At 70.3% G+C, this 56890-nt stretch carries 50 protein-coding genes, 1 tRNA gene and 1 pseudogene (1 of these 52 cut by a window edge); 26 read left to right on the top strand and 26 right to left on the bottom strand.

Annotated features, from left to right (window positions below; all coding sequences use genetic code 11):
* The 4 genes from ACFXC1_RS40770 to ACFXC1_RS40755 all read right to left on the bottom strand — a co-directional run.
* Nucleotides 1–1610 carry the 5' portion of a penicillin-binding transpeptidase domain-containing protein gene (locus ACFXC1_RS40770; RefSeq protein ID WP_381252620.1) on the bottom strand. The gene continues 10 nt to the left of window position 1, outside the view, so 1610 of the gene's 1620 nt are visible here — the first part of the coding sequence; it begins with the start codon at nt 1608–1610; its stop codon lies beyond the left edge, outside the window.
* A gap of 182 nt (nt 1611–1792) precedes the next feature.
* Complete coding sequence (locus tag ACFXC1_RS40765) at nt 1793–3424, bottom strand: penicillin-binding transpeptidase domain-containing protein (protein ID WP_381252564.1); 1632 nt, start codon at nt 3422–3424, stop codon at nt 1793–1795.
* An 82-nt stretch (nt 3425–3506) separates the two neighbouring features.
* Complete coding sequence (locus ACFXC1_RS40760; protein ID WP_381252562.1) at nt 3507–3782, bottom strand: DUF397 domain-containing protein; 276 nt, start codon at nt 3780–3782, stop codon at nt 3507–3509.
* Nucleotides 3739–4614 carry a helix-turn-helix domain-containing protein gene (locus ACFXC1_RS40755; protein WP_381252560.1) on the bottom strand — a complete coding sequence of 292 codons (876 nt, stop codon included), beginning with the start codon at nt 4612–4614 and terminating at the stop codon, nt 3739–3741. Before ACFXC1_RS40755 ends, ACFXC1_RS40760 begins: the two co-directional genes overlap by 44 nt.
* 118 nt (nt 4615–4732) lie before the next feature.
* Here ACFXC1_RS40755 and ACFXC1_RS40750 point away from each other — a divergent pair, with 118 nt between their 5' ends.
* Complete coding sequence (locus ACFXC1_RS40750) at nt 4733–4975, top strand: hypothetical protein (protein WP_381252558.1); 243 nt, start codon at nt 4733–4735, stop codon at nt 4973–4975.
* Nucleotides 4972–5367, top strand: a complete 396-nt coding sequence (locus ACFXC1_RS40745; RefSeq protein WP_381252556.1) for an ATP-binding protein — start codon at nt 4972–4974, stop codon at nt 5365–5367. Before ACFXC1_RS40750 ends, ACFXC1_RS40745 begins: the two co-directional genes overlap by 4 nt.
* A gap of 169 nt (nt 5368–5536) precedes the next feature.
* On the opposite strand, the gene ACFXC1_RS40740 is transcribed toward ACFXC1_RS40745, so the two are convergent.
* A complete protein-coding gene (locus tag ACFXC1_RS40740) occupies nt 5537–7843 on the bottom strand; it encodes a YncE family protein (RefSeq protein ID WP_381252554.1) in 2307 nt (768 codons plus the stop codon).
* A gap of 223 nt (nt 7844–8066) precedes the next feature.
* Nucleotides 8067–9809, bottom strand: a complete 1743-nt coding sequence (locus tag ACFXC1_RS40735; protein WP_381252552.1) for a dolichyl-phosphate-mannose--protein mannosyltransferase — start codon at nt 9807–9809, stop codon at nt 8067–8069.
* A gap of 95 nt (nt 9810–9904) precedes the next feature.
* On the opposite strand from ACFXC1_RS40735, the gene rsmI reads away from it, so the two are divergent.
* From rsmI to ACFXC1_RS40675, 12 genes and pseudogenes are all read left to right on the top strand, one after another.
* Nucleotides 9905–10756: a 16S rRNA (cytidine(1402)-2'-O)-methyltransferase gene (gene rsmI, locus ACFXC1_RS40730; RefSeq protein WP_381252550.1), complete on the top strand. Its 852-nt coding sequence runs from the start codon at nt 9905–9907 to the stop codon at nt 10754–10756.
* Between the two features lie 352 nt (nt 10757–11108).
* A complete protein-coding gene (locus ACFXC1_RS40725) occupies nt 11109–11552 on the top strand; it encodes a hypothetical protein (RefSeq protein WP_381252548.1) in 444 nt (147 codons plus the stop codon).
* Between the two features lie 47 nt (nt 11553–11599).
* On the top strand, nt 11600–12478 hold the full coding sequence (locus tag ACFXC1_RS40720) for a TatD family hydrolase (RefSeq protein ID WP_381252546.1): 879 nt from the start codon (nt 11600–11602) through the stop codon (nt 12476–12478).
* A 130-nt stretch (nt 12479–12608) separates the two neighbouring features.
* Nucleotides 12609–13898: a ubiquitin-like domain-containing protein gene (locus ACFXC1_RS40715; protein ID WP_381252544.1), complete on the top strand. Its 1290-nt coding sequence runs from the start codon at nt 12609–12611 to the stop codon at nt 13896–13898.
* Nucleotides 13899–13983: 85 nt separating this feature from the next.
* Nucleotides 13984–14865 carry a 16S rRNA (adenine(1518)-N(6)/adenine(1519)-N(6))-dimethyltransferase RsmA gene (gene rsmA, locus ACFXC1_RS40710; protein ID WP_381252542.1) on the top strand — a complete coding sequence of 294 codons (882 nt, stop codon included), beginning with the start codon at nt 13984–13986 and terminating at the stop codon, nt 14863–14865.
* Nucleotides 14866–15795 carry a 4-(cytidine 5'-diphospho)-2-C-methyl-D-erythritol kinase gene (locus tag ACFXC1_RS40705; RefSeq protein ID WP_381252540.1) on the top strand — a complete coding sequence of 310 codons (930 nt, stop codon included), beginning with the start codon at nt 14866–14868 and terminating at the stop codon, nt 15793–15795. It begins immediately after the preceding gene.
* Between the two features lie 609 nt (nt 15796–16404).
* Nucleotides 16405–18207, top strand: coding sequence for an ABC-F family ATP-binding cassette domain-containing protein (locus tag ACFXC1_RS40700; protein WP_381252538.1), 1803 nt, complete (start codon nt 16405–16407; stop codon nt 18205–18207).
* A gap of 189 nt (nt 18208–18396) precedes the next feature.
* On the top strand, nt 18397–20127 hold the full coding sequence (locus ACFXC1_RS40695; protein ID WP_381252537.1) for an outer membrane protein assembly factor BamB family protein: 1731 nt from the start codon (nt 18397–18399) through the stop codon (nt 20125–20127).
* Nucleotides 20128–20178: 51 nt separating this feature from the next.
* Nucleotides 20179–21945 carry an outer membrane protein assembly factor BamB family protein gene (locus ACFXC1_RS40690; RefSeq protein WP_381252535.1) on the top strand — a complete coding sequence of 589 codons (1767 nt, stop codon included), beginning with the start codon at nt 20179–20181 and terminating at the stop codon, nt 21943–21945.
* Between the two features lie 230 nt (nt 21946–22175).
* Complete coding sequence (locus tag ACFXC1_RS40685) at nt 22176–22868, top strand: helix-turn-helix transcriptional regulator (RefSeq protein WP_381252533.1); 693 nt, start codon at nt 22176–22178, stop codon at nt 22866–22868.
* Nucleotides 22869–22915: 47 nt separating this feature from the next.
* Complete coding sequence (locus ACFXC1_RS40680; protein WP_381252626.1) at nt 22916–23275, top strand: hypothetical protein; 360 nt, start codon at nt 22916–22918, stop codon at nt 23273–23275.
* Nucleotides 23187–23759: pseudogene (locus tag ACFXC1_RS40675) on the top strand (hypothetical protein); the annotation flags it as partial. The gene ACFXC1_RS40680 and the pseudogene ACFXC1_RS40675, both read left to right, overlap by 89 nt.
* Before the next feature lie 224 nt (nt 23760–23983).
* Here the strand turns inward: ACFXC1_RS40675 and ACFXC1_RS40670 are convergent.
* On the bottom strand, nt 23984–24304 hold the full coding sequence (locus tag ACFXC1_RS40670) for a hypothetical protein (RefSeq protein ID WP_381252531.1): 321 nt from the start codon (nt 24302–24304) through the stop codon (nt 23984–23986).
* 21 nt (nt 24305–24325) lie between these two features.
* Nucleotides 24326–26014 (bottom strand): sodium:solute symporter family protein, encoded by a 1689-nt coding sequence (locus ACFXC1_RS40665; RefSeq protein WP_381252529.1) that lies wholly within the window; start codon nt 26012–26014, stop codon nt 24326–24328.
* Nucleotides 26015–26160: 146 nt separating this feature from the next.
* Here ACFXC1_RS40665 and galT point away from each other — a divergent pair, with 146 nt between their 5' ends.
* The 3 genes from galT to galK are packed head-to-tail and all read left to right on the top strand — an operon-like array spanning nt 26161 to nt 29345.
* A complete protein-coding gene (gene galT, locus ACFXC1_RS40660; protein WP_019066619.1) occupies nt 26161–27219 on the top strand; it encodes a galactose-1-phosphate uridylyltransferase in 1059 nt (352 codons plus the stop codon).
* Nucleotides 27219–28181: a UDP-glucose 4-epimerase GalE gene (gene galE, locus ACFXC1_RS40655; protein WP_381252527.1), complete on the top strand. Its 963-nt coding sequence runs from the start codon at nt 27219–27221 to the stop codon at nt 28179–28181. The genes galT and galE overlap by 1 nt, the downstream gene beginning before the upstream one ends.
* Before the next feature lie 21 nt (nt 28182–28202).
* A complete protein-coding gene (gene galK / locus ACFXC1_RS40650) occupies nt 28203–29345 on the top strand; it encodes a galactokinase (RefSeq protein WP_381252526.1) in 1143 nt (380 codons plus the stop codon).
* A gap of 240 nt (nt 29346–29585) precedes the next feature.
* Here the strand turns inward: galK and ACFXC1_RS40645 are convergent, their stop codons facing one another.
* The 6 genes from ACFXC1_RS40645 to ACFXC1_RS40620 form a co-directional block, all read right to left on the bottom strand.
* Nucleotides 29586–30383, bottom strand: coding sequence for a S1 family peptidase (locus ACFXC1_RS40645; RefSeq protein WP_381252524.1), 798 nt, complete (start codon nt 30381–30383; stop codon nt 29586–29588).
* Nucleotides 30384–30390: 7 nt separating this feature from the next.
* Complete coding sequence (locus tag ACFXC1_RS40640) at nt 30391–30957, bottom strand: hypothetical protein (RefSeq protein ID WP_381252522.1); 567 nt, start codon at nt 30955–30957, stop codon at nt 30391–30393.
* On the bottom strand, nt 30954–33605 hold the full coding sequence (locus ACFXC1_RS40635; RefSeq protein ID WP_381252520.1) for a DNRLRE domain-containing protein: 2652 nt from the start codon (nt 33603–33605) through the stop codon (nt 30954–30956). The genes ACFXC1_RS40640 and ACFXC1_RS40635 overlap by 4 nt, the downstream gene beginning before the upstream one ends.
* Before the next feature lie 192 nt (nt 33606–33797).
* On the bottom strand, nt 33798–34121 hold the full coding sequence (locus tag ACFXC1_RS40630; RefSeq protein WP_381252518.1) for an MFS transporter: 324 nt from the start codon (nt 34119–34121) through the stop codon (nt 33798–33800).
* A 363-nt stretch (nt 34122–34484) separates the two neighbouring features.
* Nucleotides 34485–34802 (bottom strand): hypothetical protein, encoded by a 318-nt coding sequence (locus ACFXC1_RS40625; RefSeq protein WP_381252517.1) that lies wholly within the window; start codon nt 34800–34802, stop codon nt 34485–34487.
* Nucleotides 34803–34869: 67 nt separating this feature from the next.
* A complete protein-coding gene (locus ACFXC1_RS40620) occupies nt 34870–35325 on the bottom strand; it encodes a GNAT family N-acetyltransferase (protein WP_381252515.1) in 456 nt (151 codons plus the stop codon).
* 260 nt (nt 35326–35585) lie between these two features.
* Between ACFXC1_RS40620 and ACFXC1_RS40615 the strand changes: the two genes are divergently transcribed.
* Entirely contained in the window at nt 35586–36353 is a 768-nt protein-coding gene (locus ACFXC1_RS40615; protein WP_381252513.1) for a LuxR C-terminal-related transcriptional regulator, read from the top strand.
* On the opposite strand, the gene tamR is transcribed toward ACFXC1_RS40615, so the two are convergent.
* A complete protein-coding gene (gene tamR / locus ACFXC1_RS40610; RefSeq protein ID WP_019066624.1) occupies nt 36312–36809 on the bottom strand; it encodes a MarR family transcriptional regulator TamR in 498 nt (165 codons plus the stop codon). The two genes, ACFXC1_RS40615 and tamR, sit on opposite strands and share 42 nt — an antisense overlap.
* Nucleotides 36810–36913: 104 nt before the next feature.
* Between tamR and ACFXC1_RS40605 the strand changes: the two genes are divergently transcribed.
* The 3 genes from ACFXC1_RS40605 (at nt 36914) to ACFXC1_RS40595 (ending at nt 38333) form a co-directional block, all read left to right on the top strand.
* Nucleotides 36914–37720, top strand: a complete 807-nt coding sequence (locus tag ACFXC1_RS40605) for a trans-aconitate 2-methyltransferase (RefSeq protein WP_381252511.1) — start codon at nt 36914–36916, stop codon at nt 37718–37720.
* Between the two features lie 3 nt (nt 37721–37723).
* A complete protein-coding gene (locus ACFXC1_RS40600; protein ID WP_381252510.1) occupies nt 37724–38086 on the top strand; it encodes a VOC family protein in 363 nt (120 codons plus the stop codon).
* Nucleotides 38087–38159: 73 nt separating this feature from the next.
* A complete protein-coding gene (locus ACFXC1_RS40595; RefSeq protein WP_381252508.1) occupies nt 38160–38333 on the top strand; it encodes a CsbD family protein in 174 nt (57 codons plus the stop codon).
* 63 nt (nt 38334–38396) lie between these two features.
* Here ACFXC1_RS40595 and ACFXC1_RS40590 read toward each other — a convergent pair whose 3' ends face one another.
* Nucleotides 38397–39074, bottom strand: coding sequence for a TetR family transcriptional regulator (locus ACFXC1_RS40590; RefSeq protein ID WP_381252506.1), 678 nt, complete (start codon nt 39072–39074; stop codon nt 38397–38399).
* On the bottom strand, nt 39071–40087 hold the full coding sequence (locus ACFXC1_RS40585) for an acyl-CoA desaturase (protein ID WP_381252504.1): 1017 nt from the start codon (nt 40085–40087) through the stop codon (nt 39071–39073). Before ACFXC1_RS40585 ends, ACFXC1_RS40590 begins: the two co-directional genes overlap by 4 nt.
* Nucleotides 40088–40391: 304 nt before the next feature.
* Between ACFXC1_RS40585 and ppc the strand changes: the two genes are divergently transcribed.
* Nucleotides 40392–43124 carry a phosphoenolpyruvate carboxylase gene (gene ppc, locus ACFXC1_RS40580; protein WP_381252502.1) on the top strand — a complete coding sequence of 911 codons (2733 nt, stop codon included), beginning with the start codon at nt 40392–40394 and terminating at the stop codon, nt 43122–43124.
* A 65-nt stretch (nt 43125–43189) separates the two neighbouring features.
* Here the strand turns inward: ppc and ACFXC1_RS40575 are convergent, their stop codons facing one another.
* From ACFXC1_RS40575 to ACFXC1_RS40550, 6 genes are all read right to left on the bottom strand, one after another.
* The gene (locus tag ACFXC1_RS40575) at nt 43190–43636 is read right to left on the bottom strand and encodes a hypothetical protein (protein WP_381252500.1); all 447 of its coding nucleotides are present in this window, start codon (nt 43634–43636) and stop codon (nt 43190–43192) included.
* A gap of 63 nt (nt 43637–43699) precedes the next feature.
* On the bottom strand, nt 43700–44302 hold the full coding sequence (pth, locus tag ACFXC1_RS40570; RefSeq protein WP_200714917.1) for an aminoacyl-tRNA hydrolase: 603 nt from the start codon (nt 44300–44302) through the stop codon (nt 43700–43702).
* Nucleotides 44303–44372: 70 nt separating this feature from the next.
* Complete coding sequence (locus ACFXC1_RS40565; protein ID WP_019066633.1) at nt 44373–44957, bottom strand: 50S ribosomal protein L25/general stress protein Ctc; 585 nt, start codon at nt 44955–44957, stop codon at nt 44373–44375.
* 202 nt (nt 44958–45159) lie between these two features.
* On the bottom strand, nt 45160–46140 hold the full coding sequence (locus ACFXC1_RS40560; RefSeq protein WP_381252497.1) for a ribose-phosphate diphosphokinase: 981 nt from the start codon (nt 46138–46140) through the stop codon (nt 45160–45162).
* A 77-nt stretch (nt 46141–46217) separates the two neighbouring features.
* Nucleotides 46218–47663 carry a bifunctional UDP-N-acetylglucosamine diphosphorylase/glucosamine-1-phosphate N-acetyltransferase GlmU gene (glmU, locus tag ACFXC1_RS40555; protein WP_381252495.1) on the bottom strand — a complete coding sequence of 482 codons (1446 nt, stop codon included), beginning with the start codon at nt 47661–47663 and terminating at the stop codon, nt 46218–46220.
* A 153-nt stretch (nt 47664–47816) separates the two neighbouring features.
* Nucleotides 47817–47888: transfer RNA gene (locus ACFXC1_RS40550), tRNA-Gln, on the bottom strand.
* Between the two features lie 194 nt (nt 47889–48082).
* Here ACFXC1_RS40550 and ACFXC1_RS40545 point away from each other — a divergent pair.
* A complete protein-coding gene (locus ACFXC1_RS40545) occupies nt 48083–49399 on the top strand; it encodes a sensor histidine kinase (protein WP_381252493.1) in 1317 nt (438 codons plus the stop codon).
* 185 nt (nt 49400–49584) lie between these two features.
* On the opposite strand, the gene ACFXC1_RS40540 is transcribed toward ACFXC1_RS40545, so the two are convergent.
* Both ACFXC1_RS40540 and ACFXC1_RS40535 read right to left on the bottom strand, forming a co-directional pair.
* On the bottom strand, nt 49585–50085 hold the full coding sequence (locus ACFXC1_RS40540) for an SUKH-3 domain-containing protein (protein ID WP_381252491.1): 501 nt from the start codon (nt 50083–50085) through the stop codon (nt 49585–49587).
* Nucleotides 50086–50155: 70 nt separating this feature from the next.
* On the bottom strand, nt 50156–50695 hold the full coding sequence (locus ACFXC1_RS40535) for a YwqJ-related putative deaminase (RefSeq protein WP_381252489.1): 540 nt from the start codon (nt 50693–50695) through the stop codon (nt 50156–50158).
* Between the two features lie 338 nt (nt 50696–51033).
* Between ACFXC1_RS40535 and ACFXC1_RS40530 the strand changes: the two genes are divergently transcribed.
* The 3 genes from ACFXC1_RS40530 to ACFXC1_RS40515 all read left to right on the top strand — a co-directional run bounded on the left by ACFXC1_RS40530 (nt 51034) and on the right by ACFXC1_RS40515 (nt 56139).
* Complete coding sequence (locus ACFXC1_RS40530; protein WP_381252488.1) at nt 51034–52032, top strand: SMI1/KNR4 family protein; 999 nt, start codon at nt 51034–51036, stop codon at nt 52030–52032.
* A gap of 8 nt (nt 52033–52040) precedes the next feature.
* On the top strand, nt 52041–55073 hold the full coding sequence (locus ACFXC1_RS40520; RefSeq protein ID WP_463294415.1) for an SUKH-4 family immunity protein: 3033 nt from the start codon (nt 52041–52043) through the stop codon (nt 55071–55073).
* Between the two features lie 178 nt (nt 55074–55251).
* Entirely contained in the window at nt 55252–56139 is an 888-nt protein-coding gene (locus ACFXC1_RS40515) for a coiled-coil domain-containing protein (RefSeq protein WP_381252486.1), read from the top strand.
* Nucleotides 56140–56257: 118 nt separating this feature from the next.
* Here ACFXC1_RS40515 and ACFXC1_RS40510 read toward each other — a convergent pair whose 3' ends face one another.
* The gene (locus ACFXC1_RS40510) at nt 56258–56737 is read right to left on the bottom strand and encodes a hypothetical protein (RefSeq protein WP_381252484.1); all 480 of its coding nucleotides are present in this window, start codon (nt 56735–56737) and stop codon (nt 56258–56260) included.
* Between the last annotated feature and the right edge of the window lie 153 nt (nt 56738–56890).

The following is a 56890-nucleotide window of genomic DNA, read 5'->3' as shown; positions in this document are numbered from 1 at the left end:
AGGCTGCTGCCCAGCTTCAGCAGGGCCGCCACGATCGGACCCGCCGTGTCGCCGCCGTGGCCGCCCGCCTGGACCACGCCGGCGGCCACGAGGTCGCCCTTGTACGCGGTGAACCAGCCGTTGGGCTTCTTCTGGCCGTCGACCTCCGCCGAGCCGGTCTTCGCGCCGTAGTCGGAGCCGAGCCCGGCCATCGCCTTCGCCGCCGTGCCGTAGTCCGCCGTGTACTTCATGACCTCCTTCAGCTCCGACTGCGTCGTCGACGACATCGTGCGCGAGGCCTTCGCGATCGTGCGGTTGTCGACCGTCGGGGAGACCAGGTACGGCTGGTGGAAGGTGCCCGTGTCGACGGTGGCCGAGACCGACGCCATGTTCAGCGGGTTCATGCGGACCCCGCCCTGGCCGATCAGCGAGGCGCCCATCTGCGCGCCGCTCTGCACCGGGATCGCGCCGTCGAAGGTGGGGACGCCGATGGCCCAGTTGTTCATGCCGAGGCCGTAGACCTGCTGGGCCTCCGTCGTCAGGTCGCTGTTGGACAGCTTGGGCGCGAAGTTGATGAAGGCGTTGTTGCAGGAGGCCCCGAAGGCCAGCTTGAACGTGCCCTTCTTGATCTCCGAGTCGTCGTCGTTGTGGAAGGTCCAGCCCGCCAGCTTGTACGTCTTGGGGCAGGGGTGGGACGCGTCCGGGGTGACGAGGTTCTTCTCGAAGAGCATCGTCGACGTCACGATCTTCATCGTGGAGCCGGGGGCCAGCGAGCCCTGGAAGGCCACGTTGAAGCCGTGCGAGGCGTTCGCGACGGCCAGGATCTCGCCGGTCGACGCGCGCATCATCACGACCGAGGAGTTCTTCTGCTTGCTCACCTGGGTCTCGGCCGCCGCCTGGAGGGTCGGACTGAGCGTCGTCTTCACCTTGCCCGGCGTGCCCTTGCTCAGCTCGACGAGCGTCTTGTCGGACTCCTTGGACGTCTTGCCGCGGACCACCCGCAGCTCGATGCCCGCCTTGCCGCCCGCCTTCTTGCCGAACTTCTCCCGCAGCCCGTCCAGCACCGGCCCCAGCGACGGGTACTTGGCCGTCGTCAGCTCGCCGCCGTCCCGGTCGTAGGCCTTGATCGGCGGAGTGCCGGACTCGCCCGTCACCAGGGTGTCGCCGTCCGCGAGATCCGGGTGGACGACGGAGGCGTGCCACTGCACGTACGGCTTGCCGTCCTTCGCGCTGCGCACGACCGTAAGTGAAGTGGCGTACGTCATCGGCTTGGTGAGGCCCTTGTACGACACCGTGCACTTCACGGTGAAGGGGACCTTGGCGCCGGTGGGGGTGCCCTCGGTGACGGTGACGCCCGTCATGTGGGCGTTCTTGGTGTAGCCGGTGAGCAGCGCGGCGGCGGCCGTCGACCTGTCGGTCGCGGCGGCGGCCTGGGTGACCTTGCCCTGCTGCCAGTCGGCCAGGTACCGCTTCGCGGTCGTCTGGACCTCGGCCGCCGTCAACGGGCCCTTCTTGACGGCCTTGTGGTCGGCGCTCTGGGTGCGCGCCTCGGCGGACGCCCCGCCGTCGTACAGCGCGTAGGCGCCGACGCCCGCGCCGACGACGGCCACGGCGATCATCCCGCCGACCATGGCGGGTCTCGCCTTCCGCCGCTCGGCGGCGACCTTCTTCTTGCCCCTCGTGCCCACAGTTCCCGATCCTCCGCGAATCCCCTTGGGCCCCCGTCGCCCTCAGCCCTCACACACCCCAACGACCACGCCCACCCTAGAGTCCCGTCCTGTGCGGGTGAGTTCACTTTCCACGCGGAGTGAGTTCAGCCACTCGCCGCCAGTACCGCCCGGACGATCGGTCCTGCGGCGTCGATGCCGTGGCCGCCGTCCTGCGTCATGGCCGCCGCGGCGACATCGCCCCGGTAGCCGGTGAACCAGCTGTTGGACTTCGACTGCCCGTCCACCTCGGCGGAACCCGTCTTGGCGCCGATGTTCGGGCCGAGCCCGGCCATGATGCCGGCGGCGGTGCCACTGGTCGCGGTGCGGTACATCATCGCCCGCAGCTGCGCCGACGTACTCGCCGACAGGCCCTGCGCGGTGGCCAGTTGGCGGTCGTCGAGACTCTGCGCGACGAGCACCGGCTGCCGGAACGTGCCCGTCTTCGCGGTCGCCGTCACCGACGCCATGTTCAGCGGGCTCATCTGCACCTGGCCCTGGCCGATCAGGTTCGCCGCGGTGTCCGGGCCGCCGGACGCGGGCACCGAGCCGTCGAAGGACGGGATTCCGGTCTTCCAGTTGTCCCGGCCGAGCCCGAAGCGGTCCTGAGCCTCCTTGGTCAGGGAGTCGACCTTGACCGAGTCGGCGAACTTCACGAACGCCGTGTTGCAGGACCGGGCGAAACTGTCGGCGAGCGTCGCGCCCTCGTCCGGCTTGAGACCGGTGAGGTTGTGGAAGGTCTGGCTCTCCGACACCGCGGACGGCGGACAGGGCGCGGGCCCGTTCATCGTCGTCAGCCCGGTGTCGATGAGCGTGGCGGCACTGATGATCTTCATGGTCGACCCGGGCGCCAACTGCCCAAGGAACGCGGCGTTGAAGCCGTCGTCGCGGTGGTTGGCGATCGCCAGCACCTGCCCGGTGCTCGGCTGGAGCGCCACGACCGACGACTCCGAGTACTTCGTCACGGCCTTCTCGGCGGCGGCCTGCGCGCTCGCGCTGAGCGTCGTGCGCACCTTGCCGGCCTTGCCCTTCTCCAGGGTCAGCACCGTGGTGTCGGCCGAGCCCTCGGCCTGGTGCTTGATCGCCAGCTCGATCCCCGGCGAACCGCCCGCCTTGTCACCGTACTTGGAGCGCAGCTCGTCGAGGATCGGCCCGAGCGACGGATACTTCTCCTTGGTCAGCACGGTCCCGTTCCGGTCCACGGCCTCGATCGCCGGGCTCGCGGACTCCCCGGTGACGAAGGTGTCGCCGGTCTTCAACTCCGGGTGGATGACGGCCGGTTGCCAGTCGACGAGGGCCCGCCCGGTGGTCTTGCCCCGCACGACGGTCAGTCGGCTGCTGTACGTCAGCGGCTTGGACTTCCCGTCGTACGACACCGTCGCCTTCACCGTGAACGGCACGGTGGCCCCGGTCGCCGAACCGGGGGTGATCTTCACCCCGGTGATGTGCCCGGCCCCGCTGTAGGACTCCAGCACGGTGTCGGCCGCCGCGTCGTTGTTCGTGTACGACGCCGCCGTCACCGCCTGCCCCTTCTCCCAGGCCGCGAAGAACTTCGCCGTCGTGTCCTTGACCTCCGACGCGCTCGGCGGCCCGCTCTTCACGGGCGCGGGCCCGCCGGAACCGCCCACACCCGAACTCCCGCCCAACGCAGACACGAGGTTGTACGCCCCGTACCCCGCCCCTCCCACCATCACGGCGAACACACTGCCGATGACGGTGGCTTTTACCCCCTTGCGCATGGGTCGTTCCCCTCCCCGTTATCAGTCCCTCGACTGTATGGGGCGTGGGGGAAAGCTGTGAGGGGTGTTGCCTTTTGTTGTCCTAACGGAGACCGGCGACGAAGGGGGACCAGACGGAGGCGGGGAGGAGCAGTACGGGGCCGTTCGGGACCTTGGAGTCCCGGACGGGGACGATGCCGGTGACTCCGTCGGCGACCTCGACGCAGTCGCCGCCGGTGCCGTTGCTGTAGGTGCTCTTACGCCAGCGGGCGGCGCCGGGGAAGGCTTCGGCGACTTCCAAGCATTCGCCGCCGGTGCCGTTGCTGTAGCTGCTCTTACGCCAGAGGGCGGCGCTCAAGTCGGTCTTCGTGCTTGCCATTTCGATAGTCCTCTGCCGCTGCCTGGATCATGGCCAGGGACGCCTCGGGTGACAGTGCGGCGGCCCTGAGCAGATCGTACGACTCGCGGTAGTCCTTCACGAGCGCCGGATAGTCGATGAGTTGGCCGCTGTGCAGGCTCTCGACGTACACCACCGGTGGGGCGTCGGCGAAGGTCATGGTCCTGGTCATGCCCATCATGAACGGGTGGGTCGAGGAGGTTTCCGGGACGATCTGCAGAATGGAGCGAGTGGTCGTGATGACGTGCGCGACGTGCTCCAGCAACTCGGTCATTCCGTCATCGGCGAGTACTCGGCGGCGGAGCACGGACTCGTCGAGAATCGCCCAGAACGCAGGAGGGTCGTCGGCCTCGAAGAGGCTGGCTCGTCCCATCCGGGCGGACACCTTCTTCTCCACCTCGGCGTCCCTGGCCCGAGGCATGGCGGCTCGTACGATCGCGCGGGCATAAGCCGATGTCTGGAGCAGGCCAGGCAGCAGCATCGGTGCCCAGTCCTCGATAGTGCACGCGTGCTGCTCCATCTCCGCCACATCGGCGAAGTACTCCGCGTGCCCCGACTGCTTCGCCTTCCGCGCGTCTTCACAGCGGCGCTCGAAAAACCCGTCCGTCCCGAGGACCTTGTCCACATGCCGGGCCAGATCCAGCGGCATCCGCCGCTCCCCGTGCTCGATCTGGCTCAGGAACGGCACCCCCCGATAACTCCCCTCCGCCAACTGCTCCAGGGTCAGCCCCGCGAGTTCCCTCTTGAAGCGCAACTCCGCGCCGTAGAAGGACGGGACGTTCGCCGACGCGTCGGTGTCCTTGCGAGGGGGCACAACTCACCACCGCCATTTGCTCGTTGACAGGCGTAACTCGAACTCCTTTCACGGTAGGGCCTGTCACGTCACTGTGTGAGTGATTCGTCACAGAGAGCACAGGAAGGCGCACGTCGAGATGCCCCCACACCCCACCCCCGGCCATGCCACTCCCGCCGACCCCTACGACACGGTCCTCTGCGTGGAGGAACTCCGCGACGCCCTCGCCGCGCACGGCATCACACTCCCGTCACTCCGCGCGGACCTGCCCAGCTTCGCGGGGACCTCCGGAGGCTCCAAGGGGCTGGTCGCGCTGGGCAACTGCAACCTCGACACGGCCCGCCGGCTGGCCGCCGTACTCCGAGAGGCGGCGGGACGGTGAACGCGACGCACTTCGAGGCCGCCCTGTTCGCCGTACCGAAGGCGGTCCCCGAACTACGGCACGCGGTGCGCGGTTACCTCGGCGGCGACGGCCCGCACCCCGAAGTGGAGCTGTGCGTCAGCGAGTTGGTGAGCAACGTCATCCGGCACGTGGGGGAGGGCACGCCGGTACGGGTGCGGGTCGCCCGGGTCGGCCCGGACGACGACCGGATCCGCGTCGAGGTCACCGACCCCGACCCGCGCGCCCTGCCCGTCCTGCTGGACGCCACCACCGACACCGGCCTCGGCGCGGAGTCGGGGCGCGGGTTGATGCTGCTGGACGCGGTGGCGGTGCGGTGGGGGGTGGAGCAGGGGGTGTCCGGGAAGGTGGTGTGGTGCGAGGTGCGGGGGTGAGGGTCCTGGGTTCGGTACACCCAGGTGTCCAGCCACACGCTTCCCCTCCGACTTACAGGGCAAGCCAGTTCGGCCGGCTGCGCCTTCGGGTTCTTGAAGGGCCGGTTGGCGCCCCGACTCGTGCCGCCGGTTCAGCTGCGGGTGTGGGACGGCCCGGAGGGTTTCGGCCTCACGAGGGGCTGCCGGGGCGGACCGTGAGGTAGGTCCAGTTGCTCCACACGCTGCCGGTCTGTGCGCCCTTGGCCGGCGGTGTGTAGTGGCCGCGGATGCGATAGCGGTCGTTGCTCGCGAAGAGCTTCAGAGCCCGGCCATAGCCGTACCACCCGTCGCCGTACAAGGGCACGCAACTCTCTGAGGTGGCCTGGTGCCAGGCCCCCGAGTAGTAGTGCTCGAGGTACACCGTCGTGCAGCCGCCGGACTGGCGGGGAGTGACCTGGAGGTCGAGGCCCATGTTGACTTCGGACTTGTAGAAGACCTGATAGGTGGTGGATCCGACGCGGGTGGTGGCAAGCGGGTACTGCATCGCCGTCCGGACCGTCGGCGTGAGGGTCGCACTGGTGGTCACCGTGCGCGGCGCGTAGCGGTAGTCACCCGCGAAGGCCGCGCTGAAGACGGTGTTGCGGGTGACCTTGTAGTACGCGACGAGGTTCCCGTGCGCGTCGACCTTGCCGCTCTTGAGCTGCGCCCGCGGCTTGCCCGCGGGCTGGTCGTACAGCGTCACGAGACGGGAGTTGTACGTGGTCCCCAGATGCGCGGTGACCTTGACGGTCGCGCCGGAGTGGTACGACTTCGCGTCGGTCGTCACACTCAGACCCGGAGCGGCTCGGGATACCTGCACCTTCGCCGACGCCGTGACCGGGAGGTAGGACGTGCCACCGTCGTAGGTGAAGGCGTACGTGTTCGCGCCGCCGACCTGCGGGGTGTCGTGGAAGGCGAAGCTGCCGTCGGCGGCGACGGGCACGGTGCCCACCGAGTAACCGGAGAGGTGCGCCGGGTCGGTTTTGACGACGTGGACCGCGCCGGTCGTCACATGCGCATGCGGCCAGGTGAGTCGCCCGGTGACGGTCATCGGCGCGGCACGGTCGTCGGCCGAGGGAGCTGTCAGCGTCATGGTGGGCGCGTACTTCGCGACGGGTATGTCGAAGGTCTGGCCGGCCGGGGCGTAGTGGCCGCTTCCGGAGTAGTCGACGCGGAAGCTCAGTGCGCCGGTGAGGGGAGCGGTGCCGGAGACGTAGTAGGAGCCGAAGAAGTCGATCGGCACGCGTGCCGGAGTGGTTGTCGGGTCCGAGATGAGCACGCCGTCCGGATCGGCGTCGTCGTAGCGCGTGATCCGTACGGTGCCCGGAATCATGGATTCCCCGGCACTGAGGGCAAGGGGCGAATCGAAGCCCGCCCGGAACGAATAGGCCTCGCCCGGGGCCAGTGGAGTGGTGGTCGAGCTTCCGTGGAGACGGACCCACGCGGTTTCCGGGGTACGAGTGATGTGGAGCGTCGGCGATCCCCCGGTAGCGTCCACGGCCACGCCGTAGACCCGGCTCTCGTCCGATGCCCAGGCAAGGCCGTGTGCGGCCAGGCGCAGCGGAGAGTCGTAGCCGTACTCGGTGTAGTCGCCCTCGCCCGTTTCCGGAAACGTGGACAGGCTTCGGTCGCCGCTGGCCATGGTCCCGTCCGGAGCCACAGCGACGGTGGCGTACATCCCGTCGGCGAACCCCCCATCCGCTACGAGATCAGAGGTTCGGAACCGTTGGGTGCTCGCGTTCAGGTCCTGCTCGGACGAGACCGCCAGATGCCGGCCGTCCGCGGTGACCGCAAGGTCGCTGAGATCGCGGAAGGGCAGCGCCTTCGCGGCTTTCCGGGTCAGCGCACCGCCCTCGGCCTGGTATGTGACGAAGGCGGAGGTGTCGCCCGTCTGTACGGCGGCCGCGAGTACGCCGGAGGGCGTCGGGGTCGTCGCCAGCATCGGCTGTGCTGCCCAACTGCCGGAATCCTGCCGCAAAGTGACCGTACCGGCCCCGTCGACGGATCCGATGCCGCCGGCGCCTGCCGTGCCGTACCCGAACCAGAGAGTGCCCCCGGCGACGGCCAGCGAGTCCGGATGGGTGCCCGCGCCCGTGCCGTAACGAGCCGACTCGGTCCGGTTCTCCGTGCTGATCGCCGCGATCGCGTCCTGGTCCGGGAGAGCCACGTACAGCGCGGATCCGTCGTCGGAGAGGGCGAGACCGGTGGCACCCGGCTCACCACTGATCATCGTCGGGTTGCCGCCGTCGAGGTCGGTGACGAGAAGGCCGTCGGTGCCGGCGCCGCCGCTGATGTACAGGTGTCCGTGCCTGGCGTCGACGACCATGTGCGCGAAGTGCGCGATCGGCAGCGGTATGTCCGACGCCGCGTACGAGTCGACCGCGCCGGGACCGATGACAGTCGTCAGTCCCAGGAGCAGCGCTGTGATGGTTGGCGGCGAGAATCGCGCCAGCTTCATGAAAGGCCCCCCACATAACCTTCACGATCAAGGAGCGCAACCTAGCACGGGGATGGCCGGGCCCTGACAACAGGTGGGCTTTGTCGGCCTACCGGTCATGGCCGCGATGCACGGTTGCGCCGCCCTCGCGGTAGCCGGCGGGATTCCCACCTGTGCAGAAGGCTCGGACGTTCAACGACGATGGCGCGGCAGACTGCCGCGCCATCGTCGTGCAACTGCCCAGCTAGACCCAGGTGTCCAGCCACATCCGCGACCGCCACTGATCAATAGGAATCGACGTCCCCGTGTACAGCGGCCAGAAGTAGATGAAGTTCCAAGTGATCAGCAGGACCAGTACCCCCGCGCCCACCGCGCCCGTGACGCGGCGGGTGTCGCTGGAGCCAGGTGGGCCGATGATCGCGCCGATCAGCATCGCGACCGCGAGACAGAGGAACGGGAGGAAGACGATCGAGTAGAAGAAGAAGATCGTGCGGTCCTGGTAGAGGAACCAGGGGAGGTAGCCGGCCGCGACGCCGCAGGCGATCGCGCCCGCGCGCCAGTCGCGGCGGAAGGCCCAGCGCCACAGGACGTAGAGGATCGCGAAGCAGGCGGCCCACCACAGCAGCGGCGTGCCGATGGCGAGGACCTCGCGGGCGCACTTGTCGCCCGCGTTCACCGGGCAGCCGTCGGCGCCGGGGGAGGGGGACTCGTAGAAGTAGGAGACGGGGCGGCCGTCGACCAGCCAGCTCCAGGGGTTGGACATGTACGTGTGCGGCGAGTGCAGGCCGACGTTGAACTCGTAGACCTCGTGCTCGTAGTGCCACAGGCTGCGCAGCCAGTCGGGCAGGACGTGGCTCCAGGTGCCGCCCTTGCCGTCGGTCGCGGCCCAGTTGCGGAAGTAGCCGCCGGTGCCGTTGGCGGGGGAGAGGATCCAGCCGATCCAGGAGGTGAGGTAGACGGCGAGGGCGACCGGGATGGTGGCCAGGAAGCCCAGGCCGAGGTCGTGCTTGAGGACCGCCACGTACGCGTTGCGGGCGCCCGCGACCTTGCGGGAGCCGACGTCCCACATCAGCATCATCACGAAGAACGCGGCCGTGATGTAGAGGCCGTTCCACTTGGTGCCGATGGCGAGGCCGAGCAGCAGGCCCGCCGTCCAGCGCCAGGGGCGCCGGCCGAAGGAGAGGGTGTCGCCGGTGTGCGCGTCGGGGCGGACCCGGCCGTAGGCGTCGGCGGGCAGCGCCGCCGCGAGTTTCTCCCGGGCCCTGTCGCGGTCGATCAGCAGACAGCCGAACGCGGCCACCACGAAGAACATCAGCACGCCGTCGAGCAGCGAGGTACGGGCCATCACGAAGGCCAGGCCGTCCAGCGACATCAGGACGCCGGCGACACAGCCCAGGAACGTGGAGCGGAAGAGCCGGCGGCCGATGCGGCACAGCATCAGCACGGTCAGCGTGCCGAGCAGCGCCGTCATGAAGCGCCAGCCGAACGGGTTGAAGCCGAAGATCAGCTCGCCGATGCCGATGACGTACTTGCCGACCGGCGGGTGCACGACGTAGGCCGCGTCCGTCGGGATGGTGACGTGTCCGCCGGTCTTGAGGATGAGGTCGTTGGCGTTCTTGTCCCAGTTGACCTCGAAGCCGCGGTGGACCAGCGCCCAGGCGTCCTTGGCGTAGTACGTCTCGTCGAATATCACCGCCTTCGGACTGCCCAGGTGGTAGAAGCGCATCACGCCGGCCATCAGCGTGACCAGCAGCGGGCCGCCCCAGCCCGACCAGCGGGTGAGGCGGTCGACGAGCCCCGGCGAGAAGCCGAGCGCCGCCCACAGCCGGGGGCTGGGCTCCGCGTACGGCGGCGTCAGCCGGTCCCGTACGTCGCTTCTGGGCCCCGCCGTGTAGCCGAAACGGCGCAGCCGCTGCTGCCACGACGGCCGCTGCTCTTGTGGGGCCTGGCCCTGCCGGGTGTCCGTGGAGGACGCGGTACTGGTCACCGCGCCATCGTAGGGAACAGCGCTGTGTGAGTCCCGTGCATGGGCGGTCTCGGTCCGGATGCGTCCGGATCTGTCGGCCCTGCGAGGATGGGGACGTGACTGGAACCCTTGTTTTGGCGGGCACCCCCATCGGCGACATTCAGGACGCCCCTCCCCGGCTCGCGGCGGAGCTGGCCGGGGCCGACGTGGTCGCCGCCGAGGACACCCGGCGGCTGCGCCGGCTGACCCAGGCGCTCGGGGTGCAGCCGAAGGGGCGGGTCGTGTCGTACTTCGAGGGCAACGAGTCGGCGCGCACCCCGGAGCTGGTCGAGGCCCTGGTGGGCGGGGCGCGGGTGCTGCTGGTGACCGACGCGGGGATGCCGTCCGTGTCCGACCCGGGGTACCGGCTGGTCGCCGCCGCCGTGGAGAAGGACATCAAGGTGACCGCCGTACCGGGACCGTCCGCCGTGCTCACCGCGCTCGCGCTGTCGGGGCTGCCAGTGGACCGGTTCTGCTTCGAGGGGTTCCTGCCGCGGAAGGCGGGCGAGCGGCTGTCGAGGCTGCGGGAGGTGGCCGGTGAGCGGCGCACCCTCGTCTACTTCGAGGCGCCGCACCGGCTCGACGACACCCTCGCCGCGATGGCCGAGGCGTTCGGCGCCGAGCGGCGGGCCGCCGTCTGCCGGGAGCTGACGAAGACGTACGAGGAGATCAAGCGCGGCCCGGTCGGCGAGCTGGCCGCGTGGGCGGCGGAGGGTGTGCGCGGCGAGATCACGGTCGTGGTGGAGGGGGCGCCGGAGCAGGCCGAGGAGCTCGGCGCGGAGGAGCTGGTGCGGCGGGTGCGGGTGCGCGAGGAGGCGGGGGAGCGGCGCAAGGAGGCGATCGCCGCGGTCGCGGTCGAAGCGGGCGTTCCCAAGCGCGAGGTGTTCGATGCGGTGGTGGCCGCCAAGACCGCGCAAAAGCCTCTCTGAAGCCTCCGCGGAAGCCTCTCTGAAGCCTGCCCGAAATCCCCGCCGACCCCGCCCGGAAATCCCCCCTGAGCTGGGGCGGAATCCCCTCTGAGCAGGGCGCTCCTCCCATGAGCGTGCGCCCCATGGCGGGGCAAAGCGCGGTCGCCGAATGCAAAGTCCCGACCGGGTCGGAAGGGCGATTCGACAAGGAAAGTCCAAATCGCCTCCAACAGTCGACAGGACTGGTGCGTCAGTCCTGCCCGAGGCGTCCACTGGAGTGAGGGACGTACCCGTCCCTCGCCTCCATCGGGATTCCGGGGGGAATCCCCTCGCCGGGGGCGCTTGTCCAGCGGAAAGCAAAGCAGGAGCTGGCATGAGTGAGATCGCAGGGCAGACCGGCCTCCGGGGCGCTGCCACCGCCGTGGTGAACGAGTCGTACTCCTTCGCCTGCATGCGGTGCGGGCACGGCTGGGAGCAGGCATACGAGATCGAGCACCACGTCGACACCGACGGCCACCAGTTCGTGATGTACGTGGCGGACGGCCAGGTCGTGCCGTCGCCCCTGAGCCGCCCCGCGTGCCACAACTGCGACGGGCATGTCGTGCGCATCATGCGGGCCGGCCAGGTGTCGTCGGTACGGGACGCGGCGCAGCGGCAGTACCAGGCGCCCAGGCCCCGCGCGGCGGCGGCAGCGGTGGCGGAGGACGGCGCGGACGCCACGGACGAGACCGTGACCCCGCTGCCGGAGACCGGGGAACACCACCACTGGCACCTGTCCGACCTGCTGCACCCCTTCCACCACCGCAAGGCGAGCTGACCGCCTCCGGCGACCGGGCGGGCATGCCCCTTTCGTAGGATCGGGGCATGCCTGCCTCCAGTGACAAGAACGCGGCGCCTCCGCTCCCGGAGCCCCTCCGGGTGCCCGTCGCCGACTCCCACACCCACCTCGACATGCAGTCCGGCACGGTGGAGGAGGCGCTCGCCAAGGCGGCCTCGGTGGGTGTCACGACGCTCGTGCAGGTCGGCTGCGACGTGAAGGGCTCCCGCTGGGCCGCCGAGACGGCCGCCCGGTACGACGCGATCCACGCGACGGTCGCCCTCCACCCGAACGAGGCCCCGCGCATCGTGCACGGCGACCCCGACGGCTGGTCCCGGCAGGGCGCCAGGACCCCCGGCGGCGACACGGCCCTCGACGAGGCCCTCGCGGAGATCGACCGGCTGGCCGGACTCCCGCACGTCAAGGGCGTCGGCGAGACCGGCCTCGACTACTTCCGCACCGGACCCGAGGGCAAGGCGGCGCAGGAACTCTCCTTCCGCGCGCACATCGAGATCGCCAAGCGGCACGGCAAGGCCCTGGTCATCCACGACCGCGACGCCCACGCCGACGTCCTGCGCGTCCTCAAGGAGGAGGGCGCCCCCGAGCGGACCGTCTTCCACTGCTACTCCGGCGACGCGGAGATGGCCGAACTCTGCGCGAGCGCCGGGTACTTCATGTCGTTCGCCGGCACCGTCACCTTCAAGAACGCCCAGAACCTGCGGGACGCGCTCGCCGTGGCACCACTGGAGCTCGTCCTCGTGGAGACCGACGCCCCGTTCCTCACGCCCGCCCCCTACCGCGGACGGCCGAACGCGCCCTATCTGATTCCGGTCACGGTCCGCGCGATGGCGGCGGTCCGGGGCATCGACGAGGACGCCCTCTCGACGGCCCTCGCGGCGAACACGGCCCGAGCCTTCGGGTATTGAGGCTCCGCAGACCCCGGCGCCCCTTTCGAACACCACCCTGAGTAGCCGCGTCGCTTTGGAGAGTGACGGTCGCTCCGCTAGGTTCTGTTGGCCCGATCCGGACCCTGCTGGCCTTCTGGAGCGTGTCGGCGTGAGCAACTACGAGACCTACGAGACGTACGACCGCGGTGTGCGCGCCGATGTGTACACCGACGAGCCCACCGAGGTGTACGAGGACACGTACCGCCCCGCCTACGAGGCGCCGGAGCCCGTGTTCCCGCGGCAGACGGTGACCGCGGCGCCGGGCCGGGCGGACCGCAGACGAAGAGCCGACCGTACGGCCTCCACCGGCTCCACCATGCGCCGACTGGTCCCGCAGGCGCTGGTCGTCGCCTTCCTCGCCGGCGGCACCACCGCGTTCGTCGCCAAGGACAAGGCGATCGAGCTGAGCGTCGACGGCAACCCGCGAACCCTGCACACCTTCGCCGACGACGTCACCGAACTCCTCGCCCAGCAGGGCGTCGAGGTCGGCGAGCACGACGTGGTGGCCCCCGGCCGGGACGCCGACCTCGCCAGCGGCGACGAGGTCGTGGTCCGCTACGGCCGCCCCGTGCGCCTCACCATCGACGGGCACCGGCGCGAGGTGTGGACCACGGCCCGAACGGTCGACGGCGCCCTCGAACAACTCGGCGTCCGCGCGGAGGGCGCATACCTCTCGACCTCTCGCTCCCAGCCCATCGGCCGAGCCGGACTCGCCCTCGACGTGCGCACCGAACGCACCGTCACGATCATGGCCGACGGCCGCGCCCGCACGATCCGCACCAACGCGGCGACGGTCGGCGAGGCGGTCCGGGAGGCCGGCATCGGCCTGCACGGCGAGGACACCACCTCCGTCCCGCCGGAGAGTTTCCCGCGCGACGGCCAGACGATCACGGTCCTGCGGATCACCGGCACCCGTGAGGTCCGCGAGGAGGCGATCCCCTTCAAGGTGGAACGCACCGACGACCCCACCCTCTTCAAGGGCACCGAGGTCGTCGAACGCGCCGGCCGCCCGGGCCTGCGCCGCGCCACCTACGCGTTCCGCACGGTCAACGGCGTCAAGGAGAAGCCCCGCCGCATCGACGAGGAACTGGTCCAGGAACCCCGTCCCCAGCTGGTGAGGGTCGGCACCAAACCGATGCCCACCTCGGTCCAGGGCGCCGACCAGCTCAACTGGCACGGCCTCGCCACCTGCGAGTCCGGCGGCCGCCCCGGCGCGGTGGACCCCTCCGGCACGTACGGCGGCCTCTACCAGTTCGACACCCACACCTGGCACAGCCTGGGAGGGTCCGGCCGCCCCCAGGACGCTTCGGCGGAGGAACAGACGTTCAGGGCGAAGAAGCTGTACGTGAGGCGGGGCGCGAGCCCGTGGCCACACTGCGGGACCCGTCTGCACGGTTAAGGTGTGCGCCCCCAAGGGGCGCGGGGAACTGCGCGACCAGCCACAACGGACCCGCACCCAAAAACGGCCCCGTACCCTAGGTGCCGTGAGCAGCAACCCCGACGCCCTCCTGGGCCCCGCCGACATCCGCGAACTGGCGGCAGCCCTGGGCGTACGCCCCACCAAGCAACGCGGCCAGAACTTCGTGATCGACGCGAACACGGTCCGCCGCATCGTCCGCACCGCGGACGTCCGCCCCGACGACGTGGTCGTGGAGGTGGGCCCCGGCCTCGGCTCACTCACCCTCGCCCTCCTTGAGGCGGCCGCCCACGTGACCGCCGTAGAGATCGACGACGTACTGGCGAGCGCACTGCCCGCGACGGTCACCGCCCGCATGCCCGAGCGGGCGGACCACTTCGCCCTGGTCCACTCGGACGCCATGCAGGTGACCGAACTCCCCGGCCCACCCCCCACCGCCCTGGTCGCCAACCTCCCCTACAACGTGGCCGTGCCGGTCCTGCTCCACATGCTGGAGCACTTCCCGACCATCGAGCGCACCCTCGTGATGGTCCAGGCGGAGGTCGCCGACAGGCTTGCCGCGCCGCCCGGTTCGAAGGTGTACGGCGTCCCGTCCGTGAAGGCGAACTGGTACGCCGAGGTCAAGCGGGCCGGCTCCATCGGCCGTACCGTCTTCTGGCCCGCACCGAACGTGGACAGCGGACTCGTGGCGCTCACCCGCAGGTCGGAGCCGCCGAAGACGACCGCCGACCGCCGCGAGGTCTTCGCCGTGGTCGACGCGGCCTTCGCGCAGCGCCGCAAGACGCTGCGGGCCGCGCTCGCCGGCTGGGCGGGCTCGGCGGCGGCGGCCGAGACGGCGCTCGTCGCGGCCGGGGTGTCCCCGCAGGCGCGCGGGGAGTCGTTGACGGTCGAGGAGTTCGCACGCATCGCGGAACACAAGGTCGCAGAGCACGAGGGAGAGTCCGAGTAAGTGAGCGTCACGGTCCGCGTCCCCGCCAAGGTCAACGTCCAACTCGCGGTCGGCGCAGCGCGCCCGGACGGCTTCCACGACCTGGCCAACGTCTTTCTCGCGGTAGGCCTGTACGACGAGGTCACCGTGACCCCGGCCGACGAACTCCGCGTCACCTGCTCGGGCCCGGACGCGGCCCAAGTCCCCCTGGACCGCACGAACTTGGCCGCGAGGGCGGCCGTAGCGCTCGCCGCGCGACACGGCCGCAGCGACGCCGTGCACATCCACATCGCCAAGGACATCCCCGTCGCCGGCGGCATGGCGGGCGGCAGCGCGGACGGCGCGGGCGCGCTGGTGGCGTGCGACGCGCTGTGGGGCACCGGTGCCTCGCGGGCCGAACTGCTGGACATCTGCGCAGAGTTGGGCAGCGATGTGCCGTTCAGCCTGGTGGGCGGGGCGGCGTTGGGCGTCGGGCGCGGGGAGAAGCTCACGGTCCTGGAGACCGGCGGCACCTTCCACTGGGTGTTCGCGATGGCCGAGCGGGGACTCTCCACCCCGGCGGTCTTCCGGGAGTTCGACCGCCTGGCGGAAGGGGTCGACATCCCCGAGCCGGTCGCCTCGCGGCCGCTCCTCGACGCGCTCGCGAAGGGCGACCCGGACGCACTGGCCGCCGCGGTCTCCAACGACCTTGAACCGGCGGCCCTTTCGCTCTTCCCGGAACTGGCCGACACCCTCGCCGCGGGCCGCGCCGCGGGCGCGCTGGCCGCGCTGGTCTCCGGCTCGGGCCCGACGACGGCGTTCCTCGCCCGCGACCCCGGGGCGGCGGCGAAGGTGGCCGAGGCGTTGGCGGCCTCCGGAACATGCAGGACGGTACGTACGGCGGCGGGTCCGGCGGCCGGCGCGACCGTGATCGCCCGACCTTCACGCGAGGTCCACGAAAACCCGGCCTGAACTGTGAAAATGCGCATGTTCGGTGTTGTCGAAGCCGCATTGACTGCGCTGCACCGTAAGGGCAATTGAGGCGGCGGACGGCGCCTCCCGACGGAACTGGCTGACCCTCGCCTCCGTCGCGTTCGGCTCCGGCGTCTGCGCCCGCCTCGGCCCTGCTCCCGCGGCAGCGACTGCGCGGGGCGGGTGCCTGAGGCGCTCTGCGCACCATCTCCACACGGATGTACCGCAATAGCAGTACAGGTGGGGTGCCGCCGCCGTCGACGGTCGCACAGCCGGTGCCTGCGGGCTGCCAGGGGCCGTCCGCGAGGCGGATGCCGGCGCCGTCCTGGTCGCCGGTCCAGCGCAGGCCGACGTAGGACGCGGGCAACCTGGGCATAGCCCTGATCGGCCACCTCTTGTCCCAGCCTCCGACCGACGCGGCGAAGGCGTCGTTCATCCGCCTGATCAAGGTCATCGCCCGGACTGGCTCCAGACGGACTGCCCGGGTCGGACGACGTACGACCTGCTGGGCGAGGTCAGGTCAGCAGCGGCCCGCTGACCTGCACGGATCGTCAGCCCCCCGCCGCGCATTACTCTGGGAGGCTGACCGTCCCCCCTGTCAGGAGCAAAATGGCCGTCAACCTGGTCAATGTCGAGAACGTCAGCAAGGTGTACGGCACCCGTGCCCTGCTCGACGGTGTCTCGCTCGGTGTCTCCGAAGGGGACCGGATCGGGGTCGTGGGCCGCAACGGAGACGGCAAGACCACCCTGATCCGGATGCTCGCCAAGCTGGAGGAGTCCGACACCGGCCGCGTCACCCACTCCGGAGGACTCCGCCTGGGCGTCCTCACCCAGCACGACTCCCTCGACCCCGAGGCGACCGTCCGCCACGAGGTCATCCGGGACATGGCCGACCACGAGTGGGCGGGCAACGCCAAGATCCGCGACGTACTGACGGGACTGTTCGGCGGGCTCGACATGCCGGGCTTCCCGCAGGGGCTCGACACCGTGATCGGCCCGCTCTCCGGCGGTGAGCGCCGTCGTATCGCCCTCGCCAAGCTGCTCATCGACGACCAGGACCTGGTCGTCCTCGACGAGCCGACGAACCACCTCGACGTCGAGGGCATCGCCTGGCTGGCCCGGCACCTGCGCGAGCGCCGTTCCGCGCTGGTCTGCGTGACCCACGACCGGTGGTTCCTGGACCAGGTCTGCACCCGCATGTGGGACGTGCAGAAGGGCGACGTCTACGAGTACGAGGGCGGCTACTCGGACTACGTCTTCGCCCGCGCCGAGCGCGAGCGCATCGCCGCCACCGAGGAGACCAAGCGGCAGAACCTGGTCCGCAAGGAGCTGGCCTGGCTGCGCCGGGGCGCCCCGGCCCGTACGTCCAAGCCGCGCTTCCGCGTCGAGGCCGCCAACGAACTGATCGCGGACGTGCCGCCGCCGCGCGACACCAGTGAGCTGATGAAGTTCGCCTCCACGCGCCTGGGCCGGACCGTCTTCGACCTGGAGGACGTGACCGTCCAGGCCGGTCCGAAGGTGCTGCTGAAGCACATCACCTGGCACCTCGGCCCCGGCGACCGCATCGGCCTGGTCGGCGTCAACGGCGCCGGAAAGACCTCCCTGCTGCGGGCCCTCGCGGACGCGGCCCGCAGCGACGGCGAGACCCAGCCGGCGGCCGGCAAGGTCGTCGTGGGAAAGACGGTGAAGCTCGCGTATCTCTCGCAGGAGGTCGCCGAACTCAAGCCCACGCTGCGGGTGTTGGAGGCCGTGCAGCAGGTGCGGGAGCGCGTCGACCTCGGCAAGGGGCGGGAGATGACCGCCGGGCAGCTGTGCGAGACGTTCGGCTTCAACAAGGAGAAGCAGTGGACGCCGGTCGGGGACCTGTCGGGTGGTGAGCGGCGCAGGCTCCAGCTCCTCCGTCTCCTCATGGACGAGCCGAACGTCCTCTTCCTCGACGAGCCCACCAACGACCTGGACATCGAGACGCTGACCCAGCTGGAGGACGTCCTCGACGGCTGGCCCGGTTCGATGATCGTGATCTCCCACGACCGGTTCTTCGTCGAGCGCACCACCGACAAGGTGTACGCCCTCCTCGGCGACTCGACCCTGCGGATGCTGCCGCGCGGCATCGACGAGTACCTGGAGCGGCGCCACCGTATGGAGGAGGTCGCCGCCGCTGCCGTCCCCGTCGTGGAGAAGGCCGCGCCCGCCGTGAGCGCCGCCGACCAGCGGGCCGCGAAGAAGGAACTCCAGAAGATCGAGAGGCAGTTGGACAAGGTCTCCGAGAAGGAGACCAAGCTGCACACCCAGATCGCCGACAACGCCACGGACTTCGCGAAGGTGGCCGAACTGGACGCGCAGCTCCGGGACTTGGGCGCCGAGCGCGACGAGCTGGAGATGAGGTGGCTGGAACTCGCCGAGGACGCGTGAAAGGTGAGTGAAGGCGAATAACGGCGCTGTCACGGGCCGGTTCTCCCTTGGGTACAGGGGTGAACCGGCCCGTTGTCCGTGGACAGCCGGGTGATAGAAAGGGCCGTCTGAGACCTGCTTGAACGCGCCTCCCGGTCCTCGCGAACCTCGGGGCGTGGCTAAAAATCAGTGAACGAGGGGGAGCCGCTGATGACTCAGCCGCCCGAACAGCCGCCGTCCGGCGGTTACGGAGCGCCGCCGAACCAACCGCCACAGCCACCGTCCGGCGGCTTCGGCGCTCCCGTTCCGCCCACACCCGGCTACGGCTACCCGCAGCAGCAACAGCCGGGCCCGTACGGCTCCGGTCCCTACGGCAATCCGCAGCAACCGGGTCCGTACGGTCAGCCGCAGCAGCCCGGCCCCTACGGTCAGCAGCCCCAACAGCCCGGCCCCTACGGCGGCTACGGCTACCCCCCGCCCCAGCCCCCGCAGTTCACCCCGCCCCAACCCCCCTCCGGCCGCGGCCCCTTCAAGGGCAGGCCCGCCCTGCTGATCGCGGCGGCGGTGGCCGGTCTGCTGGTCGTCGGCGGCACGGTGTGGGCGGTCACCAGCGGTGGTGACGACAAGAAGCCGGTGGCGGGGAAGAGCGGCAGCCCCACGGCCTCGGCCACTGTCGACGACCCGGCCAACCCCGGTGACGGCAGCGGTGACGGCGGCAAGGACCCCGAGAACCTCAACGAGGGCCGCAAGTCCGGCGAGGCGAAGGTGCTCTGGTACAAGGAGGCGCCGGACGCGCCCGGTTCCGGCGCCGACGCCCCCGGCATGTGGATCACCGGCAGGACGGCGGTGAAGGCCGCGTACAAGGAGGTCGTCGCCTACAACGTGGGCAACGGCAACCCGACTTGGGCCACGATCACCTTCCCGCAGAAGATCTGCGCGGTCACCCCGGAGAAGTCCGCCGACGACAAGGTCGTGGTGGCGTACATGAGCGGTGTCAGCGACAGCGCCAAGTGCAACCACCTCCAGCAGCTCGACCTGAACACCGGGGCCAAGGGCTGGACCGCGACCGTCGCGGACGGCGACCTGTTCGACAGCGCGCTCAGCATCGGGCTGACCATCACCGGCAGGACGCTGATGGTGGGCCGCTCGCAGTCGGGCGTGGCCTACGACCTCGCCACCGGCAAGCAGCTCTACGAGAAGAAGAGGTACGGCGCGGCCTGCTTCCCGTCCGGGTTCGCGGGCGGCAGCAAGCTGCTCGTGGTCTCGTCCTGCGGGGCGGGCTCCACCACCGAGCACGACGAGGTGCAGGAACTCGACGCGGCGACCGGCAAGGCCAAGTGGACGAAGGCGATCCCCAAGGGCTGGACGGTGTCCCATGTGTTCTCCGTGGACCCGGTCGTCCTCTACATGACGGACGCGGACGACAAGCACTGGAACATCTCGACGCTGAAGAGCGACGGCTCCGTCCGCTCGCAGGTCGACTCCAAGGCGTCCTTCGCACCCGGCTGCGGCACCTTCAACGACGATCTGCAGGGCTGCGAGAACGTCGCGGTCGACGCGAACACCCTCTACCTGCCGACCAACACCACGACCGGCCCCAACCAGATCGTCGCGATCGACCTGGCCACCGGCAAGGAGAAGTGGCGCGCCAAGTCCCCCGCGGACGAGTCGATGGTCCCGGTCAAGGCGGAGGGCGGAAAGCTCATCGCCTATGTCGAGGCCGCCTACGACGCGGGCGGCCAGGTCGTCTCCGTCCCGACGACCGGCTCCTCGCACACCCCGACGAAGCTGCTGCAACTGCCGGCAGGCACCGCGCGCATCGAGTCGAGCTTCTTCTCCCGGGACATCGACTACGTCGACGGGCGCTTCTACATCTCGTCGACCCGGCTGAACGGCAATGACGACACGAAGGAGAAGTTGATGCTCGCCTACGGCAAGTGACGCCTTCCGCCGTCCTGTTCGCTTCCGCCGACCGTCCCCGAGGTACTCGTCATGACCCAGCCGCCCCCGCCCCCGCCGAACCAGCCCCCGCAGCAGGGCGGTTTCGGCCCGCCCCAGGACCAGCCCCCGCAGCAGCCCCCGCCCCCACCGGGCTACGGCTACCCGCAGGCACCGCCCCCGCCACCGCCCCAGCAGCCGGGCTACGGCTACCCCGGCCAGCAGCCCAACCCGTACGCGCAGCCCCCGCAGCAGCCGTACGGCCAGCAGCCCAACCCCTATGGCCAGCAGCCCGGTTACGGCTATCCGGGGCCGGGCGGGCCCGGTCAGCCGACCATGCCGTTGCACCCGCAGCCGGGCCAACCGGGCGGCGGCGGACGGAAGTTCGGGGCGTCGGCGGTGATCATCACCGCGGCGGTCGTGGCGATCGCGCTGATCGTCGGCGGCGGGATCTGGTACTCGTCCTCGTCCGGCAAGAACGACAACAAGGCCGACGACAAGAAGACGACGGCCGACTCGACTCCCTCCGGCAGCAAGGGCGGTACGACCTCGGGCGGCAAGGAGAAGGTGCCCGCCGACACCGCCTCCAAGGTCCTCTTCCAGGTCCCGATGCCCAAGGTCACCGACACCATGGTGACCTCCGGCTCCTGGCTCACCGACAAGGTGTACGCCAAGAGCGGGGCCGCCGAGGTCGACGGTTACGACCGCGACTCCGGCGCCAAGCTGTGGACGATCAAACTCCCCGGCCCGGTATGCCAGGCCACGAAGAACACCACGACCGACGGCAGGACGGCGATCATCTACGAGCCCGCCATGCCGACCAAGGCCAAGCCCTCCAACGGCTGCAGCCAGATCGCCGCGCTCGACCTGAACGCGGGCACCAAGCTCTGGACGAAGACCGCCGACTCCGGTGACCAGCCGATCAGTTTCGAGAACGTCACCGTCAGCGCCAACACCGTCGCCGTCGGCAGCACGGACGGCGGCGCCGCCTTCGACATCGCCACCGGCAAGGTCCTGTGGAGCCCCAAGGTCGCCGACTGCTACGACGCCGGCTACGGCGGCGGCGCCAAGCTGGTCGCGGTCCGCAGGTGCGGAACGTACGACTCGCCCACCCTCCACATCCAGACCATCGACCCGACGTCCGGCAAGGTGCTCTCCGACTACAAGATGGCCCAGGGCATCGAGTACGCGAGCGTCGTGTCGACCGACCCGCTGGTCGTCGCGGCCGACGTCGGCAACAGCGCTGGCGACGGCAGCGGCATCTCCGACTTCTTCTCCATCGACAACAAGACCGGCGCCCTGCGCGCCCACATCCCGGCCCCGGGCAAGCAGTACGCGGGTCGCTGCGACGGCATCACCCGCGTCGAGTACTGCACCGAACTCGCGGTAGGGAACGACCGGTTGTACGTCCCCACCGAAGAACACGACGGCTCCGGCGACTCCTACAGCCGCACCAACGAGATCGTCGCCTTCGACCTCGCCACCGGCAAGCAGACCGGCCAGCGCGCCGACGCCGGCGACGGCTACACCATCACCCCGCTGCGCATGGACGGCAGCAACCTCCTCGCCTACAAGTCCCCGCCCTACGACAAGGGCGGCCAGGTCGTCAGCATCGACGGCAACTCCTTCAAGGAGACGACACTCCTGGAGAACCCGAGCACCGAGACGGTACGGGACGTCGAGACGAGCTTCCTGCCGGACTACGCGGAGATCCTCTACTCGCAGGGCCACCTGTACATGTCGGGCGTCTACGCGGACAAGCCGTCGTCGTCCTCCACGGACGACAAGGACCTGGCGATCGCCTTCGGCACAACAGCCTGACCACCCTCCCTTCACACCTCTCCTTCACCACCCCCATCACCCGTGAATGCCCCGGAATGCGAAAAAGTCCATCGATCCGGGGCACTTCTCTCCAGTAGGGGCAGCGCAACGTCGAACAAGCGTGTAGCTTCCGGGGGCATGAAGGACGGGGGTGCTGGGGGCCCTCTGTTCTTGGGGACCAGTGGGCATCCATAGTGGGCATCCATTGGGGGGGACTGGGGGGTTGCTCGATGGGAGTGCGGCTGATGGTGGTCGACGACCACCGATTGCTCGCCGAGGCACTGGCCTCGGCACTGAAGCTGCGGGGACACCGGGTGCTGGCCGCGGCGGCGCCCGCTGCGGGCGCGGCGGAACTGGTGATCACCCGCGCACCCGAGGTGTGCCTGCTGGGCACCGCGACACCGGCCGAGCCGGGCATATTCGACCCGGTGGTGAAGATCAAGCGGGAACGCCCGCAGGTGGCGGTCCTGGTCCTCGGCCCGGTCCCGAGCCCCCGAGGCATCGCCGCGGCCTTCGCGGCCGGCGCCTCGGGCTACGTCCGCCACGACGAGCGCATAGAGGGCGTGGAGCGCGCGATCATGAAGGCGAGGGCGGGCGAGGCAGCCGTAGCACCGCAGTTGTTGCAGGGAGCCTTCAGCGAACTCCTCAACCCGGCGGCCCAGCCCGACGACGAGGGCCAACGGCTCTTGCAGATGCTGACGCCGAGGGAGGTGGAGGTCCTGGTCCGGGTGGCCGACGGCGAGGACACCCGCCTGATCGCGGCGGGCATGGGCATAGCCCCGTCGACGGCGCGTACGCATGTGCAGCGGGTGCTGATGAAACTGGGGGTCGGGTCGAGGCTGGAGGCGGCGGCGCTGGCGGCGCGGACGGGGTTGTTGGACCGGGCGGCCCCACTGAACAATTCGGCGGGGCTGGACGCGTAATGGATCAACGCTGGGTGCGGGAGGAATCCCGCGTCGCGTGGGAGGCCATGAGCAGGCACGAACACGCGGCTGTCCTACGAGCCGTCCGCAAGGGCGAGCCGACACAGGACCCGGCCACGGCACTGCTGGCGCTGCACTGGGCCTGGACCGTCATCGGCCCGCCCGGCGCCCGCAGGCGCTACCCCTGGAGAGACGCCTTCCTGGATGTCAGGCCCGCCGCTTTCCTCACGGACATCCACGACGGCACCCAACGGAACGACGTCCGTACCTACGTCCGCCGCGAGGCCCGGAGGGTCGAGGCGGCGTATCTGCCGTTGCTACCTCAGCCACCTGCACGAGAAGTACCACTGCGAGCCCGTGCTCATCGACATCACCCAGAACAGCGCCACGGCCCGCTGGGCGGCTGAGCGCCTCCATCTCGGGGTGCGCGGGTGCCCCTCGCTGACGGTACGACCGTTCGTCCTCGGTCCGGACAACGTGCCGGTGATCGCGGACGAGCGGGAGGCCGCCGCCATACTGGAATCGCTGGCAGCCGCCCTGCGGACCATCGACCCGGACAGTGCCGCGGTCTTCGTGCAGTTCGTCGACTCATGCCTGGCAGATCCTCAGGCCCAGCAGATGTGGAGGGACCTGATGACGGATATCCAGTACTTCTGGCGGCACCCGCTGGCGGAGCAGGTGCGGGAGGAAGGGCGCGAGGAGGGACGCGAAGAGGGGCGTGTCCAGGCGACGGCGGAGATGCTGCTGCGCATTTTCGGGTGGCGTCGGATCGATGTCCCCGAGTCCGTCCGCGACCGCATCCTCGCCTCCACGAACCTGGACGAACTCAACGCCTGGCTGGACCGCGCGAACCATGTCACTGAGGCGTCGGAATTGTTCGTGGGGGAGTGAACGGAGGCGGAGAGGGGCTGGGGAGTCAATCTCGCCCCCGGCCTCGCGCCGCTGTTACCCGGCGCGGGCTGTGTCGGTTTGCGGCTCCCGCGCGCGGGAGGGCCGACACGGGCCCACTGACCAACTCGGCCGGCCCCGACCCCCCAGGGGCGCGGGGCTGTGACATGTGCGGCTCCGCCGCGTGGGCGCGACCAGCCACAGCCCACCCGCCCCCGGCAGCCGCCCTAAGCCCCTTCTTCCTCCTCCGTGACCTCCGCCAGTTCCACCGGAGGTGTGGGCCGCAGTTTCAGCCACCCCAGGAAGAAGATCCCGAGCAGCAGCATCGCGATCCCGGTCCACAGGTTGATGTTGACGCCCTCGGACTTGTCCAGCGACGAGTCGGACGGGTTGATCCCGGCGATCGTGACGATCACGCCGTAGACGACGAACAACCCCCCGATGATCAGCCGTAGATCGAACAGCCGGGACGCGGTCGTCGACTTGCCCTCCAGCTCGGTGACCTCGCGCTGGACGTCCTTCTCGGAGTATCCGGAGTCTTCAGACATGGTCTCTCAATCCTCCCGCGGCTAGAACGAGAACGGGATGTAGCAGAGGGCGGCCAGGACCACCGCGCCCCAGCCGAGCAGGGCCGGCCGGCGGTACCACGCGTCGTCGCCCGCGGCGGGCGCCTCGGTCATGCCGGGGGACGTCGTGCCGTAGACCAGGCCCTGGAGTTCCGCGGCCGGCTTCGGCCGGGTGAAGAGGGACACCGCGAACATGACCACCGCGCCGGCGACGAACCCGGCGATCGCGGAGACGAAGTTGGCGCCCTGGTCGGAGGGGATGGAGATGATCCCCTGCTTGTAGATCCAGAAGTAGTTGACCATCGCCGTCACCGTGCCCGCGAGCAGTCCCCAGAAGCCGGACTTCGGGGTGGCCCTCTTCCAGAACATGCCGACGATGAAGACGACGAACATCGGCACGTTGAAGAAGGAGAACAGCGTCTGTAGGTAGCTCATGATGTTCGAGAACGATGACGCCAGGAAGGCTGTGCCTACCGACGCCGCCACCCCGATCACCGTGATCAGGCGGCCGAAGCGGACGTAGTACTCGTCCTCGCGGTCCTTCACGACGTACTTCGCCCAGATGTCGTTGGTGAATACCGTGTTGAAGGACGACACATTCGCCGCCATGCCCGCCATGAAGGCCGCCAGCAGACCCGTCACCGCGATGCCCAGGACGCCGTTCGGCAGCAGCTGTTCCATCAGGTACGGGATCGCGTCGTTGTACTGGAGGTCCGAGCCGCTGGTGCCGATCTTCGGGACGAGGGCCGCGGCCACCAGGCCCGGGATCATCACCAGGAACACGATGAAGACCTTCGGGTACGCGGCGATGAGCGGGGTGCGCTGCGCCGCCGACAGGTTCTTCGCGGAGAGCGCGCGCTGCACCTCCGCGAAGTTGGTCGTCCAGTAGCCGAAGGACAGCACGAAGCCCAGGCCGAGGACGATCGTCAGCCAGTTCGCCCCGAGCGGGTTGACGCTGCCGATGCCGGTGCCGCCCCACGCGGTGGTGAAGTTGTGGCCGTGGGTCGCGTCCAGCTTGTGGGTCAGGCCGTCCCAGCCGCCGACCTTCTTCAGGCCGAGGTAGGAGATGGGGATGAGGGCGGCCAGGATCACGAAGAACTGGAGGACCTCGTTGTAGATCGCCGACGACAGGCCGCCGAGGGTGATGTACGCGAGCACGAAGGCACCGGCGACGACGATCGCCACCCACTGCGGCCAGCCCAGCAGCGCCTCGACGACGATAGCGAGGGCGTACAGGTTCACACCGGCGATCAGGATGGCGGCGAAGGCGAACAGGAACGAACTCAGCAGGTGTGCCCACTTGTCGAAGCGGAGGAGCAGGAACTCCGGGACCGAGCGCACCTTCGAGCCGTAGTAGAAGGGCATCATCACCAGGCCGAGGAAGACCATGGCGGGGATGGCGCCGATCCAGTACCAGTGCACGGTGTAGGCGCCGTACTGCGCGCTGTTGGCGGCCATGCCCAGGATCTCGGTGGCGGCCAGGTTGGCCGAGATGAAGGCGAGACCGGTGATCCACGCGGGCAGGGAACGCCCGGAGAGGAAGAAGTCGAGGCTCGTCTTCACCGATCTGCGGGCGGCGAGACCGATGCCGAGGACGACGACGAAGTAGATCGCCAGGATGGTGTAGTCGAGCCCGTTGGTGGGGAGCCGGAGCTCGGCGGCGAGAGAGGTGGGGGGCTGCAGAGTCTGCATCAAGCGCTCACCTTGTTTGTGTTCTTCGTTTGGTGTTCTTTGTTTGATTTTGATGGTGACGACTGGGGGGATCGGTGGTTTGATGTGTTTAGTTCTGTGTGAAGCCCGGATGTGGCGTGGATGTACGTACGGATGGAGAGCCCGGCGTGAAGAAGACCTCGACCCGGTTGGCCGACGGTCGTGAGCTCATCTACTACGACCTGCGGGACGACACCGTGCGCGACGCGGTGGACCGCCGCCCGCTGGAGCGCACGGTCACCACTTCGGAGGTACGGCGGGACGTGCTGCTCGGCGACTCGGTGGCGATCGCCTCGCACCGCCAGGGCCGCACCTACCACCCGCCGGCCGACCAGTGCCCGCTCTGCCCGACCACGGGCGACCGGCTCAGCGAGATCCCGGACTCGTCGTACGACGTCGTCGTGTTCGAGAACCGTTTCCCCTCGCTCGCCGGGGACTCCGGCCGTTGCGAGGTGGTCTGCTTCACCTCCGACCACGACGCGTCCTTCGCCTCGCTGACCGAGGAGCAGGCGGCCCTCGTCCTCGAAGCGTGGACGGACCGGACGTCGGAGCTGTCGCATCTTCCCTCCGTCGAGCAGGTCTTCTGTTTCGAGAACCGCGGCGAAGAGATCGGTGTGACCCTCGGTCATCCCCACGGCCAGATCTACGCCTACCCGTTCACCACCCCGCGCACCGCCCTGATGCTGCGTTCACTCGCGGCTCACAAGGAGGCGACCGGCGGGGAGAACCTCTTCGACGCCGTCCTGGAGCGTGAACTCGCCGGCGAGCGGGTCGTCCTTGAGGGTGAACACTGGGTCGCCTTCGTGCCGTACGCCGCGCACTGGCCCTACGAGGTCCACCTGTACCCCAAGCGCCGCGTGCCCGATCTGCTCGGTCTCGACGAGGCGGCGCGCACAGAGTTCCCCAAGGTCTATCTGGAACTCTTGAGGCGCTTCGACCGGATCTTCGGTGAGGGCGAGCCTCCGACGCCGTACATCGCCGCCTGGCACCAGGCGCCGTTCGGCACACTGGAGGAGTTCGAGGGTGTGAGCAGGGACGACTTCGCGCTCCACCTCGAGCTTTTCACCATTCGCCGTACGTCCGGCAAGCTGAAGTTCCTCGCGGGTTCCGAGTCCGGCATGAGCGTGTTCATCAACGACGTGCCGCCGGAGTTCGCGGCACAGCGACTGCGAGAGGTAGCGAGTTGATGAGCGGTAAGTACCTGGTCACGGGCGGGGCGGGTTACGTGGGCAGCGTGGTCGCCCAGCACCTGCTGGAGGCGGGCCACGAGGTCACCGTCCTGGACAACCTCTCGACGGGGTTCCGTGAAGGGGTTCCGGCGGGTGCGTCGTTCATCGAGGGCGACATCCGCGACGCCGCCAAGTGGCTGGACTCGTCCTACGACGCCGTGCTCCACTTCGCCGCGTTCTCGCAGGTCGGCGAGTCCGTCGTCAAGCCCGAGAAGTACTGGGAGAACAACGTCGGCGGCTCGATGGCCCTCCTCGCCGCGATGCGCGAGGCGGGAGTCCGCAAGCTCGTCTTCTCCTCCACTGCGGCCACGTACGGCGAGCCGGAGGAGGTCCCGATCGTCGAGACCGCCCGCACCTCCCCGACCAACCCCTACGGCGCGTCGAAGCTGTCGGTCGACTTCATGATCACGAGCGAGGCGGCGGCCCACGGCCTCGGCGCGGTCTCGCTGCGCTACTTCAACGTGGCGGGCGCGTACGGCAGTTGCGGCGAGCGGCACGCCCCCGAGTCGCACCTCATCCCCCTCGTGCTCCAGGTCGCCCAGGGCAAGCGGGACGCGATCTCCGTCTACGGCGACGACTACCCGACGCCGGACGGCACCTGCGTCCGTGACTACATCCACGTGGCGGACCTGGCCGACGCGCACCTGCTCGCGCTGAAGGCGGCCACTCCTGGCGAGCACCTGATCTGCAACCTCGGCAACGGCGAGGGCTTCTCCGTCCGCCAGGTCATCGAGACGGTCCGCCAGGTCACCGGGCACCCGATCCCCGAGGTCGTCGCCCCGCGCCGCGGCGGCGACCCGGCGACCCTGGTCGCCTCGGCGGCCCGGGCCAAGGAGCGCCTCGGCTGGAACCCGACCCGCGCGGACCTCGCGGGCATCGTCGCGGACGCGTGGGCGTTCGCGCAGAACGTATCGAACTGATCGAAGGGCTAGGGATCACACGTGGGTGTACTTGAGGGCTTCGAGGAGCTGTACGGCACCGCTCCCGAGGGCGTCTGGGCCGCGCCGGGCCGGGTCAACCTGATCGGCGAGTACACCGACTTCAACGAGGGCTTCGTGATGCCGCTCGCCCTGCCGCACACGGCGGTGGCGGCGGTGTCCCGCCGTACGGACGGAGTCCTCCGCCTCCACTCGGCGGACATCGAGGGCCCGGTGGTGGAACTGCACGTCGACGACCTCGCCCCGCGCACGAACACCAGCTGGGCCGCGTATCCGGCGGGCGTGGTCTGGGTGTTGCGCGAGGCGGGCCACCAAGTCACCGGCGCGGACATCCACTTGTCGTCCACGGTCCCGACGGGCGCGGGCCTGTCGTCGTCGGCGGCCCTTGAGGTGGTCACAGCCCTGGCCCTGAACGACCTCTTCGAACTGGGCCTGACCGGCCCGGAGTTGGCCCGCTTCTCACAGCGCGCGGAGAACGACTTCGTCGGCGTCCCCTGCGGCATCATGGACCAGACGGCCTCGGCCTGCGCCGAGGAGGGCCACGCGCTCCACCTCGACTGCCGCGACCTGTCGATCCGTCAGATCCCGTTCGACCTGGCGTCCGAGGGCCTCTCGCTCCTGGTCGTCGACAGCCGTGTGAAGCACGCCCTCGGAGACGGCGAGTACGCGGAACGCCGAGAGGGCTGCGAGGAGGGCGCACGGCAGTTGGGCGTCCCCTTCCTGCGGGACGTGGCGTACGAGGACCTGGAGTCGTCACTGGCGCGACTGTCGGACGAACGCGTCCGCCGCTACGTCCGCCACGTCGTCTCCGACGACCACCGGGTGGACCAGGTCATCTCCCTGCTCGACGCGGGCGAGGTCCGAGCGATCGGCCCAGTCCTGACGGAGGGGCACATCTCGCTCCGCGACGATCTGCGCATCTCCTGCCCGGAGTTGGACCTCGTGGTCGACACGGCGGTCGGCGCGGGTGCCCTCGGCGCCCGTATGACGGGCGGCGGCTTCGGCGGCTCGGCGATCGTCCTGGTCGAGGCCTCGGACGCGGACACGGTCACGAAGGCGGTGGAGGAGGCGTTCGCGGGCGCCGGTTATACCGCGCCTCGGGTGTTTTTGGCGGTGCCTTCGGCGGGGGCTCGGCGGGTGAGCTGAGGCGTGGCGTCTTGCGGGTCGGGTCGGCTCGCGAGGTGTCGCTGTCCCTCGTCGTGCCGTTGAGGCCTGGGGCGCGGACGCGGTGACGAAGGTGGTGGGGGAGGCGTTCGCGGTGGCGGGTTGGACCGTGCCGCGGGTGTTTCCGGCGGGGGCGCGGCGGTGCGGTGGGAGGCCGCGTCTTGCCTGTCGGGTCGGGTCGCGAGGTGCCGCTCCCAGCGTGGTCTCGGGCTCGCGCCGGCTTCATCGAGCTGTTGTGGGGGCGGCGGTCACCCAGGTTCTGAGCGCGGGCACGCGCACGTAGACCCCCACGTCGTCGAGGCGGCAGCTGGGGCCCCAGGTGACCAGGCCCCAGACCTTGTTCGCGGTCAGTACCGGGCTGCCGGAGTCGCCCGTGCAGGTGTTTCGGGTGGCTTCGGCGGTCGGTACGGCGCACAACTGCCAGCCGGGGTTGGGGGCGATGTCCAGGTCGCGCTGGGCGCGGGTGCATCGCTCGCCGGGTACGAAACGTAGCGGGACGGAGGTGCGGCGGCAAGGGGCGACCCCGCCGTAGCCGTCTCGGCCCCAGCCGAACTCGGTGCCGGTGGTGGGCAGTTGGTCGCTCGGGGCCGGGAGGATGGCGGGTGTGGCGGTGGCCTTGTCCGCCAGGATCAGGAGCGCGGCGTCGACGGTTCGCCCCTGTTGCGTGCGGGGATGCAGAAGGACTGTGCGGACGTGGAGCCGCTGACCGGGGACGGGTGCGCCGCGACACAGGTTGTCGGCCCCGACGACGGCGTCCACGGATGCGGGCCGTCTGCCGCGCACACAGTGGGCTGCGGTGAGGACCAGGGTGGGGGAGACCAGGACGCCTCCGCAGAACTGGCCGTTGAAGAGGTTCCCGGCGGGTGAGGACGCGTTGACCAGGGCCACGACCGGGCCGGTGCCGGTGGCCGGGCGCGGATCCGGGGTGCTTCCGCGAGGTCCCGCCGAGCCGCCCGGCAGCAGGCCGATGAGGATCATCAGCGCCGCTGCCGGGACGCTCGTCACGAGGCGACGGGGCATGGGCGGTTCAGCATGACTTCTTCTTCGTTTCCACGGTCAGGCCCAGCAAGTTGTCCCACACGTAGGCGGCGCCGCCGACGTGGTAACGCACCTTGATTCCGGCCATGCGCGCCCCGGAGGCGGCGGTGACCTGGAGATGCAGGACCAGGTTGTTCGCGACTTTCGCGTTGTCGGATTGGGGGGAGATGGTTGCTCCCACGGCCTTGCGGCGGTGGGCCCAGTCGATGCCGGGTCCGCTGCGCGCTTCCGGATCGGGGGGCCAGCCGTGGCCGTAACCGATGAAGGCCGACGAGTTGGACACGATGAGCGCCTCGACCAGGCGTACGCCGCTCGCCTTGCGCAGCGTGATCTTGTCGATGACGAGGCTCTTGCTGCCGTAGTTGTGCAACTCGTCGCCGCCGAAGAAGATACTGCCGCCCATTTTCGCCGGAATACACTCCACGCCCGATCCACCGTCGGAATCGCCGGGCTGGTCCAACGGCCCGTCGGTGGAGTCCTGGTGCTGGACCACGGAGCAGCCCGTTACCAGCGCGGCAAGCAGGACGAGGGCCGGCAGCCCCCGCCGTACCTTCATCGGGTGTGTCCGCTCTTCGTGGTGGTGGCGACGAAGTTGTACGGATGGGAGCCGCCCGGCGCTCCGCCGGTGCCGCAGATGTAGCGGCTGGCGTTGAAGGTGTACTCCACCGTCGCGTCGCTGGAATACCCGGTCTCGGCCGACAGGTCGATGCCGATCACATCCTCCAGACTTGCGCCGTCGGTCCAGGTGATGGCGCGGGAGGTGGTCCGGGAGAACTTGGTGTCCTTCTGCTGGTAGGCGCAGTGTTTGGCCGTGGGAATGTAGGCCGTGCTCGTCTTCGCACCGCCGTAGTAGCCCTTGGGGCGGACCTCGTAGTGATGGGTGACCGGGGTTCCGCGACCAGGGCTCTGGCAGCCCACCAGGTACTTGCCGTAGCTGTACTCGGTCTTGTAGTAGACGCCCCTGTTGTTGCCGTAGGTGGGGTATTCCATGGTGAGTGAGCTGGACTTGGAGACCGATCCACTACTCGTGAAGCTGCCGTAGGTGCCCGAGGCGGACACACCGACGCCCAGCGAACTGTCCGCGCCCTTGCTGTAGGAGAAGGTGTGCTTCACACCCGACGTGGCGCTGTAGGTCTGGCCGGCGATCACCCATTTCGCCCCCAGATTCTTCACCAGCGTGCTGCTGCAGGCCTTGGCGGCGCCCGCGTCGCTCGCCGCGGATTCGGCGGCCGCGGTGTCGTCCGCGGCGGAGGCCGTCGCGCTGTCCGGATCGTCCGTCAGGGACCCGGGTGCCGAGCTGCTCTCCTCGTCGATTCCGTTACTGGCGCCGTCGGTGGAACTTGAGTACTCGCTGGTGGACAACGCGTTGTCGAGCACCAGGTCGGCGACCACAGGGGTGGTGTCGGCGATGGCTGTGGTGTCCGTGTCCGTGGCGGCCGCCTTCGTGGTCGCCGCCAGGTATGCCGTGGAGCTCGAAGAACTGACCAGTGTGCGGGGGAAGTTGAATACGGCCTGGTGACTGCCCGAGTACGCGACGGTCTCCAGGTTCACCGTGCCGTCCGTCGCGGCCTCCGGGGTGAGTGCGGAGGCTGAGGCCACCCGTAGCGTGTAGGCGCCGCTGCTGTCGGAGACCGCCTTGGCGACGGGCTGCAGTTTCACCGAGTCCCCCTCTTCGAGGGCGTCGTCCGACTCGTTGTCCGGCCAGGCGTACAGGACCACGTCCGCTCCGGCCGCCACGTTCCCGTCGGCGCCCTTGACCGTACCGCTGCTGATCACCGGGGTGGTGAGGTCGGCCGAGTCGGTGATGCCCGCGAGTTCGGAGTCCTCGTAGGTGATGGTCAGATGCGGTTCTTCGGCGTCGTCCCCGGAGACGTAGTTCGCGGAGCGGTAGCGCCGCCAGGTCAGGGAGTCGGTCTCGTCGACGGCGCGGAGTTGGATGCCGTAGTTGGGGGCGCCATCCGCCCAGGCCTGCACGATGGCGTCGATGTCCCAGTGGCTGTAGGCGGCGGGGCAGGACGCGGAGTAGCCGTGGGCCCCGGTGTTGACCACCTCGCCGGTTCCGGTCACGGTCGGCACCGTGTCCCAGGTGACGGCGGTGGGGTCCCAGTCGGAGGTGACCCGGCGGACGCGGATGCCGGAGCCGGCCGTGGAGCAGGTGGACGACCAGTAGGAGTACAGGGACAGGTCGGTGTCCACGATGTGGAAGCCGACGATGTCCGAGACGTCGAACTTCAGGTAGGCGCGCGCCCGGTGGGTGCCGCCGTCGTACGAGCCCACCCGCAGTTCCTCCGAAGAGCGCTGCGAGTCGGTGTAGTTGGGGCTCTCCATCCAGGTGTCGGTGCTGACCGCAAGCGTGGTGGTCGGGTCGATGGTCAGCGGATAGCTGACGTCGGCGGCGTCGAGGAAGCTCAAGTCGGGGGTGAGGACGAGGACTTGGCCCTGGTCGGTGTTCTCGATCCGGGAGGCGACCGGGGCGTCGTGCGCGGCGAGCCCGGAGGCGGGGTCGACGGCTGAGTCCCACATGTGCGGTGCCGGGGCATCGGCCACGGTCTTGCCACTCCCGTCGGTCAACAGCAGGTGGCCGGAACCGGTCTGGGAGACCTTCAGCCCCTGCGAGGTCGTCAGCGGCATCCGGATGGTCAGCGGACCGTCGGGCCGTTCGTGGAGTACGACCTGTTCCGAGAAGCCGCTGGGCAGCGCCGTCACGACCAGGTCACCGCCGGACACCGCGCCGGTGTACGTCGCCGTGTTCCCGTTCAGGGTCGGCGCCGGCAGGTCGCCGACGGACAGGGCCAGCGAGGTCCCCCCGTCCGACACCTTGGCGAAAGGCCCCGTCCCACCGTCGGAGAGGTTGAGACCGGCCACCGTCGCGCCGGGGGTGACCGAGGCTCCCGTGTCGGCGAGTGTGGTGTCGACGGGTGTCCAGGCACCGTCCTGGCGGACCCGGACCGGCTCCTGGAACACCTCGGTGGTCAGCGCGCCGTTCGGGTTGACCCATGTGGTCGAGTCCTCGGTGCGCTTGCTGGTGACCTCGACCCGCTTGCCCTGTTCCACGGCCTGCGACCGGGCCGAAGCCAGGTCCGATTCACCCGGCGAGTCCGTGGCGGCGGCCGACGAGGTCTTCGTGTCCGCGCCGGCTGCCACCGAACCGCCGGAGACCAGCAGCGCGAGTGCGCAGGCGAGTACGGCAGTCCGTGCGGCCATCCGAATGTGTCTAGCGCATGACAAATACCGCGTTGTGTGCATCTGCTTCCCCGTTGCTGTACCTGCTGTACCTGCTGTACCTGCTGTACCTGCTGTACCTGCTGTGACAGCGGCAAGTAAATGGGGAGTAAGAGTGCTTGGGCAACACCAGTTCTCCATACCTTTGACTTGGTTGACCATTAATTGACGCTCTCAAGGAGCCGTGAGCCTCCGCACCCCCGGCGCCAGCAGTACCGCCCCCGTGGCCAGTACCACCAGCCCCGCGGCCGCCGCGAGCGGCTCGGCGATCAACAGGCTCAGCGGGGCGAAGGAGAGGGAGCCGAAGTAGTCGTAGGAGCTGACCCGGGAGAGGGACTCTTCCGGGATCTCGCGGTGGATCGTGGTGCTCCACAGGACGCCGAGGACATCGCTGGAGACTCCGGCCGTGAACATCGCGACGGCGATCAGCCAGACCGGGGCCCGCACCCCGAGCAGGGCGACCGGTGCCGCCGTCGGGAACGTGGCCAGGACCGCCACCGGCGATCGGGCGGCGGACCCGGACGCAGGAGGCCAGGTCCGCGCCGGCGATCGTGCCCAGGGCCTGCGCGGCGACGATCAGCGACCACGCGTGGGCGCCGCTGAGACAGCGCTCGGCGGTCAGGGGGCCGGGGACGCCCACGTTCGCGTTTGAGCGCCGCCACCACGATCGACCACTGGGCCACTACGACACACAGCCACTGGCGGGACACGAACTCCCGCCCGCCGTCGCGGAGATCGCCCCAGCCTCAGGACTTCCGGGACGGGCGGGCCGGCACCGTGAGGCGGGCGGTCAGGCCGCGTTGAGGGCGAAGGACGCGGCGCTCAGGGCCAGCGCCCGGCCGGGGCCGACCAGCGCCACCGTCACGCCCGAGAGCGACGGACCCAGGAGCAGTGTGCTGTTGGTGCCCACCCGCAGCAGACCGTTCGCCCGCCGCACATCGCGAGAACCGGCGCGTCCCCGGCCAGGATGAGCACCAGCTGCGGCACCGCCTGGCAGGCCAGGACCAGGGAGAGCCGGCCGGGTCCGGCGCCGGGCAGCGCCAGCACCGCGAAGGCGAGGGCCACTTGGGCGAATCCGTTGCCGAGGACGGAGACGGCGCGGGCGGCGGCGAGCAGCACGAACGGCCGTTCACGCCACAGCGACGATGTTCCGGGGTTCCAGGAGGAGGCGAGCGTCACAGCCAGGGGCTGCGGTGGGCCGACCCCAACGGGCCGCCGCAATCGGCCACTTCACCGGCCGCTGTGGTCAGCCCAGGTTCTTGGTGAGGGTGTACTCCGTAACCCCCGGCGGATAGTCCGGGATCACGCACACCACCTCGTACCCCCGCTTCTTGTAGAAGTCCGGTGCCTGGAAGTCCCACGTCTCCAGGCGGGCCGCCACACAAGCCCGCTCCTCGCGGGCGATGCGTTCCGCCCGCGCGAGCAGCCGGGAGCCGAGCCCCGTCCCTCGGTGACGGCCGTCCACCCACAGATAGGTCACGTGGAGCCAGTCCGCCCAGGTGTGGCAGACGGCTCCGGCGGCCAGGGCGCCGGAGCCGTCCAACGCCCAGACGTGAAGCGGAACTTCACGTTCGCGAGGGGTTCCGCGGAGGGCCCGGAGGACCGGGGACGCGGCCGTGTTGGTTTCGAGCAGCCGGGCGCGGAGCAGATCGCGTCGCTCTCTGTCGACTTCCGTCTCAATACGAAACATGCGGCTCACCATAAACGGGCCGGACAGTCAGTTCTGCAAATTGGGTTCCGCTGCTGCGCCCCGGCCGTACCCTGTGAACAGCACCGGTGGGGGCCGGTGCTGATCAGGGGGCGAGACAAGTCGGGTACGACGCCCGATGTGGGGGTAGCAGTCTCTGCACGGCGGCGGCCGTGCGGCTTCGGCCGCTCCTGGGCGTCGTACCCGCAACCATCGCTTCGTCTCCCGACGATGAGGTATCCCCTGCTCCACAGGAGCCTGGGGAAGGGGGTTTCGTGGTTCGCATCCGAGTCCTGGTCGTCGACGACCATCGCATCTTCGCCGAGTCGCTCGCCGCGGCACTGGCGGCCGAGCCCGATGTCGACGTGTCCGCGGCCGGCAGTGGTCCCGCCGCGCTGCGCAGCATGGAGCGCGCGAACGCCGAGGGCCGCAGATTCGACGTCCTGCTGGTGGACGCCGACCTGGGCGGCAATGTGCAGGGCCTCCGGCCCGCCGTGCCTGTTCAGGCGGGCAACGAGGACGGGCTGGTGGACGGGATCTCCCTGGTCGCCGGGGTCCGTTCCGCCCAGCCGAGCGTACGGATGGTCGTACTGGCGGAGAAGGACGATCCGCGCAGGGCCGCGCTGGCCCTGCAGGCCGGGGCGTCCGGCTGGGTCGCCAAGGACTGCTCGCTGTCCAGGCTTTTAACCGTCATCCGAGGTGTCCTGCGCGACGAGACGCATCTGCCGCCGGCCCTGTTGACCGGGGTCCTGCGGGAGTTGACGGCCGCGCGCAAGCATCGCACCGAGAGCGAGCGGCTGGTGGAGTCGCTGACTCCGCGGGAGCGCGAGGTGTTGCGCTGCATGGTGGCCGGGCTGGGGCGGAAGGCCGTCGCCGAGCGGCTGTTCCTTTCCCCGCACACAGTCCGGACGCATATGCAAAACGTGCTCGGCAAGTTGGGGGTCCATTCGACCCTTGCGGCCGTGGCTCTTGCCCGGCGTGCCGGGGTCGGGCCCGTCGACCTAGCCGGGGATGTTGTCGAACGGGGCGGTCAACTGGCGTAGCAGTCCCGCCAGTTCGCCCCGTTGGGCGCGGGAGAGTTCCGCGAGGATCGCGCGCTCCTGCGCCAGCAGTCCGGCCAGGGCCTGGTCCGCGCGGTCCTGGCCCTCCTCGGTGAGCCGGACCAGTACGCCCCGGCGGTCGCTGGGGTCGGGGAGCCGTTCGACCAGGCCCTTCTTCGCCAGGCGGTCGATACGGTTCGTCATCGTGCCGGACGTGACCAGGGTCTGGGTCAGCAGCTGGCCGGGGGAGAGTTGGTAGGGGCTGCCCGCGCGCCTGAGCGCCGTCAGCACGTCGAACTCCCAGGGTTCCAGGCTGTGCTCGGCGAACGCCAGCCGCCGGGCCCGGTCCAGGTGCCTGGCCAGCCTGCTCACCCGGCTGAGCACCTCAAGTGGCTCCACGTCGAGGTCCGGGCGCTCCCGGCGCCACGCTGCGACAAGCCGATCGACCTCGTCCTCCATGACGATCAGTGTAGTGGTTGTGTCGACATGAAGTCTCTTGACATCAACTAACTCTCCTCAAAGTCTCTTGACGTCGAGATAATTCCGGGAGGAGAGTGGGAGTCATGACGACGACTTGGGACCCCGCCCAGTACCTGCGGCACGCCGGCCACCGCGCCCGCCCGTTCGCCGACCTCCTCGCGCGCGTCACCGGTGTCCCCGGCACCCCGCCCCGCATCGCCGACCTCGGCTGCGGCCCCGGCAACGTGACCGCCGTCCTCGCCGAGCGCTGGCCCACCGCGCACATCACCGGCTACGACAACTCGCCCGAGATGCTCGCGCGGACCGAGCCCTACGCCGGCCCCACGGCGGGTGGTGGCAGCCTCGACTTCGCCCACGCGGACGCGACGGAGTGGGCGCCCGCGCAGCCGTACGACCTGATCGTGTCGAACGCGGCGCTCCAGTGGGTGCCGGGGCATCTGGACCGCTTCGGCGACTGGGTGGCCGCGCTCGCGCCGGGCGGCACCTTCGCCTTCCAGGTGCCGGACAACATCGACGCGCCCCTGCACGCCCTGATGCGCGAACTCGCCGCCACCGCCCGCTGGAAGAGCCGTCTCGGGGATGTCCTGCGGCACGAGGACTCGGTGCACGCGCCTGGCGTCTACCTCGACCGCCTGGCCCGCCTCGGCTGCGCGGCGGACGTCTGGCAGACGACGTACCAGCACATCCTGCCCGGCCCCGACCCCGTCCTCGACTGGGTCAAGGGCACCGGCCTGCGCCCCGCCCTCACCGCCCTCGCCGACGACCCGGAGGCGCGGGACGCCTTCGTCACCGAGTACCGCGACCTGCTGCGCGAGGCGTATCCGACGGCGGAGTACGGCACGGTGCTGCCGTTCCGGCGGCTGTTCGCGGTGGCCCGTAAGGGGGTGTGAGCGGTGATCGCGGCCGTGGACCATGTGCAGCTGGCGGCCCCGGCAGGGTCGGAGGACGCGCTGCGCGCCTACTACGCCGACGTCCTCGGCATGACCGAGATTCCGAAGCCACCGACGCTCGCGGCGCGGGGCGGGTGCTGGTTCGGGGCGGGGGCGGTCCAGCTCCACCTGGGCGTTGAAGCGGATTTCCGTCCCGCGAAGAAGGCCCACCCCGGGCTCCGGGTCGTGAACATCGAGGCGTACGCGGCCCGGCTGGAGGCCCGCGGGGCGCAGGTCGGCTGGGACGGGGACCTGCCGGGGCACCGGCGGTTCTACTCGGAGGATCCGGTGGGGAACCGGCTGGAGTTCCTGGAACCGGAAGGCTGAACGGTGTTTGTCCGCCGCGATCGCGGCAACTCGAGTGGTGACCGAGTTCCGATCCGACCGGGAGTGATGAACCGTGGCAAAGGACGAGAAGGCCAAGGCCAAGAAGGAACAGGTCAAGGGCAAGACCAAGGAGACCGTGGGCCGCGCCGTCGGCAACGAGACCATGGAGATGAAGGGGCAGGCCGAGAAGTCCAAGGGGGACGCGCGGCAGGCCAAGGAGAAGGCCAAGGACGCCTTCAAGCGCTGACACCTGCGCCGGAAGCGACGAGGGCCCCTGCCGGACGGCGGGGGCCCCTTCCGTGTGCTCGGATCAGCTCTTGCGGTGGCCTATCAGGCGCGGCTTCGCCTCCAGGCCGTCCAGACCGTGCCACGCCAGGTTCACCAGATGCGCCGCCACCTCCGCCTTCTTCGGGCGGCGGACGTCCAGCCACCACTGGCCGGTCAGGGCGACCATGCCGACGAGGGCCTGGGCGTAGAGGGGGGCGAGCTTGGCGTCGAAGCCGCGGCTCTTGAACTCCCGGCCCAGGATGTCCTCGACCTGGGTCGCGATGTCCGAGATCAGGGACGCGAAGGAGCCCGTCGACTGGGGGATGGGGGAGTCGCGGACGAGGATGCGGAAGCCGTCCGTGTACTCCTCGATGTAGTCGAGGAGGGCGAAGGCCGCCTGTTCGCAGAGTTCGCGGGGGTGGCCGGCCGTCAGGGAGCTGGTCACCATGTCCAGCAGCCGGCGCATCTCGCGGTCCACGACCACCGCGTACAGGCCCTCCTTGCCGCCGAAGTGCTCGTAGACCACCGGCTTGGAGACCCCGGCCTTCGCCGCGATCTCCTCCACCGACGTGGCCTCGAAACCCTTCGCCGCGAAGAGCGTGCGACCGACTTCCAGCAGCTGGGCCCGGCGTTCGGCTCCCGTCATCCGGGTGCGGCGCGCGCGCCGGGGCTTTTCGTTGCCTGGGGTGCTGCTGGGATCGGTCGCCACGGCGTCAATCATGCCGCCTCCGCCGGCTCCTTCCGGGGCCGAGAGCTGTCCGGACCGGAGATACGGCGCGAATCGATACGCGAGCGTGACGGCCAGCGCACGTCATAGGCCCAGCCGAGCTGCTCGCACCAGCGGATGATCCGCGCCGAGGAGTCGAGCTGGCCGCGCATCACACCGTGCCGCGCGGACGTCGGGTCGGCGTGGTGCAGGTTGTGCCAGGACTCGCCGCAGGACAGGATCGCCAGCCACCACACGTTGCCCGAACGGTCGCGTGACTTGAAGGGGCGCTTGCCGACCGCGTGGCAGATCGAGTTGATCGACCAGGTGACGTGGTGCAGCAGCGCCACCCGGACGAGCGAACCCCAGAAGAAGCCGGTGAACGCGCCCCACCAGGACATGGTGGCCAGGCCGCCGATCAGCGCGGGCAGCGCGAGCGACAGCATCGTCCAGAAGATGAACTGGCGGGAGATCGCCCGGATCGTGCGGTCCTTGATCAGGTCCGGCGCGTACTTGTCCTGCGGGGTGCGCTCCTCGTCGAACATCCATGCGATGTGCGCCCACCAGAGGCCCTTGATCAGTGCCGGCACGGTCTCGCCGTAGCGCCACGGCGAATGCGGGTCGCCCTCCGCGTCGGAGAACTTGTGGTGCTTGCGGTGGTCGGCCACCCAGCGCACCAGCGGGCCCTCGACCGCCATCGACCCGGCGATCGCGATGGCGATCCGCAGCGGGCGCTTCGCCTTGAAGGAGCCGTGCGTGAAGTACCGGTGGTAGCCGATCGTCACGCCGTGGCAGCCCAGGTAGTAGAAGAACACCAGCAGGCCGAGATCCAGCCAGCTCACCCCGCCCCAGCCCCAGGCCAGCGGCACCGCCGCGACCAGCGCCAGGAACGGGACGGTGATGAAGAGGAGAAGAGTCAGCTGTTCCAGCGTCCCCTTTTTCTCGCCGCCGAGGGTGGCGGCGGGCAGCGGGGTGCCGTCGTCGTTCGCCCGCGGGGCGTCGTCGATCACATCGGAGCTCGTGGTCATGGGCGTCCCCTGTGGGGTTCGGAGGTGGAGGCGGAGCGTCGGACGGCGGGAGCCGAGTATGAGTTCACCATGGACTTCCCTACGGTTCCGTAACCTACGGCGACGTAAGTATGGCAGTGCGTCGACAGGTGGACGAAGCCCGTGAGACCGCGCGTCAGAGTGGACACCTATCCTTGGTGTCGGTCGGACAGCGCGGTCCGCTCTGTTTTCTTCCCGGATGTCCGTCCCCTATGCGACAGCCGCCGCGGGACCGCCGTCCGGGTTCCCTCCAGACGAGCTTCAAACACTGCAAGGAGCCGCACCTGTGAGCAGTGCCGACGACCAGGCCACCACGACCAACAACGAGCTGCGCGCCGACATCCGGCGCCTCGGCGACCTGCTGGGCGAGACCCTCGTCCGCCAGGAGGGCCCCGAGCTGCTCGAACTGGTCGAGAAGGTCCGCCGCCTCACCCGGGAGGACGGCGAGGCCGCCGCCGACCTGCTGCGCGGCATAGAGCTGGAGACCGCCGCCAAGCTGGTGCGCGCCTTCTCCACCTACTTCCACCTGGCCAACGTCACCGAGCAGGTGCACCGCGGCCGCGAGCTGCGCGCCCGCCGCGCCGCCGAGGGCGGTCTCCTCGCCCGCACGGCCGACCGCCTCAAGGACGCCGACCCCGACCACCTGCGCGAGACGGTCAAGAACCTGAACGTCCGCCCGGTCTTCACCGCGCACCCCACCGAGGCCGCGCGCCGGTCGGTCCTCAACAAGCTCCGGCGCATCGCCGCGCTCCTGGAGACCCCGGTCATCGCCTCCGACCGCCGCCGCTACGACACCCGGCTGGCCGAGAACATCGACCTGGTGTGGCAGACCGATGAGCTCAGGGTCGTACGGCCGGAGCCCGCCGACGAAGCACGTAACGCCATCTACTACCTCGACGAGCTGCACGCGGGCGCCGTCGGTGACGTCCTCGAAGACCTCACCGCCGAGCTGGAGCGCGTCGGCGTCAAGCTGCCCGACGACACCCGCCCGCTCACCTTCGGCACCTGGATCGGCGGCGACCGCGACGGCAACCCGAACGTCACCCCCCAGGTCACCTGGGACGTCCTGATCCTCCAGCACGAGCACGGCATCAACGACGCCCTGGAGACGATCGACGAGCTGCGCGGCTTCCTCTCCAACTCCATCCGCTACACCGGCGCGACGGACGAACTGCTGGAGTCCCTCCAGTCCGACCTGGAGCTGCTGCCCGAGATCAGCCCCCGCTACAAGCGGCTCAACGCCGAGGAGCCCTACCGGCTCAAGGCCACCTGCATCCGGCAGAAGCTGGAGAACACCAAGAGCCGACTGGCCAAGGACACCCCGCACCAGCCCGGCCGCGACTACCTCGGCACCGCCGAGCTGCTGCACGACCTCACCCTGATCCAGACCTCCCTGCGCGCCCACCGCGGCGGCCTCTTCGCCGACGGCCGCATGGACCGTACGATCCGCACGCTCGGCGCGTTCGGCCTCCAGCTCGCCACCATGGACGTACGCGAGCACGCGGACGCCCACCACCACGCGCTGGGCCAGCTCTTCGACCGGCTCGGCGAGGAGTCCTGGCGCTACTCCGACATGCCGCGCGAGTACCGCACCAAGCTGCTCGCGAAGGAGCTGCGGTCGAGGCGGCCGCTGGCTCCGACGCCCGCGCCCGTCGACGCGGCCGGTGAGAAGACCCTCGGGGTGTTCGAGACCATCAAGAAGGCCCTCGCCGTGTTCGGGCCCGAGGTCATCGAGTCGTACATCATCTCGATGTGCCAGGGCGCCGACGACGTCTTCGCCGCCGCCGTCCTCGCCCGCGAGGCCGGGCTGATCGACCTGCACGCCGGCTGGGCCAAGGTCGGCATCGTGCCGCTCCTGGAGACCACGGACGAGCTGAAGGCCGCCGACACCATCCTGGAGGACATGCTCTCGGACCCGTCCTACCGGCGGCTCGTGGCGCTGCGCGGGGATGTCCAGGAGGTCATGCTCGGGTACTCGGACTCCTCCAAGTTCGGTGGTATTACGACGAGTCAGTGGGAGATCCACCGGGCGCAGCGGCGCCTGCGTGACGTCGCGCACCGGTACGGCGTGCGGCTCCGCCTCTTCCACGGTCGCGGCGGAACCGTCGGCCGCGGCGGCGGCCCGTCCCACGACGCGATCCTCGCCCAGCCCTGGGGCACCCTGGAGGGCGAGATCAAGGTGACCGAGCAGGGCGAGGTCATCTCCGACAAGTACCTGGTGCCTTCACTGGCCCGCGAGAACCTGGAACTGACGGTCGCCGCCACCCTCCAGGCCTCCGCCCTGCACACCTCGCCCCGCCAGTCCGACGAGGCGCTCGCCCGCTGGGACGCGGCCATGGACGTGGTCAGCGACGCCGCCCACGCCGCCTACCGCAGGCTGGTCGAGGACCCGGACCTGCCGACGTACTTCCTCGCCTCCACACCGGTGGACCAGCTCGCCGATCTGCACCTGGGCTCGCGGCCCTCCCGCCGCCCCGGCTCGGGCGTCTCGCTCGACGGACTGCGCGCCATCCCGTGGGTGTTCGGCTGGACCCAGTCCCGGCAGATCGTGCCCGGCTGGTACGGCGTGGGGTCGGGGCTGAAGGCGCTGCGCGAGGCGGGCCTGGACACCGTGCTCGACGAGATGCACGAGCAGTGGCACTTCTTCCGCAACTTCATCTCCAACGTGGAGATGACCCTCGCCAAGACGGACCTGCGGATCGCCCAGCACTACGTCGACACTCTCGTCCCGGACGAGCTGAAGCACGTCTTCGACGCCATCAGGGCCGAGCACGACCTGACCGTCGCCGAGGTGCTCCGCGTCACCGGTGAGGCCGAACTCCTCGACGCCACCCCGGTGTTGAAGCAGACCTTCACCATCCGCGACGCCTACCTCGACCCGATCTCCTACCTCCAGGTCACCCTCCTCAAGCGCCAGCGCGACGAGGCGGCCGCGGGTGCGGAACCCGACCCGCTGCTGAGCCGCGCCCTCCTCCTCACCGTCAACGGTGTGGCGGCGGGGCTGCGCAACACCGGCTGAGGAACAGCGAGACGGGTGCCCCCGAGCTGTCGTAGCAGCTCGGGGGCACCCGTCTTTTCAGGCGATCAGAGGGCTACGAACGCCGCCGTCAGCAGCGCGATCCCCGACCAGGCCAGTACCCACGCGGCCCGGGTCAGCCGCAGGCCGCCGGCGACCACCACCGAGGCGAGCAGGAGGGCGCCGCCGAGGGGGACCCAGGCGTAGAGGATGCCGGCGGGGCCGGAGCGCATGACCTCGTCGGTGCCGGGCTTCACGACCACCGCGTACGTCCGGCCCTTTTTCACCGCGACCGTGTGCTCGATGACGACCTTGGCGCGGGCCTGCGACCCGGTCGAGACCGGTGTGTAGGGCCCGGTGCAGGTGTCGTCGCCGCACGCGGCGACCTGGATCGTGCCGGTCTCGCGGCCCTTGGTCAGCATCACGTTGTGCGCGGTGGGCCAGGAACCCCAGACCCCGGCGATCAGGATCAGCAGGGCGACCGTGCCCATCGCCGCGAGCCGTCCGAAGTTCATGGCGGGGATCATTGGCCATACCCGCACATGCGGTCAACTCCGGTGACCGACAAGTCGGTCAAGTCAGGAGTTGTACGCGCTCTGCGCCCGCTCCAGGCCCTCGCTCACCAGACACTCCACCGAGTCGGTGGCGCGGTCCACCAGGAAGTCGAGTTCCTTGCGCTCCGTGGACGAGAAGTCCTTCAGCACGAAGTCCGCCACCTGCATACGGCCCGGCGGGCGCCCGATCCCGAACCGCACCCGGTGGTAGTCCGGGCCCATCGCCTTCGTCATCGACTTCAGCCCGTTGTGGCCGTTGTCGCCGCCGCCGAGCTTGAGGCGGAGGGTGCCGTAGTCGATGTCCAGTTCGTCATGGACCGCGACGATGTTCGCGAGCGGCACCTTGTAGAAGTCGCGCAGCGCGTTCACCGGGCCGCCCGACAGGTTCATGTACGACGTCGGCTTCACCAGCACGACCCGGCGGCTCGCCGGACCCGGTGCGCCGAGCCGGCCCTCCAGGACCTGCGCCTGCGCCTTTCCGGCCCGCTTGAACTTGCCGCCGATCCGCTCCGCGAGCAGGTCGGCCACCATGAAGCCCACGTTGTGGCGGTTGTTCGCGTACTCGGGGCCCGGATTCCCGAGGCCCACGATCAGCCAGGGGGCATTGGCGTCGGTCGTCACGTCCATCTCTCCTTGATACGCGCCAGCCGCTGCTCCCGGTGGGAACAGCGGCTGGCGAAACGGTGAGCGGTGAGGATCAGGCCTCGGTGGCCTCGGCCTCGCCCTCGGCGGGGGCTTCCTCCGCCTGGGCGGCCAGCACCTGGAGGACGACCGCGTCCTCGTCGATGGCCAGCGTGGTGCCCTTGGGGAGCGGGATGTCCTTGGCGGCGATGGAGGCACCGGCCTCCAGGCCCGCGATGGACACGGTGACCGACTCGGGGATGTGCGTGGCCTCGGCCTCGACGGTGATCGTGCTGAGGACGTGCTCCAGCAGGAAGGAGCCCGGGGCCAGCTCGCCCTCGGTGTGGACGTAGACCTCGACGGTGACCTTCTCGCCGCTCTTCACGGTGAGCAGGTCGACGTGCTCGAGGAAGCCCTTGATGGCGTCGCGCTGGACGGCCTTCGGGATGGCGAGCTGGGTCTTGCCCTCGATGTCCAGGGTCAGCAGGACGTTCGGGGTACGCAGGGCGAGCTGCAGCTCGTGGCCCGGCAGCGTGACGTGCAGCGGGTCCACACCGTGGCCGTAGACCACGGCGGGAACCTTCTTGTCACGGCGGATACGGCGGGCGGCACCCTTGCCGAACTCGGTGCGGGTCTCGGCGGTGAGCTTGACGTCGGCCATGGTCACTCCTCGTAGAACAGTTGGGGGTGGGGGCGGTCACCCGGCCGAACATCGGCCTGCTACGAAGAGCGCGTCGATAACGGACCGCCGTACGGACTTCTTGCGAAGCGGTACGGCCTCCCTCGCCGAGCAACTGTCGCAGCTTACTCGGCGGGGAGGCCGTACCAGAAATCGATCTACGACCGGTCTACGACCGCGGGGGTCAGTGCTCGTCGAAGAGGCTCGTCACCGAGCCGTCCTCGAAGACCTCGCGGACCGCGCTGGCGATGGTCGGGGCGATCGACAGGACCGTGATCTTGTCGAGGTCGGCGCCGAGTTCGCCGGGGGTGGGGAGGGTGTCGGTGAGGACGAACTCGCTGACGCGGGAGTTCTTGAGACGGTCCGCGGCCGGGCCGGAGAGCACGCCGTGCGTCGCCGTCACGATGACGTCCTCGGCGCCGTGCGCGAACAGGGCGTCGGCGGCGGCGCAGATCGTGCCGCCGGTGTCGATCATGTCGTCGACCAGGACGCAGACGCGGCCCTTGACCTCGCCGACCACCTCGTGGACGGTCACCTGGTTCGCCACGTCCTTGTCGCGCCGCTTGTGCACGATCGCGAGGGGCGCGCCGAGGCGGTCGCACCAGCGGTCGGCGACGCGCACGCGGCCGGCGTCCGGGGAGACGACGGTCAGCTTGCTGCGGTCGACCTTGTTGCCCACGTAGTCCGCGAGGAGCGGGAGGGCGAAGAGATGATCCACGGGGCCGTCGAAGAAGCCCTGGATCTGGTCGGTGTGCAGGTCGACGGTGAGGATGCGGTGCGCACCCGCCGTCTTCATCAGGTCCGCGACCAGCCTGGCCGAGATCGGCTCACGGCCGCGGTGCTTCTTGTCCTGCCGGGCATAGCCGTAGAACGGCACGATCACCGTGATGGAGCGGGCCGACGCGCGCTTCAGCGCGTCGATCATGATCAGCTGCTCCATGACCCACTGGTTGATCGGGGCCGTGTGGCTCTGGATCACGAAACAGTCCGCGCCACGCACCGACTCCTCGAAGCGGACGTAGATCTCGCCGTTCGCGAAGTCGAAGGCCTTGGTCGGGACGACCCCGACACCCAGCTGGTGGGCGACCTCCTTGGCAAGCTCGGGGTGGGCGCGGCCGGAGAAGAACATCATCTTCTTCTCGCCGGTCGTCTTGATCCCGGTCACAGCACTGTCTCCTCAGAGGTCATTCAACTGGGTGTGCGTTTATCACGGTACGCCGTGTTCGAGGCGTACGATTCCGGTCAGTTCTCGCTCTCGCCCTGGCGGGAAGCCGTTTCTGCCGCCTTCGCCGCCGCGCTTCCTGGACGCTTGCGGGCCACCCAGCCCTCGATATTCCGCTGCTGGCCACGGGCCACGGCCAGCGAACCGGGCGGTACGTCCTTCGTGATCACGGAGCCGGCGGCGGTGTACGCGCCGTCCCCGATCGTGACAGGTGCCACAAACATATTGTCCGACCCGGTACGGCAGTGCGACCCGACGGTGGTGTGATGTTTGGCCTGTCCGTCGTAGTTGACGAAGACGCTGGCGGCCCCGATGTTGCTGTACTCGCCGATCGTCGCGTCCCCGACATAGGAGAGATGCGGGATCTTCGTCCCCTCCCCGATCGTCGCGTTCTTCGTCTCGACGTATGTTCCGATCTTGCCCTTCGGGCCCAGCCGGGTGCCCGGACGGAGATAGGCGTACGGTCCGACGCTCGCCCCGGGACCGATGTGCGAGCTGACGGCCACGGTGTTGTCGACGCGGGCGCCGGCCTCGACGACGGTGTCCGTCAGGCGGCTGTTGGGGCCGACCTCGGCGCCCTCGCCGATGTGCGTGGCGCCGTGCAGCTGGGTGCCCGGCTGCACGATCGAGTCCTGGCCGAAGGTGACGGTGACGTCGATCCAGGTCGTCGCCGGGTCCACGACGGTGACCCCGCCGAGCATGGCCTCGGTCAGCAGCCGGTCGTTGAGGATGCGGCGGGCCTCGGAGAGCTGCACGCGGTTGTTGATGCCGGCGATCTCGCGGTGGTCGCCCGCGACGGAGGCGCCGACGCGGTGCCCGGCCTCGCGCAGGATGCCGAGGACGTCGGTGAGGTACTCCTCGCCCTGGCTGTTGTCGGTGCGCACCTTGCCGAGGGCGTCCGCGAGCAGCTGTCCGTCGAAGGCGAAGACCCCGGAGTTGATCTCCCGGATCGTCCGCTGCGAGTCGGAGGCGTCCTTGTGCTCGACGATCGCGGTCACCGCGCCGGAGGCGCCGTCGCGCACGATCCGGCCGTAGCCGGTGGCGTCCGGGACCTCGGCGGTGAGCACGGTCACCGCGTTGCCGTCGGCGGTGTGGTTCGCGGTGAGTTCGCGCAGGGTCGCGCCGCGGAGCAGGGGGGTGTCGCCGCAGACGACGACCACGGTCCCATCGACGTTTCCGAGTTCCTCCAGCGCCATCCGTACGGCGTGACCCGTGCCGTTCTGCTCGGCCTGGACCGCGGTCCGCACTCCGGGGTCCGTCTCGCCGAGGTGGGCGGTCACCTTCTCGCGGGCGTGGCCCACGACGACGACCAGGTTCTCCGGCTCCAACTCGCGGGCGGCGGCCAGCACATGGCCCACCAGGGTGCGGCCACAGATCTCGTGCAGGACCTTCGGTGTGGCCGACTTCATACGGGTGCCCTCACCCGCTGCGAGTACGACGACGGCTGCCGGGCGAATGGCGCTCACGGGTATGCCCTTCGGCTTCGGAATGCTGGGGGGTGGACATTCGCAGGATACCGGGGCGTTTCATGGGGGACATGAGAGTGGGCCCTGACAGTGCTGTCAGGGCCCGAAGGGGATTGCGGGGAGAGGGGGTTGATCGGTTGTTGCTCAGTTTTGCTCCCCCGCCAGGACTCGAACCCGGACAAATGGCACCAAAAGCCACGGTGCTGCCAATTACACCACGGGGGATCAAACTCGTTTGAACCGGACATTTAGCCTGGTCGCCGAGTGGGCAACAAACACTATGCCGTACCGGATGCCCTCCGTGCGACGGTACTTCTGCGCGGTGATCGGTTTCGTCATTGTTCGATTACGCGCAGTGGTGTAGGCAACTCGTCGAAACTCGACGGAAAAGCGGGGCCCGGCGCCCGTAGGCTGGAGGCATGACCACGACGGGGGAAGAGCACACCACGGGCCGGGGAGGGCCGTGGTGGTGGACCAGGTGGCGTAGTGCGGTACTCGACGTGGGGCTCGCCGCCGGCTCCGCGGCGGAGTGCGGGGCGGAGGGGATCCGGTTCGCGCACGACGCGGGGGTTCCGGCGGCTGTCGGCGTCGTCTTCGGGGTGCTCGCCGGATCCACGTTGGTCGTGCGGCGGAAGTGGCCGATCGCCGTTGTTCTGGTGTCCATCGCTATTACTCCGGCCCAGATGGGCTACCTGATGGGCATCGTCGGGCTCTACACGCTCGCCGCGTCCGAGCTGCCGCGGCGGATCATCGGGTCGCTGGCCGGGATGTCCTTCCTCGGCATGCTGATCGTCATGTTCGTGCGGGTGAAGCAGGACACCCAGCGCGGGTCCTGGGAACTCGGCGACTGGTTCGTGCCGTTCGCCTCCATCACCACCGCGGTCGGGATGACCGCGCCGCCCGTGCTGCTCGGGATGTACGTCGGCGCCCGGCGGCGTCTGATGGAGAGTCTCCGGGAGCGGGCCGACAGCCTGGAGCGGGAGTTGCAGCTTCTCGCGGAGCGGGCCGAGGAGCGGGCCGAGTGGGCGCGGGGTGAGGAGCGGACCCGGATCGCGCGGGAGATGCACGACGTCGTCGCGCACCGGGTGAGTCTGATGGTCGTGCACGCGGCCGCCTTGCAGGCGGTCGCTCGGAAGGATCCGGAGAAGGCCGTCAAGAACGCGGCCCTTGTGGGGGACATGGGGCGGCAGGCGCTGACCGAGTTGCGGGAGATGCTCGGGGTGCTGCGGAGCGGGGACGGGGTGGGCACCAGGGAGCGGGCCGCCGTGCCGCTGGTCGCGGTGGGGGTGGCCGCCGCGGTGGCGGCCTCGCGGGTCGTGGACGACGAGGGCGGGGGCGACGGGCCGTGTCTGTCGGACGTGGACGAGTTGCTCGGGCAGTCCGCGGCGGCCGGGATGGCTGTGGATCTGTCGGTGGAGGGGGAAACCCGGTCGTACGCGGCTGAGATCGAGCAGACCGCGTATCGGGTGGTGCAGGAGGCGTTGACCAACGTCCACAAGCACGCGGCCGGCGCGAAGACGCACGTACGGCTCGCGCACCGGGTGTCGGAGATCGCGATGCAGGTCGAGAACGAACCGCCGCCCGAGCCCGCGTCCGCCTCGGCGGCTCGGCTGCCGTCCGGGGGGAACGGTCTGGTCGGGATGCGTGAGCGGGTTCTCGCCTTGGGTGGGGTGTTTGTTTCGGGGCCCACGGACGCCGGTGGGTTTCGGGTTTCGGCGGTTATTCCGGCTGTCTGAGGTCGGGGGGTCGCCCTGCGTTTGGTGTGGGTCGGTGCCGTGTCGGGGGGTGTCCGTCCTCGGAACGGCGCGGAATCGGTCTCGCAAGATTTCGGGGGTGTTGACGCGCCAACCGCTGCGGGCGGACACCCCCCGACACGTCACCTTCTCGCCGTACGCGGGTGACGGGCCGCTTCGGACGCCGCTCAGCCCGCCGTGAGCCGTACCGGCTCTATGCCTGAGACGAGGGCGGTCAGGGCCTGGTCGATGTCGGGGCCCAGGTACCAGTCGCCGGTGTGGTCCAAGGCGTAGACGCGGCCCTCGGCGTCGATGGCCAGGAGGGACTGGGTGTCGGGTTCCTCGCCCAGGGGGCTGACGTCGGTTTCCAAGGCGCGGCCGAGGTCGCCGAGGGTGCGGGCCATGTGCAGGCCGTGCAGCGGGTCCAGGTGGAGTGCGGCGGGGGCGATCTGGCGGCCGGGGCCGGTGGGTGCGATGCGCAGGCCGCCGAACTCGGCCCAGGCCTCGACCGCCGCCGGGAACACGGCGTGCTGGTGGCCCGCGGGCGAGGTGTGGTCGCGCAGGGTGTCCGCCCAGATCTCGGCCTGCTTTATGTCCCAGCGGCCGGGCTGCCAGCCGGCGGCGCGCAGGGCGGCGTCGACGGGTACGGAGAAGCGCGTGGAGGAGTGGGAGTGGCGGTCGGGGTGCATCTGCCCTTCGATCGTCGGCGGCGTGGGATGTGGTGCTGGGTGGTGCCTTGTCCTGAGCGGGGGGTGGGTGTCAGCCGGTCTCCGTTGCGGGGTCCACGACTCGGACGCCGAAGTGGGCGCTGAGGGCCGCGCAGGCCCGGCAGGGGGCGGCGAAGCTGCCGTGCAGGGGGTCGCCGTCCTCGCGGATGCGGCGGGCGGTGAGTTTGGCCTGCTTGAGGGTCTTGCGGGCCTCGCCGTTGGTCATCGGCTTGCGCGCGGCGCGTTTGCTGCGCTCGGCGTCGGCGGCGGCGATGTGGCGGGAGATCAGGATCGCCTCGGCGCAGCGGCCGGTGAAACGGTCGCGCTGGGCGCTGGTGAGGGTGTCGAGGAAGTCCTGTACCAGTGGGTGCAGCGCGGGCGGCTGGTCGCCGCGCGCGGCGGTGCCGGTGAGGGTGGTCGCGCCGCGTACGGAGAGGGCGGCGGCGACGGTCGGAAGTATGCCGTCACGGCGGTGGTTGAGGGCGGGTGCTTGCCGTCCCTCGGTGGCGCTCCAGCCGACCCTGGGGTCGCCCGAAGGCCCGGTGTGCGCCCCGGTGTGCGGTCCCGTCTGCGTCGCGTTCATGATCGTCATCCCCTCCCGAGCATCCCCCGGCGGGACTCAGAGTGCCAAATGCCGTGGCGGGTGCGGTAGCTGGGGCTGCGCGACACGCCAGGGCTTCGGCGGGCTGTCACGGCGGGGTGACGGCAGGTCACGGAAGTGAAGGTCCGGTGACGGGGGTCGGCGACCGCTGCCGGTGACCCGTGCCGCCGTACCGCATAGGCTGTCCGCACCGCGATCCACGCGGTCGACGCGTGGAGACAGTCGAACGAAGACGTCAAGAAGACGAGACAGTCGATACGGGGCACAGCGGGGCGAGTTGGACATGCGCCCGCTGTGAATCGTACTGAATGCCGCAGGGGGCAACCGCCATGACGACAGGTCGGCTCGGGCAACAAGCCGCGCCACCGAACGCGGCCTACGCCGGGCAGGTCGTGCACTTCCCGGACCCGGTCCGGGCGGCCCGTCACCCGAGAGGGGTGCGGATGGACGAGCGCGGCTACCCCGACTTCTCGCCGTACGCGCGCGCGGCGGCCGAGATCGCCGAGCCCCCGGAGGGCTTCGGCGTCGACGAACTGCGCCTGACCGACTACGTGTCCGCGAACGCGGCACTGGCCGCGGCCGGGCACCAATTGTGGGACACGGTGCCCGCGGTGGCCACCCCGCACGGCTGGACCTGGCACCACGTGGTCGGCACCCGGCGCCTCGAACTCGTCCCTGTCGAGGTCAAGGCGCTGCTGCGGCACCACGGCGGGATCGCCACCGCGGCCGTCGACCACGACAAGCGCGGCACCCGCCCCCTCCAGGAGACCCGCCCCGCGCACTTCGGCCTGCCGAAGTCCTCGCTCGCGGTCACCGAGGCACAGGTGCAGGGCGTCGAGGAGGACCTCGGCTACCGACTCCCGGGCGCCTACCGGTCGTTCCTCAAGGCGGCCGGCGGGAGCGCGCCCATCGGCACCGCGCTGGACGCCGAGTTGGGGTTGTTGATCGACCAGCCGTTCTTCACCGTGCGCGACGAGGCGGCCGTCAACGACCTCGTCTACGTCAACAAATGCCTCCGCGACCACCTCACCAAGGACTACCTCGCCGTCGGCTTCGTCCAGGGCGGCCTGCTCGCGGTGAAGGTGAAGGGCCAGGCGATCGGTTCGGTGTGGTTCTGCGCCTACGACGACGCCCGCGACGTCGACCCGTCCTGGGCACCGGCCGACCGGGTGGAGCGGCTGCTGCTGGCCGCCGGGGGCGACTTCGACCAGTTCCTCGGCCGACTCGCAGGAAATCCACCGGAGTTGGAGACGGTGGCGAACCTGATGGTGGACGGCGGGTTCGCACGATCGGTGCCGGTGCCTTCGACGGCCGCGGTGGGGGAGTGAGCGACGCGATGGTGACCTTCGCACAGGCGCAGGAGCGCGCCGAGGAATGGATCAACGGGGACGTCCCCGCCTACCAGCACCGCGAGGTGCGGGTGCGGGAGTTCGAACTCGGCTTCGTGGCCTGGGCCGAGGACCGCGCCGACGGCCCGCGCTCGGACGGCGGCGGGCAGCGGCTCGTACTCGCCCGCGACAGCGGCGAGGCCACTCTGTGGCCCGCGCTGCCGGTGGGCGAGGTCATCCGCCGCTACGAGGAGGAGTACGGCCGCCCCGACGAGGTCGCCGACGCGGTACCGGCGGCTCCCGCCCGGGTGGACCTCAACCAGACGTCGTTCCTGCTGAGTCCGCCGGAGTGGTTGCAGGAGGCGGCGGACAAGATCGGGATTCAGGATCGGCGGGGGGCGGGGACGACTTCCGGTGCGGGGGCGGGAACTCCGGCTGCGGGGGCGGGTGTTGGGGGTTCGGGCTCGGCTTCGCCGTCGGGTCCGCCTTCGGGGCCGTTCGCGGGTTCGCGTTCCGGTTCGCTGCCGGAGACTCAGGCCGGGGTGCCGGCCGCTTCGGCCTGGCCGGACGCCGGCGGCGACGAGGCGCCGGGTGCGCCCGGGGTGTCGGCCGGTGCCACGCCGTGGGCCGGGACCGACACCAACGCCGATGCCGGCGAGGACCGTTCGGTACCGCTGCCCGCGACCGTGTTCGCACCGCCGCTGAGTGAGCAGCGCGAGGACGAGACCCCGGCCGACGCCGAGACCGCGCTGATGTCCGGCGGCAGCCAACTCCCGCCCACGGCAGTCGCATCGGCGCTGGGCGACGGCAACGCCCGTGGGGGAGCGGGGAGTTCGCGGGGGCAGGAGGGTGGACCCGGCGGCGGCTCCGGTGGCGCCGGCGGTACGCCGCCGACTCCGTCGTCGTATGGGTATCCGCAGGGGCCGGGTGCTCCGGGTACGCCGCCTCCCGGTGGTCCGCAGGGTGGGCCTGGGGCGGGTGCGTCGTCGTACGGGTACCCGCAGGGGGCGGGTGCTCCCGGTGCTCCGGGTGTTGTTCCCGGTGGTCCTGGTGCGTCGGCTTCCGGTGGTCCGCAGGGTGGGCCTGGGGCGGGTGCGTCGTCGTACGGGTACCCGCAGGGGTCGGGCGCTCCGGGTGGTCCTGGTGCGTCGGTCTCCGGTGGTCCTCAGGGTGGGCCCGGGGTCGATCCGTCGGCCTACGGGTATCCCCAAGGGCCGGGGGGCGCCCCCGGCGTGCCGCACGCTCCTGGGAGTCCTGGTGCGCCGGGGCGGGCGCTCGCGCCCAACGCCGGGGACATCGCCGATGCGGCCACCAGCAAGGCGGCGCCTCCGCCGCGTCGGGCGCGGAGCGGTGGTTCCAACCCGCCGCCTCCGCCGGGTGCCCCGGGGACACCGGGGGCGCGACCGGGCGGTGCGCCTGCCGGGCCGCCGCCTCCGCCGTCGGCGGGCGGGTATGTGCCGACTCAGATGGTTTCGGGGCTCGGTCCGGAGGGGTTGGCCGGTCCGGGTGCGCCGAATGCTCCTGGGGGACCGCCTCCGGGTGGGGTTCACCAGGCCGCGACGATGTTCGCCGATCCCGGTCAGGGCGGGCCGGCGGGGCCGGGTGCTCCGCAGCCGCCGGGTGCCCCTGGCGTTCCCGGTGCTCCGGGTGCGCCCAAGCCCCCGGGTGCACCCGGGGTCCCAGGCGTGCCCGGCGCCCCGCAACAGCCGCCGGCCCCCGGTGTCCCCGGCACGCCTCCGCCGCCGTACACCCCTGGTAGCCCCGGTACCCCTGGCGCTCCCGCCTCCCCGGGCGGTGCTCCCGGTGCCGTGCATCGTGCGGAGACCATGCTGGCCGGGCCTCCGGCGGGTGGGCCCGGTGTTCCTCCGGCGCCGCAATTCCCGGGCGCGCCCGGTGCGTTGGGCGCTCCGGGGATGCCTCAGGGGGCACCGCCCCAGCCGATGCCGCCGGGTGCGATGCCGCCCCCGGGGCAGCAGGCACCCGGTCATCCTCACCCCGTGCCTCCCGGGCCCGGGCAGCCGTTCCCGGGTCAGCAGCAGCCTGCCTACGGCTATCCGCAGCAGGGGCAGCCGACCGTGGGACCGGGCTATCAGGCCGTGTTGCGGTACCGCGCGCCGGACGGTTCCGAGCAGCAGGTGATCCGGCGGTCCGCGCCGGGGACGCCGCACCCGGAGTGGCAGATCTTCCACGAGCTGCGCGGCCTGAACATCCCGCCGGACCAAGTCCTGGAACTGCACACGGAGTTGGAGTCCTGCGAGCTGCCGGGCGCGTACTGCGCGCGGATGATCCGCGAACAGTGGCCGCAGGCGCGCATCGCCAGCATCGCGCCGTACGGCACGGATCACGCGAGCCGGCAGCAGGGGATGCGTGAACTCATCGCGCACCAGGGCGAGTTGCACCAGGTGGCGGACGGGCCGGCCCGACTCGCCCCGGTGCGGGCGCCGTTGCCGCAGGTGCAGCCGACGCCGCCGGTCCCGCCGGAGGCGATCGCGCAGGAACTGGCGGGCGCGTTCGGGCCGGGAGTGTTCCGGTTCGAGCAGGCGGCGGTGTCCCGGCAGGGCGTGCCGCCGGTCGTGGCGCACACGCTGGTCGCGGCGGGGCTGCCGATGGACATGGGCCCGTTCTTCTGGGCGCAGGCCCAACCGGGCCGCCCGGTACCGACGTTGGCCGAACTCGCGCAGGAGCGCGGGGTGCGGCCGTCCGCCGACGCGGGCTCCTACCTCGTCATGGGCAGCGACTTCGGCAAGGCGATCTGCGTCCAGTACGGCACGGCGAACATCGTCGCGGTGCCCGTGGAGGCGGGGCCGGGCGGTGCCTCCGTACCGCCGCAGTTCGTGAACACGGGGCTGCCCGAGTTCGCGCGCTGTCTGGCGCTGCTCGGCCGGATGTGGCGACTGCGGTACGGGCTCAACCAGGAGCAGGCGGGCCGCTGGACCGTCGACTTCCAGGCGCAGCTGGCCTCGCTGGACCCGGCGGCGCTCGGTTCGCCGGAGAGCTGGTGGTCGGTGCTGCTGGAGCAGATGTGGGACGGGTTGTTGTAGTAGTCGGTATCTGAAGAGAAGGGCCGGACCCGGTGGTGCGATCGGGTCCGGCCCTTTTGTGTCGCGTGATGCCCGTGACCTGTCTGCGGAGTGTCGCGTTATGAACCCTTATGCCCGATACATCAAGATATGCGCGAAATCATCATTTCGTGTCCGTCGGGTGGAGAGGGGTTCCAGGATGAGCAGCGCATCGGTGTCACCACGTGGCTTCGTGGCAGTACGGGGGCGCGGCTACCGCCCCGCCCAGGTGGACGCGTACGCGGCGGCCCTCTCCCGGCACCGGGACGCCGCGTGGGAGCGGGCCGCGCGGCTGACCGTACTGGCCAGGGAGATGGAGGCGGAGGCCGAGCGGCTGCGGGAGACGGTGGCGGGGCTCGCCCCGCAGACGTACGAAACGCTCGGCGAGCGGGCGCGCCGGCTGTTCCAGCTGGGGGAGGAAGAGGCCGCCGCGGTACGGGAGTCCGCGCGGCGTTCGGCGCGTGAAACGGTCGCGCAGGCCGAGGCGCGCGCCGCCCGCGTACTCCAAGAAGCGCGGGAACAGGCGGACGCGCTCCGCGCGGAGGCTGAGGAACGCGCCCGCCATCGGCTCCTCGCCGCCCGTGCCGAGGCCGACGACCTCCGCATCGGCGCCCGGCGCGAGGTGAAGGAGGGGCGCACGGAGGCGCTCGCCGCGTTGCGCGAGGTACGGCAGCGCACCGCCGCCATGCTGGGCGAGCAGGCCAAGGAACACGCCGAGCGCTGGGCCGAGGCGGAACGTTCCGCGGAGGAGCGGCTCGCCGCGGTGGACGCCCGGTGCGCCGAACGGCTGGCCCGTGCGGAGGCGGCGCTCTCCGAGGCTCAACAGGCCTTTGCCGACGCCGAGTTGTCGGATCGGCGGCGGCAGGAGGAGGCGGCGGAGCGGGCGGCCGAGGTGGTCGCGGAGGCGCGGGTGCGGGCGGAGCGGATCGCTCGGGACACGGAGCGGGTGCTGCGGGAGCACGGGGAGACGTGGGACGACGTGCAGGCGCACATGGATCATGTGCGGAGCAGTTTGACCGCGCTGACGGGGCGGGCGCCGGCTGAGTGAACGGGGGCGCGGTTGTGGTCGTGCGCGGGCCGGTGGGGGCTTGTCGCGCCCACGCGGCGGAGCCGCAAATGGATACAGCCCCGCGCCTCAGGTGGGGTCAGTGCTCCGGCGCTCCAAGTCACCCATGGTCGGCGCAGCAAGGTGTCGGGTTGGGGACCTCGAAGGGAGCCAGGGTGTTGCCCGCCGCCGGGACCAGGGCCAGTACCAGTCGTCCCTCGCGCCATTCCGGTCGTACGTGATTCTGGGTGTGCACCGGTGTGGCAGGGTCCGGAGCGTCGCCCGACGTGGCGCCCACCACGATCACCTCGTCGATCGCCGTCAGTTCCAGCAGGTCGGAAAGGGTGACCGTCCCGGTGAGGTGTTCCGCGCCGGGGAACAGGACCGCCCGGCCCGAGCGGCGGGCGGTGTGTTCGGCGGCTGCCTGGGCGGCGGCCTCCTGGTCGCCCTGGGGGGCCTCGGACTCGGTGAGGCGTTGCCAGGCGTTCGTGGCCGATTCGGTGTCCGGGAGTTCCAGTGACACGGCCGTTCCGCGGCGCGTGTCCGTGCGGATCAGGTGGGTGCAGGCGACCGTGCCCGGGGGGAGCGCGAGGGTGGTCACGAGGTCGCGGACGAGGTGGTCGGCCTCGCGGAGGGTCGTCGTGCCGGGGGGGGGGGGGGCGGCGGGGGGGGCGGGGGGGGTGGCGGGGGGGGGGGTGGGGGGGGGGGGGGGGGGCTCGAACAGCGAGAGGGAGGGTAGGGATCTGTTTGTCTA

The sequence above is a fragment of the Streptomyces hokutonensis genome (assembly GCF_042751305.1).
GTDB lineage: Bacteria > Actinomycetota > Actinomycetes > Streptomycetales > Streptomycetaceae > Streptomyces > Streptomyces hokutonensis_A.
Note: the sequence above shows the minus strand (reverse complement) of the source record. Positions and strands in the feature narration are given on the sequence as shown.

Coding starts and splice junctions, on each gene's coding strand:
- ACFXC1_RS40765 (WP_381252564.1), bottom strand. CDS start 3,424: ATGCGCAAGGGGGTAAAAGCCACCGTCATCGGCAGTGTGTTCGCCGTG.
- ACFXC1_RS40760 (WP_381252562.1), bottom strand. CDS start 3,782: ATGGCAAGCACGAAGACCGACTTGAGCGCCGCCCTCTGGCGTAAGAGC.
- ACFXC1_RS40750 (WP_381252558.1), top strand. CDS start 4,733: ATGCCCCCACACCCCACCCCCGGCCATGCCACTCCCGCCGACCCCTAC.
- ACFXC1_RS40740 (WP_381252554.1), bottom strand. CDS start 7,843: ATGAAGCTGGCGCGATTCTCGCCGCCAACCATCACAGCGCTGCTCCTG.
- ACFXC1_RS40725 (WP_381252548.1), top strand. CDS start 11,109: ATGAGTGAGATCGCAGGGCAGACCGGCCTCCGGGGCGCTGCCACCGCC.
- ACFXC1_RS40720 (WP_381252546.1), top strand. CDS start 11,600: ATGCCTGCCTCCAGTGACAAGAACGCGGCGCCTCCGCTCCCGGAGCCC.
- ACFXC1_RS40700 (WP_381252538.1), top strand. CDS start 16,405: ATGGCCGTCAACCTGGTCAATGTCGAGAACGTCAGCAAGGTGTACGGC.
- ACFXC1_RS40695 (WP_381252537.1), top strand. CDS start 18,397: ATGACTCAGCCGCCCGAACAGCCGCCGTCCGGCGGTTACGGAGCGCCG.
- ACFXC1_RS40690 (WP_381252535.1), top strand. CDS start 20,179: ATGACCCAGCCGCCCCCGCCCCCGCCGAACCAGCCCCCGCAGCAGGGC.
- ACFXC1_RS40685 (WP_381252533.1), top strand. CDS start 22,176: ATGGGAGTGCGGCTGATGGTGGTCGACGACCACCGATTGCTCGCCGAG.
- ACFXC1_RS40680 (WP_381252626.1), top strand. CDS start 22,916: ATGAGCAGGCACGAACACGCGGCTGTCCTACGAGCCGTCCGCAAGGGC.
- ACFXC1_RS40670 (WP_381252531.1), bottom strand. CDS start 24,304: ATGTCTGAAGACTCCGGATACTCCGAGAAGGACGTCCAGCGCGAGGTC.
- ACFXC1_RS40665 (WP_381252529.1), bottom strand. CDS start 26,014: ATGCAGACTCTGCAGCCCCCCACCTCTCTCGCCGCCGAGCTCCGGCTC.
- galE (WP_381252527.1), top strand. CDS start 27,219: ATGAGCGGTAAGTACCTGGTCACGGGCGGGGCGGGTTACGTGGGCAGC.
- ACFXC1_RS40645 (WP_381252524.1), bottom strand. CDS start 30,383: ATGCCCCGTCGCCTCGTGACGAGCGTCCCGGCAGCGGCGCTGATGATC.
- ACFXC1_RS40640 (WP_381252522.1), bottom strand. CDS start 30,957: ATGAAGGTACGGCGGGGGCTGCCGGCCCTCGTCCTGCTTGCCGCGCTG.
- ACFXC1_RS40635 (WP_381252520.1), bottom strand. CDS start 33,605: ATGGCCGCACGGACTGCCGTACTCGCCTGCGCACTCGCGCTGCTGGTC.
- ACFXC1_RS40620 (WP_381252515.1), bottom strand. CDS start 35,325: ATGGTGAGCCGCATGTTTCGTATTGAGACGGAAGTCGACAGAGAGCGA.
- tamR (WP_019066624.1), bottom strand. CDS start 36,809: ATGGAGGACGAGGTCGATCGGCTTGTCGCAGCGTGGCGCCGGGAGCGC.
- ACFXC1_RS40605 (WP_381252511.1), top strand. CDS start 36,914: ATGACGACGACTTGGGACCCCGCCCAGTACCTGCGGCACGCCGGCCAC.
- ACFXC1_RS40590 (WP_381252506.1), bottom strand. CDS start 39,074: ATGATTGACGCCGTGGCGACCGATCCCAGCAGCACCCCAGGCAACGAA.
- ACFXC1_RS40585 (WP_381252504.1), bottom strand. CDS start 40,087: ATGACCACGAGCTCCGATGTGATCGACGACGCCCCGCGGGCGAACGAC.
- ACFXC1_RS40575 (WP_381252500.1), bottom strand. CDS start 43,636: ATGAACTTCGGACGGCTCGCGGCGATGGGCACGGTCGCCCTGCTGATC.
- pth (WP_200714917.1), bottom strand. CDS start 44,302: ATGGACGTGACGACCGACGCCAATGCCCCCTGGCTGATCGTGGGCCTC.
- ACFXC1_RS40565 (WP_019066633.1), bottom strand. CDS start 44,957: ATGGCCGACGTCAAGCTCACCGCCGAGACCCGCACCGAGTTCGGCAAG.
- ACFXC1_RS40545 (WP_381252493.1), top strand. CDS start 48,083: ATGACCACGACGGGGGAAGAGCACACCACGGGCCGGGGAGGGCCGTGG.
- ACFXC1_RS40540 (WP_381252491.1), bottom strand. CDS start 50,085: ATGCACCCCGACCGCCACTCCCACTCCTCCACGCGCTTCTCCGTACCC.
- ACFXC1_RS40535 (WP_381252489.1), bottom strand. CDS start 50,695: ATGACGATCATGAACGCGACGCAGACGGGACCGCACACCGGGGCGCAC.
- ACFXC1_RS40530 (WP_381252488.1), top strand. CDS start 51,034: ATGACGACAGGTCGGCTCGGGCAACAAGCCGCGCCACCGAACGCGGCC.
- ACFXC1_RS40520 (WP_463294415.1), top strand. CDS start 52,041: ATGGTGACCTTCGCACAGGCGCAGGAGCGCGCCGAGGAATGGATCAAC.
- ACFXC1_RS40515 (WP_381252486.1), top strand. CDS start 55,252: ATGAGCAGCGCATCGGTGTCACCACGTGGCTTCGTGGCAGTACGGGGG.